The sequence below is a fragment of the Marinovum sp. E3 genome (assembly GCF_055755275.1).
Genome location: NZ_JBVTQV010000004.1, coordinates 54,171 through 111,663 on the forward strand (window position 1 = coordinate 54,171; position 57,493 = coordinate 111,663).

Below are 57,493 nucleotides of genomic sequence, written 5' to 3' on the forward strand. Positions count from 1 at the left end.
GGACTCGAAGGTCAGGTTGATCTTGTCCAGCACGGTGAGCGCACCGGGCTCGCCCTTGCCGAAGGTATGGGTGAGATTGTCGACGAGGATCTCTGGCATTATTCGCGGGCCTCCGACCATTGCATGAGATGAGCCTGAATCTTGCGGAAGATGCGATCCATGATGAAGGCGCAGCCGCCAATGATCACGATGATCATCATCACCTGATCGGTCAGGAAATAACGCCGTCCTTCCTGCAACAGAAAGCCGAGACCGTTCTGCGCCGCCAGCAGCTCCGAGGCGACCAGCGTCGTCCAGGCGGCGGCCAGCGCAATCCGGTAGCCGGTGATGATGAACGGCGTGGCGGCGGGCACGGCGACGGTGCGGAACACCTGGAACCGGCTAGCGCCCATGGTCGATGCGGCATCGACATAGACCTGCGGCACGTTCTTCATGCCGGCGATCACGTTGACCACGCAGACCATGAAACAGGCGATGGTGATGATCAGCACCCGGCTGAATTCGCCGATCCCGAACCAGATGATGATGATCGGAATATAGGCCAGCGGCGGGATCGGCCGCAGCGCCTCGATTAGCGGGTCGAGCAGATATTCCACCGTCTTGTACCAGCCCACCAGGCAACCGACGATCAGCGCCAGCGTGGTGCCGATGAAAAAGCCCATGGCAATGCGGAACAGGCTCGCCCCCAGCGCGGTCAGCAGGCTGCCGCTGGTCAGGTTGGTCTTGAACGAGGCCAGGATATCCAGGATCGGCGGCAACAGCGCCGGATTGTTGTCGGGCTGGTTCGTGATCCAGATATAGACCCCGAAGACCGTGGCGATCGACAAGGCGCCCAACCACAGGCGCCTTGACCGGAGAGAATGCAACAGAGCCATCGGTCTCAGAGCCGGGTCACGATCTGATCCGACACCAGCGCATCGAGGTCGGGCATGTTGCGGATGCGGTCATTCTCGACCAGGAACTCCGATTGCACCCGCAGCGCGTTTTTCAGGATGTCATCGGCATAGACCGATTTGATCTCGGGCACGTCGAAATAGAAGTAGTTGTTCAGCAGCGGCTCGACTTCCGCCGCGGTCACGCCGGCCCGGCCGATGCCGCTTTGCCATTTGATCATGCGCTGCACGACCTCGGCATTGTCTTCGCGCAGCATCTTGACGCCGTTCTCGTGGAAGGCGCGCACCACTTCGGTCAGCGCCTCTTCCTTGGCGTCCATGGTCTGCTGGGTGGTCATGAAGACATCCATGATCGAGGGCCGCTTGCCGATCGGCATCGCCGAGCCGTCGGCCAGCATGCTGGCGCCCGGCAGCTTGTCGAAGATCAGCTGGCGCGAGGTGGCCAGCGGCACGGTGGCATCCACCGCCCCGGCGATCAGCGCCGCCTGGGCGTCGATCGGCTCCATGTTGATCCGGGTCAGCTTCATGTCCGACAGCCCGGCCTGCTCGAGCGCGACGCCGAGGAAGAAATCGAAGTTCGACCCCGAGGTCACCGCGATCCGCTTGCCTTCGAGATCGGCCAGGCTGGTCATCCCCGGACGGCCGACGATGGTGAAGAGCCCCGAGGCATCGCCACAGACCGAGATCTCGCGGAAATCGGCGACATTGCGCGCCATCGCCGCCAGCGGCGGCACCGAGCCCACGGTGATCGCATCGACCGAGCCGCCGACCATCGCCTCGATGGCGGGGGGCCCCGAGGGGAAGACGCTGAAATCCATCTCGACGCCGGGGGCAAAGCCCTGATCCTGGACCAGCCAGTAGATGCCGAAAGAATAGGCCGGAATGATGCCGATGTTCAGCTTTTCGGTGGCGGCATGCGCCTTGCCGACAAAGAACGTCGGAGCGGCCAGCGCGACCCCGGTCGCGGCCCCCGCTCTCAGGAATGCGCGGCGTGACACATAGCTGGTTTTCGAGTTTGCCATCTTGTCCTCCCTCGTGGCAGATCACAGAGCCTGCGGAACAGGTACTCAATCCCCGGCCACTATTCCTGTTGTTTTTACTTTTGTCAATTTTTTTCTCATATGACAATTTTTCCGGATCTCCCGAAATCCGTCTGCAACCCTGCGCAGGGGCCTGAAAACGCGGGCTTTGGCCCGGCCGCGCCGGCAGGCAAACGGGCCGGGCGCCTCCCGCACCAAGGGCTTTTCGCGCCCTGCGGCCATCGGCACATAACGGCCCAGCCCGCCGCGCCGATCACGAATCCGTTTACAAAAGCGATGTGACAGGCCAATAGGATGACGGCGCATCGGCGCTATAATCGGGTGACCGGGCCCCTCTGGCGGAAGTGGCGGCGCTTTCGTGATGTCGGCACCAGATCTTTTCCAGCCGCCTGGACGTGTTCACATCATGACACAACACCCCTCCCCGACCGGAGGCGCGCCGCACAGCGGCGCCCCGGCCAGATCCATGCTTTCCTATCTCAAATGGGCCTTCATCGTCACCGGCCTGGGCCTTGCGCTCGGCGGCTGGCTGGGCTGGACGACAACCGGCACCCTCGCCGGCATGCTGACCATCCTCTTTATCTGCGCGGTGCTTGCCGTGCTGGAGATCTCGCTGTCCTTCGACAATGCCATCGTCAACGCCAACAAGCTGAAATCGATGACCCCGATCTGGCAGCGCCGGTTCCTGACCTGGGGCATCCTGATCGCCGTCTTCGGCATGCGCATTGTCTTTCCGCTCTTGATCGTGGTGATCTCGGCCCGCATCGGCCCCTGGGAGGCGATCACCCTGGCCGCCGCCCGCCCCGAGGAATACGCCCATATCATGGAAGAGGCGCATCTGCCGATCGCGGCCTTCGGCGGCACCTTCCTGATGATGGTCGGCCTCAGCTTTTTCTTCGATCACGAAAAGGACGTGCACTGGGTGCAATGGCTGGAAAGGCGCATGGCGCGCCACGCCACCATTCGCGGCATCGAGGTGGCCATCGTGCTGGTCACGGTGCTGATCTTCTCGCGCCTGCTGGACGGCGCCGACACCCAGGTGTTTTTCAGCTCGGCGATCTGGGGCCTGCTGACCTTCCTGCTGGTCGAAGTTCTGGGCGGATTGCTCGACAGCACGCAAAAGGCGGTCAAGGGCGCGGCCCAGGGCGGGCTCGGCGCCTTTCTCTATCTCGAGGTGCTCGACGCCTCGTTCAGCTTTGACGGGGTGATCGGCGCCTTCGCCCTGACCCAGAACCTCTTCATCATCGCCATCGGCCTCGGCATTGGCGCGATGTACGTGCGTTCGATGACGATCATGCTGGTCGAAAACGGCACCCTGACCGAATACCGCTATCTCGAACACGGCGCCTTTTACGCCATCATCGCGCTGTCGGTGATCATGTTCATGCAATCGCTGGTGCATATCCCCGAGGTCATCACCGGGCTTGGCGGCGCGGCGCTGATCGGCGTTTCGCTCTGGTCGTCGATCCGCTGGAACCGGGTCGAGCGCGGCAACGCCCCGGCCAGCGGCTGACGCTGCCGTTACGGAACCCCCGGCGCCGCCTTGGCGCGGCGCGGGGGCGTGCATAGGTGCGCCAAAAGGATATCACCGATGCAGCATTTCTCCCTACTTGATCTCTCGCCCGTGCCCGAAGATGCCGGCGCCGGCGACGCGCTGGCCAATACCGCCGATCTTGCGGTGGCGGCCGAACGGGCCGGCTATCACCGCTTCTGGCTGGCCGAGCATCACAACATGCCGGGCATTGCCAGCGCCGCGACCGCCGTGGTGATCGGCCATGTCGCCGCGGCCACGACCACCATGCGCATCGGCGCCGGCGGCATCATGCTGCCCAACCACGCCCCGCTGATGGTGGCCGAGCAATTCGGCACCCTGGCCACGCTTTACCCCGGCCGGATCGATCTCGGCCTCGGCCGCGCACCCGGCACCGACGGCGCCACCGCCCGCGCCCTGCGGCGCAACATGTCGCCCGAGGACAGTTTTCCGCAGGATGTGCAGGAGCTGATCGGCTATTTCGCCAGCGGCCCCGCCGGCCCGGTCCGCGCCATTCCCGGCGAGGGCACCGAGGTGCCGGTCTGGATCCTCGGCTCCAGCCTCTACGGCGCACAGCTCGCGGCGCATTTCGGCCTGCCATATGCCTTTGCCTCGCATTTCGCGCCGGACCTGCTGGACCAGGCGATCGCCACCTACCGCGCCCAGTTCCGCCCCTCGGCGACGCTCTCGGCGCCGCATGTGATGATGGCCGCCGGGGTCTGCGTGGCCGATACGCACGAGCAGGCCGAGGTCTTGCGCTCGTCGCAATATCTCGCCTTTGCCAACCTGCGCATGGGCCGGCCTGGCAAGCTGCCGCACCCGGTCGCGGATGTGGCGCAACAGATCCCCGCGCCGGTGCTGGCGCAGGTGAAACACGCGCTTTCGGTCTCGGCCACCGGCACGCCCGAAATGGTCCGCGACCAGCTTGCCGGCCTGCTGGCGCGACACCAGCCCGACGAACTCATGGTCACCGGCATGATCCACGACCACAGCGCCCGGGTCCGCTCCTTCACCCTGGCCGGTGAGGTGCTTTCGGAGCTGCGCGCCTGAGCGGCGGGGCTCACCCCGCCGCCAGCCGTTCGGTTTTCAGCCGCCGCGCCGCCGCCCCCGGCGCGGCGCCCCAGACCGCGATCCAGCGATAGAAGATCGGCGTCAGGAACAGGGTGAACACCGTGGCAAAGCCCAGGCCGCCGACGATCACCCAGCCCACCGCCACCCGCGCCTCGGCGCCGGCGCCCGAGGTCAGGATCAGCGGCAGCCCGCCAAGCGCGGTCGAGACCATGGTCATCATCACCGGCCGGATGCGCAGGCTCAGCGCGTCGCGGATGGCGCTGTCGATATCCTGGCCCGCTTCGCGCAACTGATTGGCGAATTCGACGATCAGAATGCCGTTCTTGGCCATCACCCCGATCAGCATCACCAGCCCGATCTGGCTGTAGTAGTTCAGCGATCCGCCCGACAAGGAGATCGCCATCAGCGCCGCCGCCAACCCGAAAGGCACCGTCAGCATGATCACCACCGCGCTGGCAAAGCTTTCGAACTGCGCCGCCAGCACCAGCAACACCACCAGAAGCGCCACGCCAAAGACCATCAGCATCGCGTCGGTGCTGTCATCCAGCGTCGCCGCCTCGCCGGTAAAGACCAGCCGCAGGCCCTCGGGCAGCACCTCGTCGGCCAGGGCGCTGACCCGCGCCATCGCCTCGGACATGTCGGTGCCCTCGCCCAAATTGGCCTGTGCCGCCACCGACAGCGCCCCGCCCTGCCGCTCGATCTGCGCCTGGGTCACCACCGTCTCGAGCGCGGCAATCGTCGACAGCGGCACATATGACCCGTCCGACAGCCTGAGCGGCATCGAGGCGATGTCCGAGGGATCATCGATCGGCGCGCCGCCGGGCACCACCGTCACATCGACCTCGGCGTCGTTCTCGAACACGCTTACCGCCGTGGTGCCCCGCACCAGCGCGCTGACCAGCGCCGTGGCCTCGGAGGAGGTCAGCCCCATGTCATTGGCGGCGGCATCGTCCACCACCACCTGAAGCTGGGCATCGACGCTGTCGTTCGACAATTGCGGATTGAGAAAGGCGGCATCGCCCGCCATCGCCGCCACCAGCGCCTCGGTGCCCTCGGTGATCGCCGCGATATTGGTTCCGGTGACCGCAAAGCTCAGCCCGCCGCCGGCGCCGCGGATATTGAGACTGTTGGTCGCCCGCGCGCTGACCCGCACGCCGGGCACCGACGCCAGCTGCCGGCTGATCTGCGCCACCAGCTCATCCTGCGCAAAATCGCGCTCGGCCCAGTCCGGCAGCCGCACCACGATAAAGGCGCTGGTGCCGCCGCCGACCCCGACGATGCTTTGCACCACCTCGATTTCGCCGCTCTCGAGATAGGGGGTCAGGATCGCCTCGACCCGCTGCACCTGGCCGTCGAGATAGCTCACCGTGGTATCCGAGGCGCCGCGCGCCTGCACCAGAAAGAAACCCCGGTCCTCCGAGGGCGTCACCGCCGACGGCAGGGTCAGCGCCGCCCCCCAGGCCAGCAGCACAAAAGCCCCGGCCAGCGACAGCACCAGTACCGGCGTGCGGATCGCCCGGTCCATCACCGCATCGAACACCAGCATCACCCGGCCCTTGCCCGCGCGCTCCGCCTGCCCCGAGGGCCTGCCGGGATCGAGCAGGGCCGCCAGCACCGGCGCCAGGGTCAGCGCGGTCAGCGATGACAGGGTGACGGCAAAGGCCAGCACGAAACCGAACTCGGAAAACACCCCGCCGGCCTGTCCCGGCAGAAACGAAATCGGGATGAACACCGCCGCCAGCGTCGCCGTCGTCGAAATCACCGCAAAGAACACCTCGTTGGTGCCCGTCGCTGCCGCCGCAAAGGCGCCCATGCCGGCCTTGCGCTTGCGCACGATGTTCTCGATCACCACGATGGCGTCATCGACCACCATGCCGGTTGCCAGCACCAGCGCCAGAAGGCTGATGGTATTGACCGAAAACCCGGTCAGCCAGATCGCCGCCAACGTGCCGACCAGCGCCACCGGAATGGTGACCGCCGGGATCAGCGTGGCGCGCGGCGAGCGCAGGAACAGAAAGATCACCGCCACGACGATCGCCGTCGCCATCAGGATCGACTTCACCACCTCGGTCAGCGAACCCTCGACAAACACCCCGTCATCCGAGGCCACCACCAGCCGCACCCCCTCGGGCAAGTCGCCGCGCAGCTCTTCGACCGCGACATTCACCGCGCGCGAGATATCAAGCGTGTTGCCCACCGATTGCCGGGTGATGTCGAGCCCCACCGCCGTCTGGCCATTGACGCGTGTGAACACGCTGGCCTCTTCCGGCAAGAGCTGCACCAGCGCCACATCGGCAATCTGTGTCGTGCGGTTGATCTGCAATTCCTCGATCATCTCGACGGTGACATTTTCATTCGCCACGCTCAGGCTCATGGTCTGGTTCTGGCTCTCGATCTCGCCCAGCGGCGTGTCGTCGCGCAGCGCTCCGAGCGCTTCACTGACGTCAAAGATCGTCAGCCCCCGGCTCAGCAGCGACGGCATGCTGAGCGTCACCCGGAACTCGTTCGACCGGTCGCCGCGCACCGTGACCTCGGCGATGCCGTCGATCGTCGACAACCGCTCATAGACCATGCCCTCGGCCAGCTGCGTCAGCTCGGCCAGCGAGGCATTGCCCAGCAGCGCCAGCCGGATGATCGCATCGGCATTGCTGTCGGATTTGCTCACCGAGGGATCGTCGATGTCATCCGGCAGCGAACGCAGGGTTTCCGACACGATCTCGCGCGCCTCATTGGCCGCCACATCGACATCGGTGCCATCGGTCAGATCGATGGTGATCCGGCTCGATTCCGCGCTCGAGGTGGATTCGATGTAAGCCAGCCCGTCCAGCGCGCTCAGCGCATCCTCCAGCACCTGCGTCACCTCGGTGTCGACCGTGGCCGGCACCGCGCCGTCATAGCTGGTGCGCACCGAGAGCACCGGCTGATCCACATCCGGCATTTCGCGCACGTCCACGCCGCTCAGCGCCGCAAGTCCGGCCACCACGATCAACAGGTTGACGACAATGCCGAAAATCGGCCGCGCCACAAAGGTATCGGCAAAGCCCGCGCGGTGCAGCATCTTTTCCAGGCTCATGCGCTCGGCCTCGCTTCGGCGGCATCGTTCACCTGTGCGCCCTCGCGCAGTTTCGCGGCCCCCTCGGCCACGATCTGCGCCCCCAGCGGCACATCGGTCTCGACCCAGAGCTGATCGCCCTCGCGGTAGCGGATCGCCACCGGATGGCGGGTGACGCGGCCCGCGTCGGAGACCCAGATGCCGGCGCCCGACCGGTCCCATGTCACCGCGGTCGAGGGCACCACCGGCAGCGGCTCGGTCTCTTCGATCATCCGCACCGCAAAGGTCATCCCCGAGAGCAGCTCGCCCGCGGAATTGTCGATCCGCGCGCGCACCGTGGCACTGCGGGTCACGCTGTCGAGCCGGCTGTCAAAGGCGGTGATCACCCCTTCGAACACCCGGCCCACATAGGTCGGCGTGCCGACCTGCACCACCCGGCCGACCTCAAGCAGACCGATCGAGCGCTCGGGCACCTCGAACTCCGCGATCAGCGCCGATGAATCGTCGATCGTCACCAGGGCGGTTCCGGCGCTGACATAGGTGCCCGTTTCCAGCGTGCTCAGCCCCAGCCGGCCACTCATCGGCGCCCGGATCGTGCGAACCTCCAGCGCCACCTGCGCCAGCGCCAGATTTGCCTCGGCCAGCCGAAGCGCCACCTCGGCCTCGGCCATGGCGACATCGGTGATCGTCAGGTTGCCGTTGTCCTTCAGCGTATTGTAGCGATTCAACGAGGCCTGCGCCTCGTCGCGCTCGGTTTCGGCGATCTCCACCGCCAGCCGCTGCGCCCGGTCGTCCAGCCGCAAGAGCACATCGCCCTTGGCCACCGAGGCATTGGCCGCCATCCGCACCTCGGCCACCTCGCCCGAAACGCTGGCCACCACCTCGACATTGCGCAGCGAGGTGGCGCTGCCGATGGTCCGCAACACCAGGTCGTGCGGGCGCGCCTCGAGCGGCGCCAGAACCACCGACGTCGCGCCGCCGCGCCCGCCCGGCCGGCCCGCGCCGCCGCCGGGCCGCGCCTCGGCCGATGGTGCCGCCTCGGCGCCAGCCGCCGCTCCGAGATAGGGCGCCAGACGCTCCGGCACGCCGAAACTGATGACATAGGCGCCGAACAACAGGCCCGCGCCGGCCAGGACGGAAATGAGAGTTCGCAAGAGAGATGTCCTTTCAAGGCTCCGAAGCGCCCGCCGCTGCGGCGCACGTCCCTTGGTACGATCCGGCCGTCGCATTCCGTCGCAGTTTTTTTCGGGAATATTCCAAGGTCCGAAAACCGCCCGGAACGCAGGCGGTTTTGCCCACCAAAGCCGCGAAAGGCGCCGGCCTCAGGTCGCCAAAGTCCGGCGCAACACGCCGGAGAAATGGTTGCGCAGCGCCGCGACCGCGCCGTCGGCATCGCCCGCCGCCACCCGGTCGATCACCTGCGCATGTTCGCGGAACGCCGTCGCCGTATTGGCGAGGTTGACGGATTCCGGCCGCAGCAAGCGAAACAGATACATCTTCTGCATCGTCCGGTCATAGTTCGCCGAAATCTGGCGGTTGTGGAACGCGGCGATGAGACTGCCATGAAACCGATCTTCCAACGCCTTGACCTCGATCCGGTAGCCCTCGGCGGTCTTTGCCCGTTCAGCATGCGCCAGGGTCTCGGCATGAAGCTGCGTCATCTCGGCCACCCAATTGTCCGGCGGCGCGTCCGCCAGCCGGCGCAGCCCCTCGCATTCCAGCAGCTCGCGATATTGGAAAGTGTCCCGCACAAAGGCGACATCGGGGTAGAAGATCTTGACGCCCACCCGCTTGCGCACCTCGATCAGCCCTTCCGCCTCGAGCAGCAGGCAGACCTCGCGCAGCCCGGCCAGCGAAATGCCCAGCACGTCGCAGAGCGCGCTCTGCTTGACCGTCTGGCCAAGCGAAAGCCGCCCTTCAACCAGCGCGTCAAAGAATTCTTGCACGCCCTGGGCGGCGTTCGAGGGCACTGGCGTCTGAGTGTTCACTGTCCGGTTCCTTCAAAAACAGTCTGCGGTCATTCTAACAGACTTGACTCCGCCGGAAACGACCTTTATCGATATCTAAGTCGATAACAGATATATTTAAAGAGCCGCAAAGGCAAAAAACGGCAGGGAGGGACAGATGGGAATGCGTGTTGCCATCGGCCAGTTCAACGAGATCACCACCGAAACCATGGCGTTTGCGCGGCAGCTGGGCATCGACAGCGTGCAGATGAACACGCCGCTGCTGCCGGGCGCCGACACCTGGGACGCCGCCGACGTTCAGCGCCTGGCCGATGCGGTGGCGGCCGAGGGCCTGAAGCTCGAGGCGATCGAAAACGTGCCGGTACATTTCTATGACAAGGTCATGACCGGCGCGCCGGGCCGCGAGGCGCAGATCGAGAACTATTGCGCCATCATCCGCGCCCTGGGCGCTGCCGGGATCGGCATCCTCGGCTACCATTTCATGCCCAACTCGGTCTGGCGCACCAACCGCCGGATCAAGGGGCGCGGCGGGGCACGCAATACCGGGTTCGATCTGGCCGAGGCGACGGCCGCGACGACGCGGGCCGAGGCCGAGCGGTTCCTGCCCAGTGTCCTGGGCGACCTCTCTGCCATGCCGCTGCGTTTCGGCGATGACGCCGGCATTTCCCACGACCAGATGTGGGACAATTACGCCTGGTTCCTTGACCGCGTGCTGCCGGTCGCCGAAGAGGCCGGCGTGCGGCTGGCACTGCACCCCGACGATCCGCCCGCCTCCGAGCTTGGCGGCGTCGCGCGGCTCTTTACCGGCGTCGAGAACTTCAAGCGGGCCGAAGCCCTGGCCAAGGACAGCCCCGCCTGGGCGCTGGATCTGTGCCTCGGCTCCTGTTCGTCGATGCTCGGCGGCGCGCAGACGGTGCGCGAGATGATTTCCCACTTCGGCCCGCGCGGCAAGATCGCCTATGTCCATTTCCGCGACGTGCAGGGCAGCGTGCCCCGCTTTGTCGAATGCTTCCTCGGCGAGGGCAATTTCAATCCCTCCGAGATGATCGGATTGCTGCGCGACAACGGGTTCGACGGCTTCCTGCTGGATGATCACGTGCCGCAGATCGAGAATGACAGCCCCTGGGGCCACCGCGCCCGGGGCCATGCCATCGGATATCTTCAAGGGCTGCTGAACGCCCATCCGCAACGCGAGGTCTGAGATGCTGGACGAACGGAATATCGACCTGATTGCGCTGGGGCGCGAGGTCTTTGTCAACGGAAGCTGGAGCCAGGAGGGCGCAACCGGCAGCCTCCTCGTCGACAATCCGGCCACCGGCGAGGTGATCTCGGAAACGCCGGATGGCGGCGCCGGGATGGCCGAAGCGGCGCTGGCCGCGGCCCGGGCCGCTGCGCCGGGATGGGCCATGACCCCGGCGATCGAACGCGGCCGCGCGGTGCAGGCGCTGGCCAAGGCGGTGCGCGACAATGCCGAAACCTATGCGCGGATCATCACCGCCGAACAGGGCAAGCCCATCGGCCAGGCGCGGGGCGAGGTTGCCGCCTGTGCCGAATTCCTCAGCCATGCGGCCTCGGGCGCGCGGCGGATTTCCGGCGATATCGTGGCCTCGGACAACCGCAACGAGGAAATCCATATTCGCCGCCATCCCTATGGCGTCGTTGTCGCCCTGACGGCCTGGAACTATCCGGCGGCCCTGGCCGGGCGCAAGGCCGGCCCGGCGCTGGTGGCCGGCAACACCCTTGTGCTGATGTCGCATGAGCTGACGCCGCTGTCGGGGCTGTTCCTGGCGCGTCTGGCCGAACAGGTCGGGCTTCCCGCCGGCGTCTTCAACGTGGTGACCGGGCGCGGCCCGACCCTGGGCGCGGCGCTTGTCTCCAGCCCCGAGACCGATCTGGTAACCATGACCGGCAGCCTGCGGGCGGGGCGCGACATCTATGCCGCCGGGGCCGCCGATCTCAAGGTGTTGCGGCTGGAACTCGGCGGCAAGGCGCCCTTCATCGTCATGGAAGACGCCGACATCGACGCGGCGGTCGATGCCGCGGTGGCCGCGCGCTTTACCAATTGCGGCCAGATCTGCACCTGCAACGAACGGATGTACCTGCACCGCGCCATTGCCGACAGCTTCCTCGAACGCTTCGTCGCCAAGACCCGCGCCCTGACCATGGACGATCCGATGCAGAATCCCGATCTCGGCCCCAAGATCAGCGCCGTCGAGGTCGACAAGGTCGCCGCCATGGTCGCCGCCGGCCGCGCCGCCGGCGACGAGGTATTGCTGGCCGGCGGCCCGCGCCACGACGGCGCCTTTGCCCAGGGCCACTGGTATGCGCCCACGGTGCTGGAAAGCCGCGATGCCCAATCGCCGCTGCTGCGCGACGAGATTTTCGGGCCGGTGATCTCGGCCCTGCGGGTCGATGGCTTCGACGAGGCGGTGGCGCTGGCCAATGCCAGCCGGTTCGGCCTCTCCGCCTATCTCTTTACCGAAGACCGTCACCGCCTGATGCGCGCGCCCGCCGCGCTGAAATTCGGCGAATTGTACCTCAACCGCAGCAATGGCGAGCAGGTTCAGGGCTTTCACACCGGCTGGCGGCACTCCGGCCTGGGCGGCGAAGACGGCGCCTACGGCTTTGACGGCTATTTCCGCAAACAGACAGCCTACAGCACCTGGGCATGACCCGCCCGGCTGCAAGACAGGATACCCCAAGATGAAACTCGTGCGATTTGGCCCTGCGGGCGCCGAGAAACCCGGACTTGTCGACGCCGATGGCGCCCTGCGCGATGCGTCGGCCCTCGTGCCCGATATCGATGGTGCCTTTCTGAGCCGCCTCGACGGGCTCGCGCTCGATGACATCGGCGCGCTGCCCATCGTCGAAGGCCAGCCCCGACTGGGCCCCTGCGTGACCGGCGTGGGAAAATTCATCGGCATCGGGCTGAACTATGCCGATCACGCCGCCGAAAGCGGGCTGCCGGTGCCGTCCGAACCGATTGTCTTTCTCAAGGCCAACAGCTGTCTGAGCGGCCCAAATGATGCCATCCGCCTGCCGGCCGGCGCGGCCAAGACCGATTGGGAGGTCGAGTTGGGCGTGGTCATCGGACAGGTGGCACACAATGTCCGCCCGGCGGACGCCCTGCGCCATGTCGCCGGATATTGCATCGTCAACGATGTCTCCGAGCGCAGCTGGCAGCTGGAGGGCACCGGCCAATGGACCAAGGGCAAGAGCGCCGACAGCTTCGGGCCGATCGGCCCCTGGCTGGTGACCGCCGACGAGATCGCCGATCCGCAGGCGCTGGGGATGTGGCTCGAGGTCAATGGCGTGCGCAAACAGACCGGCTCGACCGCGACGATGATCTTTTCGGTGGCCGAAGTTGTCAGCTATCTCAGCCGGCTGTTCACCCTGCACCCCGGCGATCTGATCACCACCGGCACGCCGCCGGGCGTCGGCATGGGCATGACACCGCCGCAATACCTGCGCCCCGGCGACCGGGTGCAACTCGGGATCGACGGGCTGGGCGCGCAGGGCTGCGCGGTCATCACCCGTGATACCGCAAGGCCGGTCACCGCCCCGGCCTGACCGGCACGGACATACAAACGCATGCCTGGAACGGTCCGTCCCCGCATCGCGCGTCTTTCATCCGGACCTTGGGAGGAGAACCATGAACACCAAACTTCTGTCATCCGCCGCCGCCGCGGCCCTGCTGCTGGGCACCGCCGCCACGGCCGATCTGTCGATCATGTACCGGTCGCAATTCGCCTCGCTGATCGAACCGGGGATCGAGGCCTACGAAGCCGCCACCGGCGAGGCCGTCGAGCGCATCCCGCTGCCCAACGAAGGCTATGACAACCGTATCGCCCTTGATGTTGCCTCTGGCACTGCGCCGGACGTGCTGCATATCGACACCGGCATGGTGCAGCGCCTGTCCGCCAATGGTGACCTTCTGCCGCTGAACGGGATGGCCGAGACATGGGATCAGTGGCAATTCTACCCGCAGCGCACGCTGGATGCGACCAGCCTGGACGGCAAGGTCTATGCGCTTCTGACCGACACCGACGCCCGGATGCTGTGGTATTCGGTCAAGGCCTTTGAGGCGGCCGGGATCGAAACCCCGTGGAAACCGCAGACATGGGACGAGTTGCTCGACACCGCCCGCAAGGTCAAGGAAGCGACCGGCACCGAAAACGCGCTGGTCGTGCCGGCCGGCACCAAGAACGAAGAAGCCACCACGATGCAGGGCTTCTACATGGTGCTGCTGGGCGCCGACACCCCCGAAGGCGACCGCAACCGCCTGCGCAACCGCGACACCGGCCAGTGGATCGGCAAGAGCCCGGCGCTGCGCCGCACCTTCGAGTTCTATGAAACGATCTACACCACCGATGCCCTGGCCGAACCCGGCGACCAGTACTCCAGCGACGTGGGCGCCATCATGCGCCCGGGGCTGATCAGCGGCGAGGTCGGCATCTGGGCCTCGGGGTCCTGGGAAAACAACTGCATCTGGGATTGCGGCGGCACCGACATTCCGCCGCAGGCCGAGCGGGACAAAGCAGTCTACTGGGCGCCCTTCCCCGGCTCCGGTGTCGCGGGCGCACCGGCCTATTCCAACATCTCCGCCGGCTGGACGGTTGGCGTCTCGGCCGCGACCGACCAACCGGAAGAGGCCAAGGCGCTGGTGGCCAAGATCTTCGACCGCGAGACGTTCGAGCCCTGGGTGATCGAGAACGGCCGCATGGCGGTGCGGACCGACATCGCGGAAACCCCGGCCTATCAGTCGGACAAGTTCTTTTCCGACGTGACGCCGCTGAACGACCAGACGACCAAGCGCGACGCGGTGCCGGGCTATTACTTCGTCTCGGCGCTGGTGCAGCAATCGACCGCCGATATCCTCGACGGGATCAGCGTCGACGAGGTGATGGAAACCTACCACGAAACGCTGATCGACGAATTCGGCGAAGATCAGGTGATGGTCATCGAAGACTGACCTCCCGGCCCGGTCCGGGCGCGCCCACCGCGCCCGGGCCGGCACTAGAACAGAAATCGAGGCCCCCATGTTCGACGATGCCAAACCCTGGATTCAGCGCGACTGGAAACTTGTCGCCGCAATGCTGATCCCCGCGATCGCGGTGATCGCCCTGCTGCTCTACATGGCAGGCTGGATCCTGGTGATGTCCTTTACCGACCTCGCGCTCTTTGGCCGCAAGGCCACGGAATGGAGCTTCGTCGGGTTCGACAATTACGAACGGCTGTTCAAGCGGCGCGGGTTCCTCAACTCGCTCTGGGTGACAACCGTCTTCACCGTCTTCTCGGCAATCATCGGCCAGAACATCCTCGGCTTTGCCATGGCGGCGGCACTGCGCAACACCGGCCGGTTCACCAAATCCTTTGTCGAGGGCGCGGTGATCCTGGGCTGGATCCTGCCCGATGTGGTGGCCGCCTACGTCTGGTCGGCGACCTTCACGGAAAACGGCCTGGTGGATCTGGCGATCCTGCAACCCTTCGGCATCGAAACCCGCAATTTCATCAACGACCACCCGCTGTTCGTGGTGATCGTCGCCAATGTCTGGAAAGGCGCGGCCTGGTCCTACATCCTCTATTCCGCCGCGCTCGACACCGTGCCGTCGGAAGTGGTCGAGGCGGCCCGGGTCGATGGCGCCACGCCGCTGCAACGGGCCTGGCATATCACCCTGCCGATCCTGCGGCCGCATATCGCCACCAACTGCCTGTTCATCACGATCTCCAGCTTCGTCTACTTCCCGCTGATCTATGCGCTGACCGGCGGCGGGCCGGGCCGCAAGACCCAGGTGCTATCGATCTTCGTCTACCAGGAAAGCTTTGCCGTCGGAAAGCTCGGCTATGGCTCGGCGATCTCGGTCGCAATGGTGCTGATCGTCGCCTTCCTGTCGATCTTCTATGTCCGGCTCCTCAAAGACCCTCGGTGATCTCTCATGACTGACACACGCAAATCCCCGACCCTCGCCCTGGCGCTGGCCCTCGTGGCGCTGTTCTGGATCAGCCCGCTGAGCTGGGTGGCCTTCAATGCGGTCGATCCGTTGGCCGACGGCACCCTGCGCTGGCCCCAGGCCTTCGGGCTGGCCAATTTCTCCAAGGCGGTGGCCGGCGAAAGCGGCCGGCAGTTCCTGAACTCGGTCTATGTCGCCCTGCTGACCTCCACGCTGACCACGGTTTTTGCCGGCCTCGCCGCCTATCCGCTGTCGCGAGTGCGCATTCCGGGGCGCAACGCCATCCTCTGGGCGCTGGTGCTCTTGCGCATGCTGCCGGCCACCGGGATCATCGTGCCGATCTTTTTCATGGCGCAATCGACCGGGCTGCTCAGCCTGACCGGGGTGGCGCTGGCGATCACCATGATCAACCTGCCGTTCACCCTGCTGCTGCTCAAGAACTTCTTCGACACGGTGCCGCTCGAGCTGGAGGAAGCGGCCTATTCCGAAGGCGCCTCGCTGTTCCGGATCCTGTGGAACGTGGTGCTGCCGATGTCGCGGGCGGGGCTCTCGGTGGTCTGGTTCTTTTCCTTCATCAACGCCTGGAACGAATTTCTGCTGCCGCTGATCTTTGTCCGCAAGACCGCCGATTTCCCGATGTCGGTGGGCCTGTTCAACTCGTTCGGCGAACACAGCTCCGTCGATTACGGATTTCTCGCGGCCTATTCGCTGGTCTACGCGCTGCCGGCGGTGGCGGTCTATTTCCTGCTGCGGCGCAATCTCAGCACCGGCTTTGCCGGCGTCGGGGTCAAGGGCTGATGCGGCGTGACACAACCAAAGAAAGAAGGGAGGCCGACATGACCGGCGTAGTTCTCAATGACGTTCGCAAATCCTACGGAGACCTTCAGGTCATTCACGGGATCGACCTGTCGATCGATCCGGGCGACTTCATTGTCTTCGTGGGCCCCTCCGGCTGCGGCAAGTCCACCCTGCTGCGGATGATCGCCGGGCTGGAACGGATCTCGGACGGCACGGTCAGCATTTCCGGCCGGGTGGTCAATGACGTCCCCGCCCCGGATCGCGGCATCTCGATGGTGTTCCAGTCCTATGCGCTCTATCCGCATATGACCGTGGGCGACAACATGGCCTTTGGCCTGCGCATCCGCCGCACCCCGGCCGAGCGCATCCGCGAGACTGTGGGACAGGCGGCCGAGGCCTTGCAGCTCGGACAATACATCGACCGGCTGCCCAAGGCGTTGTCGGGCGGCCAGCGCCAGCGGGTGGCCATCGGCCGCGCCATCGTGCGCGAACCGGAGGTCTTTCTCTTCGACGAACCGCTGTCGAACCTCGATGCGGCGCTGCGCAACCAGACCCGGATGGAGATCGCCCGACTGCACCGCGAGATCGGGGCGACGATGATCTATGTCACCCACGACCAGATCGAGGCGCTGACCCTGGCCACCAAGATCGCGGTACTGAAAGACGGCGAGTTGCAGCAATTCGACACGCCCGACCGGGTCTACAATCAGCCCGCCAACACCTTTGTCGCCGGGTTCATGGGCGCGCCGCCGATGAACCTTGTCGCCGCCGAGATCATCGCCGGCGACGGCGGCGCGGCGGTGGCCGTGCTGGAGCGCGCCGGCCAGCCCCCTGTCCACGTCGGCCTGCCGGCCTCCCGCAAGCGGCTTGTCGGCCGTCGCGTGGTGTTTGGTCTGCGGCCCGAAGCGATTTGCAGCGGCCCGGTCGGATCGCGGCCGGATCACGCCGAAATCGATGTCGATATCGATTATGTCGAGGTCACTGGCGCCGACCGGATCGCGGTGACCAATTTCACCTCCGGTCCCTTCTATGCCCGGCTGCCCGCCGATGCCGATGTGCATGAGGGCCGGCGCGCGCGCCTGAACTTCGACCGCGACAAGATCAATGTCTTCGACGCCGATACCGGCGCTCGCATCGCGGAGGAGACGCCATGAAGATCGCGGTAACCGGCGGCCAGGGCGGCTTTGGCCGCGTGGTGGTGCGCGAGGCGCGCGCCGCCGGTCATGCGGTGATCAGCATCGACCGCACGGCCGCCGTCGCGGAACCGGTCGATGGCGTGGAATATCGTGCGGCCGATGCGGCGGATTACGCCCAGGTCACCGCCGCGCTGACCGGCGCCGATGCGGTCATTCACCTTGCCGCCTTTCCGGCCGCCGGGCTGGCCCCGGACGACGTGACCCACAACAACAACGTCACCGCCAGCTACAACGTTCTGTTGGCCAGTGCCGAACTGGGCCTGCGCCGGATCTGCAACGCGTCGAGCGTGAATGCCATCGGCCATTCCTACAGCCGCGCGCCGGAATATGACTATTTCCCGATCGACGAAGATCATCCGACCCGCGCCGAGGATCCCTATTCCCTGTCGAAATGGCTGGGCGAGATGCAGGCCGATGCCATCGTGCGCCGCTATGACGGCATGAAGATCGCCAGCCTGCGCCTGCACTGGATCGTCGAGGATGTCGCCCGCGCCGCCCAAGCCTGGCAACAGGAACCCGACCCCGGCAAGCATCTCTGGGCCTGGACCCCGGCCGTGCCGGCCGCCCGCGCGGCGCTGCGGTCGCTGGAGGCGGATTTCGACGGCCACCAGCGCATGTTCCTGGTGTCGCACGCCACCACCGAGGCCACGCCAAGCCGCGACCTGGCGCGCCGGCATTTTCCCGGAGTGCGGTTGAAAGCCGGGTTCGACGGCACCGCCAGCTTCTTTGACAGCAGCCGCGCCCGCCGGCTTCTGGGGTGGTCGGCGTGACGGCACCGCTGACTCTGCTGATCGGAACCTATACCGAGGGTCCGTCGGGCCTTGGCGCCGGGCTCTACCGCTGCCCGGTCGTGGCCGCCACCGGCGCCCTCGGCGCCCCGCGCCGCATCGCCGCGCTGCGCAACCCGACCTATCTGGCCACGCATCCCGCTCTGGGCGGCACGCTCTATGCCATCGAAGAGACCGCGGCCCCGGCCCTGGTCCGCCTGCACCTCACAACCGGCGGCGCCCGCGTCCTTCAGCGCCGCAGGCTCACCGGATCGGGCGCCTGCCATCTGGCGGTGTCGCCCGATGGCCGCTACCTGGCGACCGCGCAATATCAGAGCGGCCATGTCGATCTTTTCAGCCTGGGCGGCGACGGCGCGATCGGCGCGCATCTGGCCGCCTTCCACGCCGAGGGCAACGGCCCCAACCCCGCCCGCCAGCGCGGACCGCATGCCCATTGCGTGCTGTTCCTGACCGACCCGGACGTTCTGGCCGTCGCCGATCTGGGGCGCGATTGCGTCACCCTGTTCGACCTGGCCGCCGGCGCGCCGGAGCTGCGCGCGAACACCGCCCGGCAGATCGCCTTCCCGCCCGGCTCCGGCCCGCGCCACATCACCCAGATCGCCGGCAGCGACGATCTCGCCGTGCTCTGCGAGCTCGACGAAAACCTGACGCTGCTGCGCCGCGACCAAGCCGGATGGCACCTCGCCTCCCGCAGGCGGGTCTTTCCGGCCACCCCACAGGACGGCGCCGCGGCCGCCCTGCGCACCGGGCCGACCGGCCTGCTGTATGCCTCCGGCCGCAGCGGACATGAAATCGCCTGCATCGCCTGCCCTGCCGGCCAGGCGCCAAAGGTGATCCAGACCGTGCCAAGCGGTGGGCATCATCCCCGCGACATCCTGCTGTCGCCCGATGGTCGCCTGCTGTTGGCGGCCAACCAGCACAGCCATTCGATCACCGCTTTCGCCGTCGCGCCCGACGGCCTGCTTCGCCAAACGCCCCATCGGGCCGAAATCGGCAGCCCCGCCTGCCTGATCTGGTCCACCGCCCCATCAGGAGACCTGCCGTGAAAATCGAAGCCATCAAGACCATCGTCACCTCGCCGGGGCAGAATTTTGTGACCGTGCGGATCGTCACCGAATGCGGTCTGAGCGGGGTTGGCGACGGCACGCTGAACGGCCGCGAACTGGCGGTCGCCTCCTATCTGGACGATCATGTCATTCCCTGCCTGCTGGGCAGGGATCCGCGCCGGATCGAGGAGATCTGGCAATATCTCTATCGCGGGGCCTATTGGCGGCGCGGACCGGTGACCATGGCGGCGATTGCCGCCATCGACATGGCGCTGTGGGACATCAAGGCCAAGGCCGCCGGCATGCCGCTCTATCAACTGCTGGGCGGCGCGTCGCGCCGGCATCTGATGACCTATACCCACGCCAGCGGCGCCACCATCGAAGACACCGTCGCCGCCGTCAGCGCCAAGGTCTCGGCCGGGTATCCGGCGGTACGCGCGCAATGCGGCATTCCCGGCCTGGGCGCCATGTACGGCGTGCATCCGCTGCATTCCGGCGATGCGGACGCGCCGAAACTGCCCGAAGAGCAGGTCTGGTCGACCTCGCGCTACCTGCAACATGTGCCGCAGCTCTTCGAGGCGCTGCGCGCGGCCGTGGGCTGGGATGTGCATCTGTTACATGACGTGCACCACCGGCTCACACCGATCGAGGCGGCGCGGCTGGGCAAGGATCTCGAGCCCTACCGGCTGTTCTGGATGGAGGATGCGGTGCCCGCCGAAGCCCAGGACAGCTTTCGCCTGATCCGCCAGCACACCACCACGCCGCTGGCGGTGGGCGAGGTATTCAATGCCATCTGGGACGCCCGCGAGCTGATTTCGAACCAGCTCATCGATTACATCCGCGCCACCAGCACCCATGCCGGCGGCGTGACCGGCCTGCGCCGGATCTTCGAATTCGCCGCCCTGCATCACGTGCGGACCGGATGCCACGGACCGGTCGACATTTCGCCGATCTCGGCGGGGGTCAACGCGCATCTGGGCCTCTGGGCACCCAATGCCGCGATCCAGGAATTCGCCGATTACAGCCCCGAGATGCACGCGATGTTTCCGCATGCCTGGACCCATCACCAAGGCTACATCCATCCCGGAGACGCGCCCGGCCACGGCGTCGACTTCGATGAAACCCTGGCCGGGGAACATCCCTACGAACCGGCCTATCTGCCGGTCTGCCGGCTCGAGGACGGCACGCTCTGGAACTGGTGAGGCGGCTGCGATCCGGCCGCCCGAACCGCGGCGACCCTGCATGTCCCGGCCACCAAACCGGCATTGGTGCCGGGACATGCTCCGCCGCCAGCAGGTCCGATGCGCGATACCGACGCTGACCCGAGACGCCCGGCGCGGCCCTGTCAGATCGGCAGGGCCGTGGTTTTCTTGACCACGTCGAGAATGACCGAACTTTCCATTTCCTGCACCCCGGGCAGGGTGACAAGCCGGTCCTGCACCAGCGCCTGATAATGATCGATATCCCGCACCACGACGTGCAGGTGATAATCGAACCCGCCCAGCAGCAGCACCGCATACTGGATTTCCGGGATCGCCCGGATTTCGCGGCGAAAGGCTTCGAGCGCGGGCCGGTCATGCTTGTTCAGCTTGACCCGCGCCACCACCAGCATGTTGAAGCCCAGCCGCCGCCGGTCGAGATCGACATTCTTGCCGCGAATGACCCCCATCTCCTGAAGATGGATGATCCGGCGCGAACAGGGCGATTGCGATATCCCCGCCTGTTCGGCAATCTCGGTCACCGTGCGGCTGCCATCGGCCTGCATCGCGCGCAGTATGCGCATGTCGGTTTCATCCAATTCCGGCATATTCTTCCCCCAAATATCGGACCTCATGGCTGTTTCATGCCGGAAGCAGGGGATCTTGTCCAGCTTTGGGAATTTCAGACCGGCCTGCCCGGCTAGTCTCGCGGTCAGCGAAAAGTCGGGCGGGAGGACACTATGACCGATGTTGTGATCTGTGGCGCGAAACGCACGCCCATGGGCGGCTTTCAGGGCGAGCTGAGCAGCCTTGCGGCGCCGGACCTGGGCGCCACCGCGATCCGCGGCGCGCTGGACGAGGCCGGCGCGGATGGCGCGGCCATCGACGAGACCCTGATGGGCATCGTGCTGCCGGCCGGCGTCGGCCAGGCCCCGGCGCGTCAGGCCAGCCTCGGCGCCGGGCTGCCGCTCTCCACCCCCGCCACGGCGATCAGCAAGGTCTGCGGCTCGGGGATGCAGGCGGTCATCCAGGGCGCGACCCAGATCCTCGCCGGCCACGCCAGCCTGGTTGTCGCCGGCGGCATGGAAAGCATGTCGAACGCGCCGTACCTCTCGCCCGCCACCCGCGCGGGCGCGCGGCTGGGCCATGCCAGAATGCTCGATCACATGTTCCTCGACGGTCTGGAAGACGCCTATGAGGGCGGGCTGATGGGCAGCTTCGCCGAGACCTGCGCCGGTGCCTACGATTTCTCCCGCGCCGCGCAGGACGCCTATGCCATCGCCTCGCTCGATCGCGCCCGCGCCGCCACCGAGGCCGGCATTCTCGCGGCGGAAATCGCGCCGGTGACCGTCACCACCCGCAAGGGCGCGGCGACCATTGCCACCGACGAGCAGCCGCGCAATGCCCGCCCCGAGAAGATCCCGATGCTGAAACCCGCCTTTGCCAGGGACGGCACCGTCACCGCCGCCAATGCCTCCTCGATCTCGGATGGCGCGGCGGCGCTGGTCCTGGCCGCGGACACGGCGGCGGCAGACCGGGGCCTGCCGGTTCGGGCGCGGATTCGCGGCTTTGCCGGCCACGCGCAAGAGCCCGGCTGGTTCACCACCGCGCCGATCGGGGCGACGCGAAAACTGCTCGACCGGCTCGGCTGGCGCACGGCCGATGTCGATCTCTGGGAGGTCAACGAAGCCTTTGCCGTGGTCGCCATGGCCTTCATGCAGGATCTCGACATCGATCACGACCGGCTCAACGTGCATGGCGGCGCCTGCGCGCTGGGCCACCCGATCGGCGCCTCCGGCGCGCGCATTCTCGTGACGCTTCTCAACGCGATGGAACAGCGTAAAGTGAAACGAGGCATAGCGGCGATCTGCATCGGCGGCGGCGAGGCGCTGGCGGTGGCGCTGGAACAGGGGTAATCCGATGACCGGCCTTCTGACCGAAGAACAGGGCATGATCCGCGACATGGCGCGGCAATTCGCGCGCGACAGGCTGGCCCCCGGGGCGGCGGCGCGCGAGGCGGCGGGCGTCATAGACCCCGGGATCATCGACGAGATGGCCGGCTTGGGTTTTCTCGGCATGACCGTGCCCGAAGAGACCGGCGGCGTCGGCGCCGATTACACCTCTTACGCGCTGGCGCTGATCGAGATCGCGGCGGCCGACGGGGCGGTCTCGACCATGATGTCGGTGCACAACGCGCCGTTCTGCGCCATCCTCCAGCGCTTCGCCACGCCCGCGCAACAGGAGAAATGGCTGAAACCGGCGGCCCGGGGCGAATTCATCGGCTGTTTCGCCCTGACCGAGCCCGGCACCGGCACCGATGCCGCGGCGATCACGTCGCGCGCCCGGCGCACCAACCACGGGTATGTCCTCGACGGCGCCAAGCAATTCATCACCTCGGCCCGGATCGGCGGCGCCACCATCGTCTTTGCAGTGACCGATCCCGAGGCGGGCAAGAAGGGCTTATCGGCCTTCTATGTCCCCCAGGACACGCCCGGCCTGACCGTCGGCGCGCCGGAGCACAAGCTCGGCCAGAAAGCCTCCGATACCTGCGCGCTCGGCTTCGAGGACATGAAGCTCGACCACGGCGCCCTGATCGGCGAAGAGGGCCAGGGCCTCGCCATTGCGCTGTCCTCGCTCGAGGCCGGCCGGATCGGCATCGCCTCGCAATCGGTCGGCATGGCCCAGGCGGCACTGGAACTGGCGGTGACCTATGCGCTGGAGCGCACCGCCTTCGGCAAGCCGATCTTCGAGCATCAGGCGGTGGCCTTCCGGCTGGCCGACATGGACGCCCGGATCGAGGCCGCCCGCCAGCTGGTGCTGCACGCCGCCGCGCTCAAGGACGCCGGCCGGCCCTGTCTGCGCGAAGCCTCGATCGCCAAGCTGACCGCCAGCGAGATGGCCGAAGGCGTCGTGTCCGACGCGATCCAGACGCTGGGCGGCTATGGCTATCTGGCGGAATTCCCGCTCGAGCGGATCTATCGCGATGTCCGGGTCTGCCAGATCTACGAAGGCACCTCGGACGTGCAACGCATCAATATCTCACGCGATCTGAAACGGAGGTTCCAGCAATGAAGCTAGGCGAACAGACCCCGGCCATCATCACCGGCGGCGCTTCGGGGCTCGGGGCGGCGGTGGCCACGGCCCTGCGCGCCGAGGGCGTGCCGGTGGGCATCCTCGACATGAACGCCGACGCGGGCGCGGAGTTTGCCCGCGACATCGGCGCCAGTTTCGCGCAATGCGACATCTCCGATCCCGCAGCGGTGACACCCGCCCTCGACAGCCTGCGAGACCGGCAAGGCCAGGAGCGGCTCTGCGTCAACTGTGCCGGGATCGCCCCCGCCGCCAAGACGATATCGCGCGGCGCGGCGCATGATCCGGCGCTGTTTGCCAAGGTGGTGGGCGTCAACCTGATCGGCACCTTCAATGTTGCCACGCAATCGGCGCTCGGCATGTCGCAGGCCGAACCGCTGAACGACGATGGCGAACGCGGCGTGATCGTCAACACCGCCTCGATTGCCGCCTACGAGGGCCAGATGGGCCAGCTTGCCTATGCCTCCTCCAAGGCCGGCGTGGTCGGCCTGACCCTGCCGATGGCGCGCGATCTGGCCAAGAGCGGCATTCGCGTCGCCGCCATCGCGCCGGGCATCTTTGCCACGCCGATGGTCACCGCCTTCCCGCAAGAGCTGCAAGACGCTCTGGCGCAGACCTCGGAATTTCCCCGCCGGTTGGGCCGGGTCGCGGAATTTGCCGAGCTGGTGATGCACATCGCCCGCAACACGATGCTCAACGGCGAGGTGATCCGTCTCGACGCCGCCACGAGGATGCAAGCCAAATGACCGGACAGCCCAAGCTCAATTTTCCCCATCCGCCGGCGCGTCCCGACCAGACGCCGAATTTCTCGGCCATCGAGATCCCCGCCGCCGGGGCGCTCGACGTGCCGCCGCTGGATCTGCAATCGGTCGACAGCCGCGATTATGCCAACGGCATGATCCGGGTGCTGGATGACGAAGGCACGGCGGTCGGCCCCTGGGCCGAGTACATCGCCGATCTCGACAGCGATGCGCTGCTGCAAGGCCTGCGCGACATGCTGCGGATGCGCGCCGTCGACAAGCGGCTGCTGAACGCCCAGCGGCAGGGCAAGACCTCGTTCTACCTGCAATGCACCGGCGAAGAGGCGATCGGCTGCGGCTTTCAGCGGCAATTGTCCGGCGGCGACATGAACTTTCCCACCTATCGCCAGCAAAGCCTGCTGATCGCCGCCGATTATCCGCTGCGCGACCTGATGGGGCAGGTCTATTCCAATGGCTGCGATCCGCTGGAAGGCCGGCAATTGCCGATCATGCATTCCTCGCGCGATTACGGCTTCTTCAGCATCTCCGGTAACCTCGGCACCCAGTATATCCAGGCCGTCGGCTGGGCCATGGCCAATGCCCTGAGCGAGACCGGAGAGATTGCCGCCGGCTGGATCGGCGACGGCGCCACGGCGTCGAACGATTTCCACGCCGCGCTGCTCTGCGCCTCGACCTATCGCCCGCCGGTGATCCTCAACATCGTCAACAACCAATGGGCGATTTCCACCTATACCGGCGTCGCCACCGGCGGCGCGCGCACCTATGCGGCGCGGGCACGGGGCTATGGCATTCCGGCGCTGCGGGTCGACGGCAACGATTACCTCGCCGTGGCGGCGGTATCGAAATGGGCCGTGGCGCGCACCCGGGCGGGCCATGGCCCGGTGGCGATCGAATGGTTCACCTATCGCGTCGCCGCCCATTCCACCTCGGACGACCCCTCGGCCTATCGGGCAAAGGACGAGGCCGCGGCCTGGCCGCTGGGGGATCCGGTCGCGCGGCTGAAGACCCATCTGATCGGCCGTGGCGCCTGGTCCGAGGAGCGCCATGTGCAGGCCGAGGCCGAGATCCTCGACGAGGTCACCAAGGTGCAGAAGGAGGTCGAGGCGCAGGGCACCTTCGTGAACCCGCAACCGACCTCACCGGCCACGATCTTCAAGGGCGTCTATGCCGAGATGCCCGCGCATCTGCGCCGCCAGCGCCAGGAAATGGGGTACTGAGATGCCGCGAATGACCATGATCGAAGCCCTGCGCGACGCGATGGACGTCAAGCTGGCGCAGGACCCCAAGGTGCTGATCTTTGGCGAGGACGTGGGCTATTTCGGCGGCGTCTTCCGCTGCACCGCCGGGTTGCAGGCCAAACATGGCGAGGAACGGGTGTTCGACACGCCGATCAACGAAAGCGCCATCGTCGGCATGGCCGTGGGCATGGCGGCCCAGGGCATGCGGCCCTGCGTCGAGGTGCAGTTTGCCGATTACGTCTATCCCGCCTTCGACCAGATCACCCAGGAGGCCGCGCGCCTCCGGTATCGCTCGAACGAAACCTTCACCTGCCCGCTGGTGGTGCGCATGCCCACCGGCGGCGGCATCTTTGGCGGCCAGACCCACAGCCAGAGCCCCGAGGCGCTGTTTACCCATGTGGCCGGGCTCAAGGTGGTGATCCCCTCGACGCCCTATGACGCCAAGGGCCTGCTGATCGCCGCCATCGAAGACCCGGACCCGGTGATCTTTCTCGAACCCAAGCGGCTCTACAACGGGCCGTTCCACGGCGATCACGCCGGCAAGTCCACCGGCTGGTCGCAGCACCCCGCCGGCGAGGTGCCCGAAGGCCATTACAGCATCGATATCGGCACCGCCGAGGTGCGCCGCGCCGGCACGGATGTTACCGTTCTGGCCTATGGCACCATGGTCTATGTCGCCGAAGCCGCCGCCGAACGCGCCGGCGTCGACGCCGAGATCATCGACCTGCGCAGCCTGCTGCCGCTCGATCTCGACACCATCCGGGCCTCGGTGGAAAAGACCGGGCGCTGCGTGGTGGTGCATGAAGCCACCCGCACCAGCGGCTTTGGCGGCGAACTGATCGCCGAGGTGCAGGAGGCCTGTTTCTGGCACCTCAAGTCGCCGCTGCAACGGATCACCGGCTGGGACGCGCCCTATCCGCATGCCACCGAATGGGATTACTTCCCCGGGCCCGACCGCGTGGCGCGCGCCCTGACCAAAGCGATGGAGGACTGAATGAATATTCTTTCCGTCAAACTGCCCGATGTGGGCGAAGGCGTGACCGAGGCCGAACTGGCCGAATGGACCGTCAAGGTCGGCGATATCGTCAAGGAAGACGATGTCATCGCCGCCGTCATGACCGACAAGGCGACGGTGGAAATCCCCTCGCTCTACGACGGCCGGATCACCTGGCTCGCCGGCGAGGTCGGGGATGTGCTGGCCGTCGGCTCGGATCTGGTGCGGATCGAAACCGAGGCCGAGGCGGTGGCCGGCGACACCCCCGAGCCCATCGCCGAGCCGGCCCCCGACCCAGGCCCCGACCCCGCGCCCGAACCGCCGTCAGAGACCGCCGAGGCCCCTGCCCCGGCGCCGCGGAAACCCGCCCCGGCGACACCCGCACAGCCCGGGCCGCCACGCGCCGAAGGCCAGGCGCCGCTGGCCTCGCCCTCGGTGCGCGCCCGCGCCCGCCAAGGTGGCCTCGATCTGCGGCAGGTGCCCGGCACCGGCCCGGCCGGGCGGATCACCCATGACGATCTCGACACCCTGTTCGACCAGCCGCCCCGGGGCCGACAGCCGGGCGCCGCCGCCGGGCGCGCCAAACGCAGCGGCACCCAAGAGATCAAGGTCATCGGCATGCGCCGCAAGATCGCCGAGCGCATGGCGCTGGCCAATCAGCGCATCCCGCATATCACCGTGGTCGAAGAGGTCGATGTCACCGCGCTCGAGGATCTCCGCACCCGGATGAACGCCACCCGTGGCGACCGCCGCAAGCTCACCGTCCTGCCGCTTGTCGCGGCGGCGCTGGCGCGGGCGGTTGTCGACCACCCCGAGATGAACGCCCATTACATGGACGACGAGGGCCATGTGCTGCGCCACGCCGGGGTGCATGTCGGCATGGCGACGATGACCGAGGCCGGGCTGGTGGTGCCGGTGCTGCGCCATGTCGAGGCGCTGGGCCTGTTCGAGATCGCCGCCGAGATCGCCCGGCTCTCCGAGGCCGCCCGCGCCGGCAAGGCCGGGCGCGACGAGCTGACCGGATCGACGATCACCATCACCTCGCTCGGCCCGCTGGGCGCCCTGGCGACCACGCCGATCATCAATCACCCCGAGGTCGCCATCCTGGGCATCAACAAGATGGCCACCCGCCCGATGTGGGATGGCAGCCAGTTCGTGCCGCGCAAGATGATGAACATCTCGGCCAGTTTCGATCACCGGGTGATCGACGGCTGGGACGCCGCGGTCTTTGTCCAGCGCATGAAAACCCTGCTGGAAACCCCGGCGCTGATCTTTGTGGAGGCGTAAGCGATGAAAACCGAAAGCTGCACCCTCCTGATCATCGGCGCCGGCCCCGGCGGATATGTCTGCGGCATCCGCGCCGGTCAACTGGGCCTCGATACCATCGTCGTCGAAGGCGACCGCCCCGGCGGCACCTGCCTCAACGTCGGCTGCATCCCCTCCAAGGCGCTGATCCACGCGGCGGATGAATTTGCCAAGGTCAGCCAGTTCGCCGGCGACAACGAGCTGGGCATTTCCACCACCGCACCCCGGATCGACCTCGCCAGAACCCTTGCCTGGAAGGATGGCATCGTCAAACGGCTGACCGGCGGCGTCTCGAGCCTGCTGAAGAAATCCGGCACCAGGGTCGTCTCGGGCACTGCCCGCATCCTCGACGGCAAGACCGTCGAGGTCGCCACCCGGGACGGGCCCCGGCGCATCAGCTGCGAACATCTGGTGATTGCCACCGGCTCGAAACCCTTGGAACTGCCCGCCCTGCCCTTCGGCGGGCCGGTGATCTCCTCGACCGAGGCGCTGGATCTGCAAGAGCTGCCGAAGCGGCTGACCGTGGTCGGCGGTGGCTATATCGGGCTGGAAATCGGCACCGCCCTGGCCAAGCTCGGCGCCGAGGTCACGGTGGTCGAGGCCGCCGACCGCATCCTGCCGCAATATGACGCCGAGCTGACCAAGCCGGTGATGGCGCGGCTCGCCGCACTCGGGATCACCCTGCATCTTTCGGCCCGGGCCGGCGGCCTGACCGACGAGGGCCGCGCCCTGACGGTCGAGAGCGCCGAGGGCCGGCAGGAAATCGCGACCGACAAGGTGCTAGTCACCGTCGGCCGCGCGCCGGTGACCCGGGGCTTCGGGCTGCAAGACCTCGGTCTGACGATGAACGGCGAATTCCTGGCGATCGATGACCGATGCGCCACCTCGATGCGTGGCGTCTATGCCATCGGTGACGTGACCGGCGATCCGATGCTGGCCCATCGCGCCATGGCCCAGGGCGTGATCGTGGCCGAGCATCTGGCCGGCCAGCCCGCGCTCTGGGACAAGCGCGCCATTCCGGCGGTCTGTTTCACCGATCCCGAAATCGTCACCGTCGGCCAGCTTCCGGGCGACGCGGCCGCCGATGTCCAGACGGCGGTTTTCCCCTTCGCCGCCAATGGCCGGTCCCTGACGGTCGAACGCAGTGACGGGTTCGTGCGCATTCTCCACGCCGCCGATACCGGTCTGGTTCAGGGCATTCAGGCGGTGGGCACGGGGGTTTCGGAACTGGCCGGCGAATTCGCCCTGGCCATCGAGATGGGCGCCACGCGGACCGATATCGCCGAGACGATCCATGCCCATCCGACGCTCTCCGAGACGGTTCAGGAAACCGCGCTCAAGGGCCTCGGCCGCGCCCTGCATATCTAGACCGGCGGGCGCGCGCAGGCCCTGCTCCGGTCTGCGCGCGCCCGAGCCTCAGCCAAACCGGCCGCTGCGCTCCAGCACCTCGATCTCGTAACCGTCGGGATCGGTGACAAAGAAGAACCGCGCCACCAGCGTGCCGCCCGGCGCGAACTCCACCAGCTTGCGCGGCTTCAGCCCCGCGCGCTCGAACCGCGCGTGTTCGGCCGCCAGATCCTCGACCGAGACCGCGAAATGGCCATAGCCGTCGCCCAGGTCATACGGCGTGTCGCGGTCCTTGTTCACCGTCAGCTCAAGCTCGAAGCCGCTTTCGGCGTTCGACAGATAGATCAGCGTGAAACTGTCGAAATCCAGCCGGTCCGCCACCTCGAGGCCAAAGGCCGTCCGATAGAAGGCGACCGATCGCGCCTCGTCGCGGACGCGGATCATGCTGTGGATGGCTCTGGCCATGGGATACCTCGGAAATCTGTGTCGGTTTCGCCCCACATGCGCCGCCGCGGGACCGGGGTCAACCGCCCGGGGCATGCGCCCCCGGCCGGCAGGAATTTGCCGGCGCCCCGCCCGGGGCACGGCGGCCCGCCGCAGGCCGGGCCGCGACATAAAACCTTCAAATGACTTTGCCCCGGCCGCGCCCTATCTCCTTGGCGCAGAAGCCGGGCGGGCGCCGCGCCGCGCCCGGCAGCAAAGGAGAGACCCGATGAAAATCGCAGTTCTTGGCGGCGATGGTTTCTGCGGCTGGCCGACCGCGCTTCACCTGTCCGACGCCGGACACGAGGTCCATATCATCGACAACCTCTCGCGCCGCTGGATCGATACCGAGCTGGGCGTGCAATCGCTGACCCCGATGGACAGCATCCAGGAACGCTGCCGGATCTGGAAGCAGGAAACCGGCCGCAGCTTGCAGTTTCACCTGCTCGACCTGGCCCGCGACTATGACCGGCTGCGGCAATGGCTGGCCGAACACCGCCCCGAGGCGATCGTGCATTTCGCCGAACAGCGCGCCGCGCCCTATTCGATGAAATCCGACCGCCACAAGGTCTACACCGTCAACAACAACGTCAATGCCACCCACAACCTGCTGACGGCGCTGGTGGAAACCGGCATCGACGCGCATCTGGTGCATCTCGGCACCATGGGGGTCTATGGCTATTCCTCGGTCGGCGCACCGATCCCCGAGGGCTATCTCGACGTCGATATCGACACGCCTGCGGGCAAGAAGGGGCAGGAGATCCTGTACCCCACCCGCCCCGGTTCGGTCTATCACATGACCAAATCGCTCGATCAGATCCTGTTTCAGTTCTATGCCCAGAACGACGGCCTCAGGATCACCGATCTGCACCAGGGCATCGTCTGGGGCACCCATACCGAGCAGACCCGCCGCCACGAACAACTGATCAACCGCTTCGACTACGACGGCGATTACGGCACGGTGCTGAACCGCTTTCTCATCCAGGCCGCCATCGGCTATCCGCTGACCGTGCATGGCACCGGCGGCCAGACCCGCGCCTTCATCCACCTGCAAGACAGCGTGCGCTGCGTCGCGCTGGCGCTGTCGGATGCGCCGCAGGCCGGCGAACGGGTCAAGATCTTCAACCAGATGACCGAAACCCACCGGGTGCGCGACCTGGCCGAGCTGGTGGCGCGCCAGACCGGCGCCGAGGTCGCCTATCTGCCCAACCCGCGCAAGGAAGCGGCGGAAAACGACCTTTTGGTGAAAAACGAGCAATTCCTCGCCTTGGGGCTAAAGCCCACGACCCTGGCCGAAGGGCTTCTGGCCGAGGTGGTCGAGGTGGCGCAGAAATACGCCCACCGCATCGACCGCAGCCGCATCCCCGCAATCAGCGCCTGGACCCGCGACATCGGCAGCCGGGTCGAGACCGACCCGGAACACAAACGCCTCAAATCCGTGTCATGACCGTCCGCGCCTATGTGACCCTGGTCACCAACGCCGATTTTGCCCGCGGCGCCCGCGCGCTCCTGCGCTCGCTGGCGCTGACCGGCACCACCGCCGACCGCGTGGTGATGCACACCGGCGGCGTCCCGGCCGAGGCGCTGGCCCCGCTCGAGGCGCAGGGCGCCAAGCTCTGCAAGGTCGCGCTCCTGCCCACCTCGGAGGCCTTCAACCAGCGCCACGGACGCCGCGCGCTGCACGGCGCCGCGCCGTTCACCAAGGGCGAGAAACCGGCCTTTCACACCCCGCTCGACAATTTCGCCAAGCTGCGGCTCTGGCAATTGCCTTATGACCGGGTGGTGTTTCTCGATGCCGACACGCTGGTCCTGCGCAACATCGACCGGCTGTTCCGCTACCCCGAGTTCTGCGCCGCCCCGAATGTCTACGAAGGCCTCGCCGATTTTCATCGGCTGAATTCCGGCGTCTTCACCGCCCGGCCCGATCCCGCCACCTTCGAGGCGATGCTGGCCCGGCTCGACACACCCGGGGCCTTCTGGCGCCGCACCGACCAGACCTTCCTGCAAGACTTCTTCCCCGGATGGCACGGGCTGCCGATCACCATGAACATGCTGCAATACGTCTGGTTCAACCTGCCCGAGCTCTGGAGCTGGGACCACATCCACGTGCTGCACTACCAATACGAAAAGCCCTGGCAAGACCACGCCAAGGCACCCCGCCTGCACCCGCTGATCGATCTCTGGCGGGCCTATGCCGGCGACGGGCCGGTGCCGGATCTGGCCGGCCTGCCCGCCCCGACATGAAAATCGCCCTGACCGGCGCCACCGGCCTTGTCGGTCGCTTCATCGCCAGCGAGATCACCTCGGCCGGCGATTGCCTGCTGCCGCTCTCCCGGCCCGGCTATCACCTGGGTGCCCGCCCCGATCTCGCCGGCTGCGACGCCCTCGTCCATTGCGCCTTTGCCCATGTCCCCGGCCGCTATCGGGGCGGCGAAGGCGACGACCCCGAGGGGTTCGTCCGCGCCAATCTCGACGGCTCCCGCGCGCTCTTCGAAGCCGCGCGAAAGGCCGCGGTGCGCCGGGTGATCTTTGTCAGCAGCCGCGCCGTCTATGGCGGCCATCCCCCCGGCACCGAGCTGAACGAAGCCCTTCCGCCGCGCCCCGACACGCTTTATGGCCAGGTCAAATGGCAGGCCGAACAGGCGCTGGCCGACATGGCCTCCGAGAGCTTTCGCCCCGCCGTGCTGCGCGCCACCGGCGTCTATGGCCCGGGCCCCGCGCACAAGTGGCAACAGCTCTTCGCCGAGTTCCACGCCGGCCAAGAGATCGCCCCCCGCCGCAGCACCGAGCTTCATGGCGCCGATCTCGCCCGCGCCCTCCGCCTGTTGCTTGCCAGCGACGCCACCGGGCCGTTCAATGCCTCTGACATCCTGCTCGACCGCCACGATCTCCTGACCCGCGTCGCCAGGCTCACCGGCACCCGCCACAAGCCGCCTGCCCCGTCAGATGCCGTGGTCAGCGTGATGCGCTGCGACCGGCTGCATGCCCTCGGCTGGCGGCCTTCCGGCTTCTCTGGCCTCGCCGCCGCGCTGCCCGCGATGGTCGCCGACGGCCCCACCGGCTGACAGGCCCTCGGCCCGTCATTCGCAGGTCACCCGCACCTCGCGCACCCCCTGCCCGCTCACCGCCGCCAAAAGCCGGCTGTGGTAATGCGTGGTCACATATTCCGCCAGGAACCGCGACGGCGCCAGCAGGGTCAGGATGCCGCTCTCGACCCCGACCGGCACCAGCGGCGCGAACCAGGCCCCCCAGACCGCCGGGTCCTGCGCCTGAAGCTGCGTCGCCGCCCGCGCCCAGCCGCTGCCATCCTCTTCCGGCAACGCCGCTTCGCGGCGCAGCGGCACCACGTTGCTGGCCTCCGGCGCGGGGTCCGGTGCGGCCACCATTCGGGCGGCGAAATCCGGGCCGACAGCCTGCCAATGCGGCATGGTGATTGCCAGCACGCGCGGCAACTCGATCCGGTATTGCGCCACCCGGCCGCGCGCCGCCGGCACATGCACCGCGATCCAGCCACGCGCCCGCATCTCGGCGATCTCGCGTTTCGCGGTGCGTTCGGTCACCCCCCACATCCGCGCCATCTCGCGGCGACCAACAGAGAAAGTGCCGCTGCGCCAGTTGAACCGGGCGGTGATCAGCAAGGAGAGTCGCAGCGCCAGCCGTGCCTCGGTGGCCTCGCCCTGCGCCGCCGTCACCAGCAACGCGGTCAGAATGTCGTATTTGAGTGCCGCCGATCCCGGGCCGGTGATGTTCCGTGCCCCGTCCAACAGGCCACTGCGCCCGTTCTGCATGGTCTTCCCTCGTCAGCGCCAGAGGCGCGGTGACTGCCTCGCCGGTCGGCGCCTCCCCGATCTGTGCCGAGGTGTTTAAAACGCTTTTCCCGATCTTGCAGTGATTAGCGTTGGAATGGCCGCCTTTGTCAAGGATTCGAGTGGGTTTCGGCAAAACTGAAAAACCAGAGAGAAAGAAAATGGGTATGATATTGGTAATGGGGGACGTTTAGAATGTCCCCCTAAATCCTCTGGATGTCCCCTCAAGATGTGGCGGGCGCCTGTGGGACGTCCCCCCAAATGCTCCGGTCGGTGGCAGTCCTGGGCCCGGGTCTTGCGAATCGGGGGCCCGCTGTCCGCGCCCTGCCTGACTGGGCTTTGCCGAAAGGCGACACTCTCTATATCGGCAAAATAACCATCTCGACAGAAATGGCAAATTAAGCGTAAATCGGCATTGAGCAGAAATTAACGTCCGAGGCAAAGATGCTGACACATGCAGAGCTCCGCGAACTCCAGACCAAGTCGCTCAAGATGCAGGGCTGGATCCGGCAACAGACCTTCTCACCGGAAAACGAAAAGACCCTGCGCCGGTTTTCCTCCTGGGAGGTGGCCGAGCTGATCCTCGGCCTCAACCAGTCGACCTTTCGGGGCAAGATGGCGGCGGATCCGACACTGCCCGCCGGCATGGTCGAACCCGAGGGCCGGCAGCGCTGGTTCACGCTCGATGAGGTCAACACCCTGCGCCGCCGGATCAAGCCGCGCGGCAAGTCGCTGCTGCCGCCGCGCCCCAAGGGCCGCGCCTTCCGCACCGCCATCGCCAACTTCAAGGGCGGCGCCGGCAAATCCACCGTGGCGCTGCATTTCGCCCATGCCGCGGCCCTGGATGGCTACCGCGTGCTCTGCGTCGATTTCGACCCGCAGGCCACCCTGTCGCATTCCATGGGGCTGACCGACGTGTCCGAGGAACACACCGTCTGGGGCATCATGGCGCGCGACCTGATCCGCGAGACCGAGGCCCAGAACAACGCCCCCCGGGGCGCCGCCTCGGGCACCGCCCTGCCCCGGCGGACCATTCCCGCGGCGATCACCGATCTTGGGCTGCACGACCTGCGGGTGCCCGATTTCATCCAGCGCACCAACTGGCCGACGATCGATCTGATCCCCTCCTGCGCCAATGCCGCCTTTGTCGAATTCGCCTCGGCGCAATACCGGCATCTCAATCCCGAATGGTCGTTCTTTGCCGCCGTCTCGCGGTTTCTCGATCAGCTGCCGGATGACCAGTGGGATCTGATCTTCTTCGATTGCCCGCCGGCGATCGGTTACCAGTCGATGAATGCGGTGTTCGCCGCCGACATGCTCTATATCCCCTCCGGCCCCGGCTATTGGGAATATGACAGCACCACCAGTTTCATCGGCCAGCTTTCCGAGGCGCTCGAGGATCTGGCTTACGGCTTCGAAGGCACCTTATCCGCGGATAAGGTCACCCTGCCCAAGGCGTTTCACGACGTGCGCTTCCTGCTCACCCGGTACGAGCCCGGCAACGATCTGCACCGCGCCATGTTCGAGGCCTTCGGCAAGGTCTTTGGCGACCGGCTGGCGCAGCACCCGGTCGAGATGACCCGCGCGGTCGAGCAATCGGGCCGCTTCCTGAGTTCGATCTACGAGATGGATTACCGCGACATGACGCGCGAGACCTGGCGCCGGGCGCGAGCCAGTTTCGACCGGGCTTATGGCGAGTTTCGCGAGGTGATGCTGCCGCATTGGCAAAGCTTCGATGCGCCGGGCTTACCCGCGGATAAGGTGCTGGAAGGAGATGAGGCATGACCCGCAAACGCCGCATGTTCCAGATCGACATTCCCGAAGAGGCGGTGGCGCCGCCGGCGCCGTCCGGCAACAGCGCGCGGCGCGGGCCGATGGCCAGCGCGATTGCCGAGAACGCCGAGGCCTTGCAGGCGCGCAAGACCGCCGCCGAACAGATCCGCGAAGAGAACGACGCGCTGGCGCATGAGTTCGTGGCGCTGCGCGAGGCCGGCCATGTGGTGCAGAGGCTGCCGCTCGATCAGGTGCATTGCGCCATGCTGGTGCGCGACCGGATGCCGGGCGAGGACGTCGAGCTTGGCGAGCTGGTGACCTCGATCCGCGACACCGGGTTGTCGAACCCGATCCGCGTGCTGCCGCGACCGGACGGCGGCGGTTACGAGCTGGTGCAGGGCTACCGCCGTCTTGGCGCCTACCGGGTATTGTACCAGGAGACCGAGGCAGAGGACTGGGCCGAGATCCCGGCGCTGATCATGCCCGGCGCGCCGGATGTTGCCGGGCTCTATCGGCGGATGGTGGATGAGAACGTGATCCGCAAGGACCTCTCCTTTGCCGAGATGGCGCGGGCGGCACAGGTCTATGCCGAGGATCCCTCGACCTCGGTGAGCACGGCGCATGATGCGGTGGCCGAGCTGTTTCAGTCGGCGCCTTATTCCAAGCGCAGCTACATCCGGCTGTTCGCGGTGATGCTCGAGCATTTGGGCGAGGTGCTGTTCTATCCGACCGAGATCCCCCGCGCGCTTGGCATCGAGCTGGGGCGGGCGCTGAAAACCTCGCCCGATCTGGCGCGGCGGATCGCAGAGACGCTGAAGCCGATGGCCGGGCGCGATCCCGACGAAGAGATCGCCGTGCTGCGCGAGCTGGTGGGCATCGGTCATCCGGCGCCGCCGGCCCGGGAGCCGGCGGAAAGGAAGGGCCGCGCCTCGCGGACCAAGACGACGTTTCACATCCGGTCGAACGCCGGTCAGGTGAAATGCACCGCGGCGCAGGGCCGGCTGGAGATCAAGGTCGATCGCGACTTCTCGTCGATCGAACGCAAGCGGCTGGAACAGGCGATCACTGCGCTGATCGACGGGCTGGAATAAACACCGGCAATCTTATCCGCGGGTAAGGTTCTGGCGGCGTCTTGTCCTTGGGGCAGGGCGCCTTTTTTGCATCGGAGGCGGCGGGCCCGGTTCCGGATGCTGCAAAAGGGGCGCCGGGAGGTCTGTCATTACCGGACATAGCGGGCCGGTGTACATGGCGGCGGTTACTGGGTCAAGGTATCCGTAAAAGCGCCGCCGTCGGCTGAGCCGGTGCAAAAATATCCGTCCGGTGCAAGCCGAAACGTTACCCTCGGCCGGCGCTTGTGTGATCGGCCAAAAGACAGATTAAGTCATTGAAAATGTTTAGGGTATTTCCTGAATGGGCATATCGAACCGCCACAGGCACGCCCGTTCGGTCTGCGGGGCAGGGGGCCGACTAGCCTCAGCCGGGTTCCCAGACCCCGACGCCTGCCGTCTCGACGATGGGGGGCGCGGTCAGCTGGTGTTGAACCTTGTCCCATTCGGCGCGGATGCGGGGCAGGGCGGCCATCGCCTCGACCTTGGTTTCCCAAAGCGCGACCACGGTCCAGCTGCCGTCGTCATTGGGGACATGGGCGGCGCTGACAAAGCCCTCGACCGCCTCCGGGCGGATATTGGCGCGCATGTCGCGTTCGAAACCGGGCTGATCGATGTCGGGTTTCAGTCGGTATGTCGTGCGGCGGATGAACATGGAGGGGTTCCTGTCAAATGGTCCCGGGGCGCGCGGGTGCCGCGCCCCGGGGTTGGCTTCAGTTCAGGGCGCCGATCTCGCGGTAATAGCGCACGGCACCGGGATGCAGGGGCATTCCGGCCAGGGACTGCACCGCGAATTCGAGATTCAGTGCCTTGGCCCAAGGCGCATCCGAAGTGATGGAATCGAGATTGTCCCAGAAGGCTTTGGTCACCTGATAGACGGTGTCCTCGTCCAGATCGGCGCGCACGCCGATGCCGACGGCGGTGTCGTTCGACATGACGGGGGCCTCGTTCACCTGGTTCTCGTACAGACCGGCGGGCACTTCGGCGAGGTAGCGGAAGGTGCCGAGAAACTTTTCGACGGCCTCGCCGGAATGATCCTCGGGTCCGATAAAGCGGATCGTCTCGGTTTCGGTGAACTGAATGAACTGTTGGCAGGGGTCGATGCAGCCGTTGACGTACATGTCGACCTTGCCGTCCTGAAAGGCCTGGAACCCGGTTGCCCAGTTGGCGGTGATCGCCTCGTAATCTTCGCCGACCACCAGGCCGGTGGTGGCTTCGATCCAGCCGGCCGAGGCGTTGAAGGCGCCGCCGCCGGCGGGGCCGAGAAATACGGTGGTTCCTTCGATGTCGTCAAGAACCTCGATGTCGCTCTCGCCGCGCACGGCATAGTGATATTGGCCATAGGGGAACCACATCAGCAGGGCGACATTCTTGGCCAGTTCGGGCGCTTCGGCCTCGTTCTGGTACATGGCCACACCCTTGGAGAAGAAGTTGTAGATCGTCGGCGAGACCATGAACATGTCAAGGTTGCCACGCGCCGTTTCGAGCTGATGCACGGTGGCGGCGCCGCCGCCGGCGACCTCGATGTCCACCGCGTCCTGGTTGCTGTTCACCACGTTGGCAAAGGTGGCCATGGTGATCGCCTGGCCGAGGCTGGGTTCGATGGTGGCCATCTTGAGGGTTTCGGCGCCGGCATTGCCGGCGGTGACGGTAGCGGCAGTCAGGGCTGCCAGGGTCAGGTGTCGCATCAAGTTCCTCCCAGTTGAATGCGTCGTGTGAAGGTCAGGGGGCCGCCGGTCCGGCGCGCCGGGCCAGCCGCGGACTGGCCAGAAGCAGGGCCAGCCCGAGCCCGGCGGCGGGGGCCGCGATGGCAAGTTGCGGCAGCAGGGCCGCGCCACCCAGCGTCAGGCGCAGCGCCCGTTCGACGACGGACAGGCGGCTGCGGTCAAAGCCGGCCAGCGCCGAGGCGATGAGCCACATGGCCAGGGTGAAGGCGCCAAGGATCCAGAAGAAATCAAACCAGGTCACGGTGGCGATATCGATCATGGCCCGAGAGTTCACCCGGTCTTCGCCGAACCATTCGAAGATCACCTGCAACTTGTAGAGCACCGCCGGGTGATAGACGAAGACAAAGGGGATCAGGAAGCCGGCCAGCGAAATCTTGGCGGCCTCGAAGCCGGTCTTGATCGGATCTGCCCCGGCGATCGGGGCGGCGGCAAAGGCGGCGAGGGCGACCGGGGGCGTGACCGTCGACATCATGGCAAAGACCACCACGAAGAGATGCAGCGTCAGCGGCGCGATACCCACCGTATCGATGCCCGAGGAGAGCGCGATCACGATGATGAAATAGGTCGCCCCCGGCGGCAGGCCCATGCCCAGGACGATGGCGCCGAGCGCCACCACCAGCAGGACCAGCGGCAGCGGGCCGTCGGCCACCTCGGCCAGAAGCTGCGACAGCCGTCCGGCAAAGCCCGAGGTCTGGATCAAGCCGACGATCAGGCCGATGGCGGTGACGATGATGACGATGGTGGCGGCCATCCGGCCGGCATCGACAAAGGCGGTCCAGAGCCGGCGGCCGGACCGGAAATCGCGAAACAGCAGGCTGGCCGAGGCCAGCGCCGCGATCAGCCCGTAGAAGCCGGCCTTGGGCACCGAGGGCTGGGCAAAGAGGAAATAGCTCAGCGTGCCGAGCGGGATCACGAAGACCAGGCATTGCACCCATTCGCTGCGGGTCAGCTTGGGCCGTTCCGAGGCGGGAAGGGCGCCGACGCCGCGTTTGCGGGCCTCGAAATAAACCGCGAGGAAGGTGCCGAGATAGTAGAAGATCGCCGGAATGATCGCGGCGACGACGATGTAGCGGTATTCCAGCCCGATCTGGCCCGCCACGAAGAAGGCGACGACGCCCATTACCGGCGGCATGATCTGGCCGCCGGTGGAGGCCGCGGCCTCGACCGCGCCGGCGAAGGCGGGTTTGAACCCGGCCTTGCGGATCACCGGAATGGTCATCACCCCGGTCGAGACGACATTGGAGATCGCCGCGCCCGACAGCGTGCCGAAGAGCGCGGAAGAGGCGACGGAGGCATGCGCCGCGCCGCCGGTCAGCCCGCCGGTCAGCCGGTTGGCGATCTTCATCAGGAGGTCGCCGGCGCCGCTGGCCATCAGCACCGCGCCGAAGACGATGAAGATCAGCACATTGCCGGTCACCACCTGGATCGGCTGGCCGAACATGCCGCCGGTCTGGGCCCAGAATTGCAGGATCATCTGCCGCAGGTTCTGGCTGAATGTGGCCTCGGACCCGGCCAGGATGCCGGTCCAGTCGGGCAGCCAGCCCTTGACGAAGAAGTAGACCACCCAGAACAGGCAGAAACCGACGATGAAGCCGCCGAACAGGCGCCATGTCAGATAGAGCGTGATCGCCGTGGCCAGCGGGAACTTGACGTAATCGATGCCGCGCGCGGTGGGCAAGATGCCGGCGTCGGAGGCAAAGATCGCCACGATCCAGCTGGTGAAGGCGCTCACCGCCAACGCCGTCAGCGCCCAGTTGACCGCCCGCAGCCCGGGCTTGCGGTGCAGGGTCAGCAGCGTGATGGCAAAGCTCAGCACGATCGGCAGGCCGATGATCAGCCCGGTGGGCAGCAGGAAGCCCTGTTCGAAGGCGCGATGGGCGGCGCCCAGCCAATGTTCGCGCAGGAAGACCCGCTGGTCGCGGCGGCTCATCTCGTCGAAGGCCGGGGTTGTTGTCTCGATGACCCAGCGGATGAATTCGTTGAGCGGCCCGGAGGCGGCGTAGAGCACGATCACCGTGACAAAGAGCGCCGCGATCACGTCTGCGACGTGTTTTTCGAACAGGGCGCCGCGCGGCGGCGGCGATGTCTCAACCTCGGACGTCATGGGAGTCCTCCTCGGCCGCAGGGCCGTCCAGATGGACCTGCCGCGCAGGTCCGCGATATTTCTCGGTGAGTTCCGCAGGCACTTCGCTGCCATCGACAAGGAAGGGCAGGATGCCGCGGCGCATCGAACTGCCGCGGGCGGCGCGGATGTCGTCGTCGGACATCGTCACCCGCTGGGCCATGCGGCGGCCCCAGTGCCCGAGGCGTGCATACAGCCGGTCGATCTGGTCGGCATGGTCCGCCTCTGCCCCGAGATCGGTGAATTCGTCCGGGTCGGTCTCCAGATCGAACAGCATCGGACGGAAGCCGCCCTCGAAGTGAATGAGCTTCCAGCGGCCGTCGAACACCATGCACATCCGCGCGTCGCGCGGGCTCACCCCCAGGGCATCGGCGCGGGGGGTGACCGAATAATCGTATTCGCTGATCACGACGTCGCGCCAGTCGGCGGGAGCCTCGCCGCGGATCCAGGGCATCAGGGACCGGCCTTCGAGGATATGATCGGCCACCTGTCCGCCGGCGGCCTCGACGAAGGTGGGCGCCAGATCGATGGCCTCGACCAGCGCATCGCAGGTGGTGCCGCGGGTGGCGTCGGCGCTGGCGCGAGGGTCGTAGACGATCAGCGGGATCTTGACCGAGGCTTCGTGGAAGAAATCCTTTTCGCCAAGCCAGTGATCGCCGAGGTAATCGCCATGGTCCGAGGTCAGCACGATCATCGTGTCCTCCATCCGGCCGGTCGCCTCGAGATGATCCAGCAGGCGCCCCAACTGATCGTCGCATTGCTTGATCAGCCCCATGTAGGCGGGGATGACCTTGTTGCGAACTTCGGTCTGCTGAAAGGCCTGGGCGACGCGGGCCTCGTGATAGGCGCCCAGCACCGGATGCGGATCATCGAGTTCGAGCGGATGACGCACGGGGGGCTGAATCTGGTTGTGGCCGTACATGTCGTGATAGGGCGCCGGCACGATATAGGGCCAGTGCGGCTTGATGAAGGAAACATGCGCGCACCACGGGCCTTCGGCGGCCTCGATGAACCGGATCGTCTCAGAGGTCAGCCAGGGGGTTTCGCTGTCCTCTTCGCGGATATTGGCCGGCTTGTCGGCGTTGCGGAACATCCAGCCCGAGGCGATTTCGCCGGCATCGACCGCGCCATTGGCATAATCCGCCCAGGGGTTCTCGCCGTCATAGCCCTTAGATTTCAGGTATTCGTTGTAAGGAGAGCGCTTCTGGTCGTAGAGACCGTCGGGCCCCGCGCCCCAGAGCCCGTCATCACGCGCCCAGGCGTCGAAGCCGCAATCGGCCTGCCGCGCGCCGATCACGCTGTCCGGCGAGAGGCCCAGCCGCGCCATGCCCTTGGCGTCGGCCTTCATGTGGGTCTTGCCCAGCAGCCAGCAGTTCATGCCGGCCTCGCGCAGGTGATCGCCCAGCGTCACCTCGCCCACGCGCAGCGGAAAGCCGTTCCACTGTGCCCCATGCGACGACACGTAGCGCCCGGTATAAAAGCTCATCCGCGAGGCGCCACAGATCGGCGATTGCACATAGGCCCTGGTAAAGCGGACGCCCCTGGCGGCGACGCGGTCGAAATTCGGCGTTTCCAGCGCGGCATGACCGGCGCAACTCAGGTAATCGAAGCGCAATTGATCATACATGACGAAAAGGATATTCATCCTGGCCTCCCAACCCTGACGACGCGCAATTCGGCGCTCTTCTGGTTGCGGGAGTCTACGGGCTTGCAGGCGGTGGCGGGAGGCTCCGAAAGTTGATGGGTATACCTTCAGGGAATAGGGGGGCCGATCTCGTTCCGGGCCACCTGAAGCACGCAATCCGCGAAATATTGCATCGCCGGGGTTGGCGGCCGTTCAGAGGCGGTGACCAGGGCGATGCGCGAGGCTTGCAGCGACTCGTCCAGATCGAGCGCGCAAATCCGCCATTTGGCGCACACCCGGTCGATCAGCAGGCCGGGAAAGGTGCAGAGAAAATCGCCATCCTCGACCATCGCCAGAATGCTGGTGATCGAATCCGAGGTCACCATCGGATCGGGCGGCGGCAGGCCGCGGCTGATGAAATGCCGTTGCAGGTAGGGCAGGCGCTTGTAGGTGCCGATCATCAGCCAGTCGGCGGCGGCGATCGCCTCGAGCCGGGTTTCGCCGGCCCAGCGCGACGCGGTGCTGGCGATGACCGAAATCGGCGTTTCCACCAGATGGGCGACAGACAGCCCGGCGGCGTCGGCCTCGCGCGGTTCGGGGCCGATCACGAAATCGACGAGACCGTCCCGGACCGGGCCGAAGGCCATCGGCTCGTGGCCGCCGGTGATCTGCACCCGAACCTTGGGAAAGCGCCGCCGAAAGCGCCGGATGGTGCCGCCGATGATCCGGCTGGCCGCCAGCGGTGACACCGTGACGTTCAACCGGCCGGTGCCGTCGCCGCGGCGCTGTTCGACCTCTTCCTGCATCTTGCGCAATTCCGCCTGGATGATGCCGGCGCGGCGCAGAATCTGCTTGCCATCCTCGGTCACGGCGACGCCGCTGGGCGCGCGTTTGAAAATCGCCGCGCCCAGTTCGGTTTCCGCCTGGCGCAGCGCCTTGGTCACGGCCGGCTGGGTCTTGCCCAGGCGTTTCGAAGCCGCGCGGATGCTGCCGGCCTGCTCGATGGCGAGCAGCATTTCGACGTGCTGAAGCTTGATCATCCCGATCCCCCCTATTCCGGGAGTTTATACCCGTAAAGCTTGGGGTGGCCACCCGGGCCGGGGGGCCTGGCCGGCCGGGCTCAGGGATCGATGCGCACCTTGAAAGAGACCGAACCGTCGGAGGCCGGAGGATAGCTGCCGGCGCAATCCCAGCGCAACGGGCCGGAATAGCCCGCGATATTGCTGGCGGGCACAACCACCGCGCAGCTGAGCGCGCCGCCGACGGCGACCGGGCTGGGCACCGGCTCGGCCAGGCTGGTATAGGCCGGGGTGCGGTCAAAGATCACCACGTCGAGCGCCGCCGCGTTGCTCTGGTTCTCGAGCCGGATACGGTATTCCAGCACGTCGCCGGCGGCGCCGGCATTGGCGGTGCCCTCGGCGGTGCCCTGGGTTTCGTTGCGCACCGTCTTGGTCAGCTTGAGCTGGCCCAGGCCGCTGCCGGTCTCGACCCGGTCGGTGTTGCTGGCAACATGGGTCAGCGGGGTGGCATCCAGCGCCGTCGCGGCGTCGAGCCGGTAGGTCAGCCGCGCGCCCTGGGTGACGCCGCCGCTGGCCATGACCCGCGAGATCACGCAGAGCCGGTCGCCCGCCTGCACCGCCACCGCCGCGTTCAGCGGCGCCTCGGGTTCGCCGTCGCAATCGGTGTCGGCGTAGATCGCGGCGCTGAAGGCGTTTTCGGGTGTCATCGACACCTGGCTGTAGCTGAACAGCACGGTGCCGGTGGTGGTCGCGGCGTATTCATGGCTCAGAAGCGCGACCTGGCCGGCGGCGATGGCGGCGGTCTGGTCCTCGGTCAGGCGCGGTGCGGCGATCAGGCCGAAGTCGAGCCCGGCGTAATCGGTCTCGGTCGCCGGGGTGAAGGTGAAGCTGCCGTCGCGCGGATCGGGATCAACCAGCGTCGGCAGGCCGCTCTTGGTTTCGGAGACCGGCATGTAATCCGGGTTGTCGGTGACGCTCAGGGTGATCGGCCCGCTGTGGGCGGCATCGAGCGCGTAGTTCCAGCTTCCGTCGTCATCGACCAGCGGCGCGGCGATCACGCCGCCGGTGCTGTCGGTGATCAGCAGCCGGACCTCGGGCGCGCCGACTTCGCCGCCATTGACCAGCCCGTCATGCGCGGTGCCGCCGCCGCTGCCGTTGTCGAGGAAAATCCGCCCAGAGAGCCGCCGCTCGCCGGCATAAAGCGAGATCGCATAGCTGTCTTCGTCGTCGTCGGCCAGGCCATCGTTGAGATCGTCGACCGCGGCGCCGACCGCGGGATCGCTGTCGCGGTCGTCGAGCGAGCTTGCGATGATCTCGACCGAGTTGACGTGGTTGCCGGTCGCCAGCACCCGCGCGGTGATGCGCAGTTCCTCGATCGCACCGGGCAGGATTTCATCGACGAACCAGACGCCGTTGGCGGGATCGTAATAGTCGCCGGTCGCGGGGGCATCGTCGCTGACGTATTGGAAGCCCGAGGGCAGGTTCTCGATCACCGTCACCCCCGACGGCGAGCCGGGACCGGCGTTGTTGATCGAGATCACGAAGTCGATCAGGTCGCCCGGTGCCGCCTGGGTGATGACAGTATTGCCGCCGTTGGCATAGGCCACCTTGGTAAGCGACAAGTCGCTTTCCTGCGGGTCGAAACCGAAATTGATGTCGGGCGTGTTGCCATAGGGGGTGACCGTCACCCCGACAATCGGGTTGGAGGTGCCGATCTGCGACCCCGCGGGCAGATCGCTGTCGGTCACGTCGACGTCGACGCGATAGGTCGTGCCGGGCGAGAGATCGCCGACATTGAAGGTGCCGTCGGCCAGGGTGTCGACCGTCTTGAGGAAGATATCGTCGGTAATGTCGTTGGGCGTGCCCCGGTCGTCATGGACATTGATCGCGATGCCGCCGCCCAGGTTGATTTCGGCGCCGTCCTTGGCGTCAGAGCCGTCCTGGTCGATATAGACGTTGCCGGACATGCTGCCGTAGGGAATGGCCGAGGGGCCGCGGCAGGACGCGCCGTCATTGGTGCCGCCCTCGTCATCCTGGCTGACCGCGATCAGCTGACGCAGCCCGGTGGTGGTGTCGACCAGAAAGATCTCGTTGGTGTTGTTGTCATAGATGTAGAACCGCCCGGTGTCGTCGAACCAGACCGCGCCATAGGTGCCGGTATAGGTGGCCGGGCCGAACAGGGTGACCGCCTCGGTGCCGACGCTGGCATTGCCGCCATTGGCCGAGACCCGGAAGATCCGATCGGTGCTGCCGTCGATGCCGTAGAGGTTTCCGTCGATCGCGTTATAGGCGAAATCGACGGTGTTGACGTTGGTGTCGAGCTCCAGAAGCCCGTTGTCCACTGCGGCATCGGCGTTCGAAATGTCGAGCAGCTGAAAGGTGTTGTTGTCGGCCTTGTAGACCATCACCCCGTTTTCGAGGATGTCGCCGGCATTGGTGCCTTTCTTGATGCTGCCCGGCGGATCGGGCATCCGGGTGAAGGTCCCGCCGCCGTCGACGCGCCAGAGCTCGCGCTTGCCGCTTCGGACGGCATAGAGATAGCCATCGACCACGCTGTAGCCCCAGCCGCCGTTCAGGTTTTGCCCGGCCGAGCCGATGTCCTGGAGGTTGAGGGTATAGCCGGTCAGCCCGGCGGTGAAGGCCAGCCGCTTCAGCGTCGAATTGGTGGTGGCGATCTGGTAGAGCCCGGCATCGCAGGTCACCGGCGGGGCATCGCCCGAGATGGTCAGCTGATAATCCTCGACCTCGCCATCGATCGCCAGTTGCACCACGCCCGCGGTTGTCGACCAGCGGAAGCGCGCAAAGGTGGGAAAGAGCGTGGCATTGGCCGGCGTGTCGACGTCAAAGACGATGATGCCGTTCAGCACGCCGTCCTTGTCGCCGGCCGAGCCATCCTGAAGGTCCGCGGCGATCATGTCGCCGGCGTCGAAGCTGCCGTCGCCGTCGAAATCGATCCAGGCCTGAAGATAGGCGACCGCGCCGGTCACTCCGCTGACGCCGCCGGTGACTTCGTTGACCACCACCGAGATCTCGGTGGTTCCGCCCTGAAAGAGCTGCGGCAGGATCACGCCGTCTTCGTCGTCGCTGCCATCGAGATCATCGCCGGTGGCATTGGCGCTGTATTGCGTGGTGGCATCGGGGTCGGGCGGCACCGAGCCGAGGTAGGTGCCGGCCACCCCGGCCTCGGCAATGACGTGCTGCGGATCGCCGTAGCTTTCCGGCGCATCGCCACGGTCGACCACCGGGGCGGCGGCGACAACCACGGCGTAATCCTCGACCTCGCCGTTGCCGGCCGGCGTGGTCACGCCAAGCGCCGGCTGGCTCGACCAGCGAAAGCGCGCATATGTCTGGTCGAGTACCGCATCGCCGGGCACCACCACATCGAACTGGATCTGGCCGTCGCCCGCCGCCACATCGGCGCCGGTGCCGTCATCGGCCAGGTCGGTGGCGATCTGCTCGGCGGTGCCTGCCTCGAGCGTGCCATTGCCGTTCCAGTCGACCCAGGCTTGCAGCAGGCCGCCGGTGCCGGTCACATCGGCGGTGATGGTGGTCAGGATCCCCTGGGTCATCGGCGGGATCGACACGCCGTCGTCATCGTCGCTGTCGGCATTGGTGGCATTGCCGGGGCCGCCGTCGCCGGTGATCGACGCGCCGATCCGATAGGCGTCGCCATCGATGAAATTGTGCAGCGCATCGCCAAGACCGCTGGGTGCATCGGTGAAATCTGCGCAGGCCTGGATATCGGCCAGATGCATGCCATCCGCCCCCGAAAGGCCGGCCGCGCTGAACACCAGCGGGGTGTGGCGGATGATCAGCGTGTCGATCGGCTGGGAAAAGCCCACCAGGAGGGCCTGGCCCGCGCCCGAGGCCAGCGTGGTGGTGCGCTCGCCGGTGACCGAGCCGTCGTCATTGGCGACCCGGGCCATGGGAAAGCTGCCGGGGCCGTTTGTCATCGCCGGGCTGACACGCTGGCCCACCAGCTCGCCGTATACCGTCACGGATTCGTCGGCGTTGAGATCGGCGAGGTAGAAATAGACGCCGTTTGTGGGCTGGCTCAGGGTCACCCGCAGATCGACATATTGCGCGTCGAGCATCGGATTGCCGCCGGTGCCGGCGTAAAGCGTGTTGGCGGTGGCGATCGCCGCCGGGCGGAACGGCTGCGACAGGTCGGAGGCCACCACCGAGCCGGTGATGCCGTAGCGCGAGATCGCCACGTTCTGCCCGACCAGCGCCGGGGCGTCGGTGGCCCAGTCGACCAGTGAAAAGCGGGTGCCGGTGCAGCCCGGCAGGGCCTCGACCGGGGCGGCGGTGACATTGACGCTCACGCTGTCGGTGACCGGGCCGGATTCATTGGCCACGATCCGGGTGTCGGCCTGCACGGTGGCGCCGCCGGGGGCATTGGTGGTGACGTCGAATTCGACCGCGCCGGAGCCCAGGCCGTTGAGCACCGGGATATTGGCGAAGCTGAAGGTGCCGCCGGACGGATTTGAGGCGGGGCGGATGTCATCGCCCGAGATCACCTCGAAATTGGCGGTTGACGTGGTCTGGGCCGGCAGGGTCGCCTGCAAGGCCGCATCGGTCAGCGGCGAAAGCGAGGTATTGGCATAGGCCACCCGATAGCGCACCGTGGCCGAGGGCGGGATGTCGCCGCCGCCATAAGGCGCGCCGTTGACCTCGACGATCGAGATGCCGACGACGATGTCCTCGCTGCCCGGCACCGCGTAGGAGGACGAGCCGGCCACCCAGTAGCGCCAAGGGTTGTCGTTGCCGGCGGCGCCGCCCTGGGCGCTGTCACCGCCGTGGCCTTCGGCATTGATCGGCCCCAGCGCATCGGGATCGGTAATCCGCAGCCGCAGCGCGCCGTAATAGACCTCGTTCTCGGCGATGCCGCCGAAGGCAAAGCGCACGGCGTTGGTGCCGGCGGGCAGGGCGGTGAGGTCGGAGGTGTTGAGATCGAAGCCGGTGGTCGAGGCATCGCTACAGACCGCGACCGAGTTCACGCCGGGATCGGTGGTTTCGGGATAGACCGAGCCGTCGCCGTTGGCCGGGCCTTCGCCGCCGGGAATGGCCGGATCGTCGGCCCGGCAGGAGCCGTCGTACTGGATGCGTTGCCAGGGGCCGGTTGTGCCGTAGCGGTCCCAGTCGCTGCCGCTGTCGGGGCCGGCCACCGGGCTGCCCGAGCGGAACGGCGTGGCGCCGCGCCCGCCGGTGATCGAGGTCTGTTCGGCGGTTGAAAAGCCGTTGTCGAAGATCGAGCCGCCCGACCCGAAGGCATTGACCTGCACCGCGTCCCATTTGTTGTGCACCCGAGCGGTGCCGGTGCCGCCGACGGTTGTCCAGGGGGTGCCGTTGGTCGGATCGACCAGATAGCCGTTTTCCAGCGTCGCCCGGTCCGACCCGTTGGCAAAGAGCGCGGTGTCGTCGCGGGTGGAATAGAAGATGCCGGTGTCGCCGTAGATATAGGCGAGCCCGTTGTTGCAATCGGCGGTGGTATAGCCCGCGACGGAACAGAGCGTGTCGTCCTCGGGCTGCCAGCCGAACAGGGAATCGTCGAAGGCCTGCTGCCCCTTCGGCCCCCAGCCCTTGGCGACGCCGCTGCCGGTCGAGGCCAGCCCCGGGCGCGCCGGAATCGGATTTCCGCTGGCATCCGTGATATAGGCGCCGACCACTTCGGCGCCGGCAGGAACATACATGGTGGCATAGCCGCCCGGACCGTCCTGCGTGCCCGCCACGATGGCCGGAAAGCTGGAATAGACCTCGACGATGTCGCCCGGCGAGAGCGCCGGCTGTCCGCTCTGGATGCGGGCCCGGATCTCGTTGCGCGAGGCGTCTGACACGTCGATGGTGCCGGTCCCGAGCCAGGCCCCGTGCCCGAGCGCGGCGACCGCCGTGACCAGCCAGATCAGGATGACCCAGCCGGTCCGGCGGCTTTTCTGGAGGAGAGATACCCAGCTGAAATCGTTATACATCACAAAACTCGTTTCCTTTACCGGAGGCGCCGGACACATGGCGCCTTGCCGCGACGGCCAGGCGGCGCCCGGCCGGTCAGATGTCCCTTTTGCCGTGCAACCTCGGGACGCCGGCCCCGGGCGCGCGCATGTCTTCGGTGCGGATGTCCGCGCGGACCGGCTGTGGCGAACCGACAAGCGGCATCAGCAGAAAGGGCATCAGGCCGACAACCGCATAGATCATCAGCGATTGCATTGCCCCGAACTCGGCGCAGAACGCCGCGATGCCGCAGGCGCCGCCGAAGAGGATGGAGAGCGTTGCGAGGCCTATAATCATGACCGGGTTACTCCTTTGCTCTGAAGGGCAGGGCGCGCGGATTGCGCGGCATGCGGCCCGGGTTTGGCGTGCCCGGCCCGGCTGCGGCGGGGAAACATGACCGCTTGCCGTGGGCCGTGCCGTGTTGTCCGGGTGATCTTGGGCACCGCGCCTCTGCTCCCTTGGTGAATGAACTTGTCCTGAGGGAGCATAGGCGACGAAATAGTCCCGGTGCGCAGCGCCAAGGTCTAGCGACCCGGCGCAGATGGCGACACGACTATACGAAGGTGCAGGTCGGGCTGGCCCGAGGCAGAGGGTCGCCCGGATTTCAGGCCGCCCGAGGGGCGGCACCCGGCCCTTTGCCGCCGGCGCGCGGCCGGGGGCGGCGGTGCGCGGGAATCGCCTGGGCGGTGATCCGTCGGTCACCCGTCGGGGTGATGGCAGGCCACGTCACGCCCGTCCGGCCGCCGCCGGAGCGGCGGCACGTCGCGGCTGCAAAGCGCGGTGGCGATCGGGCACCTGGGATGGAACGGACAGCCTGCGGGTGGCGTGATCGGGTTGGGCATCTCCACCGAGGTCTTGCCGGTGCGGCTGCGGCTGCGGCGCGACAGCAGCCGCGGGGCGGCGCCCAGGAGCATCCGTGTATACGGATGCGCCGGCCGGTCATACAGCTGCTCGGTCGGGGCAAGCTCGACGATGCGTCCGAGATACATCACCGCGACGCGATCCGAGATATAGCGCACCACCTGAAGGTCATGGGCCACGAACAGCGTTGTGAGGCCCAGCTCTTTCTGCAAGTCGCGCAGCAGGTTCACGATCTGCGCCTGGATCGAGAGGTCGAGGGCGGATACCGCCTCGTCGCAGACCAGGAACCGCGGCGTCAGCGCCAGCGCCCGCGCGATCCCGATGCGCTGCCGCTGCCCCCCCGAGAACTGATGCGGATAGCGGTCGGCCATCGACCGGGGCAGGCCGACCCGGTCGAGCAATTCGTCAACCCGCGCATGGCGGGCGGCACGGTCCATGGTGCCGGCGATGACCATCGGTTCGGAAATGATCCGCCGGGCGGTCATGCGCGGGTTGAGCGAACCGAATGGATCCTGAAACACGATCTGCATCTGGCTGCGCAGCGCCTTCAGGTCGCGCCCCCGGAGCGCCGTCACGTCATGGCCGTCAAAGCGGATCTGCCCGGCGCTGGTGTCGAGCAACCGCAGCAGCATGCGGCTGACCGTGGTCTTGCCCGATCCGCTTTCGCCAACCAGCCCGAGGGTCTCGCCCGAGCGGATGTCAAAGCTGATGCCGTCCACCGCCCTGACATGGCCCGCGGCCCGGCCGAGCAGGCCGGACCTGATCGGGAAAAGCTTCTGAAGATCGCGGACCTCGATCAGCGGCGCATCCAGGGTGTCGCTCATGAGGCCACCTCGAGTTTGGTCATCTGGTCGAGCCTGAGACAGGCGGCGACATGCTGCGGCCCGATCGGCTGAAGCCCGGGCACCGATTGTGCGCATTGCGCTGCGGCATGGGGACAGCGCGAGGCAAAGCGGCAGCCCGGCGGAAATTGCAGCGGCGGCGGCACCTGGCCCTCGATCGTGGGCAGGCGGGAGGTGCCGGTTTCGAGCCCGATGGCGCAGGCGATCAGCCCCCGGGTGTAAGGATGCATCGCGGCCTCGAAGATCGTGTCGGCCGGCGCGATTTCCGCCACCCGCCCGGCGTACATCACCATCACCTGCTCGGCGAATTCCGCCACCAGCGGCAGATCGTGGCTGATCAGCATGACCGCGACGCCGGTTTCCTCCTGAAGCGCGGCCAGAAGGTCGATGATCTGTTCCTGAATGGTGGCGTCGAGCGCGGTGGTCGGCTCGTCGGCGATCAGCAGCCGGGGGCGGCAGGCCAGCGCCATGGCGATCATCACCCGCTGGCGCATGCCGCCTGACATCTGGTGCGGATAATCCGAGATCCGCCGCTCGGGCGCCGGAATGCCGACCTGGCGGAACAGCTCGATGGTGCGGTTGCGGGCCTCGCGCGCCGAGATCTTCTCGTGTTCTCGCAGCACCTCGGAGACCTGGCGGCCGGTGGTGAAGACCGGGTTCAGCGCCGTCGCCGGCTCCTGGAACACCAGCGAGATGTCGCGGCCCCGGATTTGGCGCATGCGCGCCGGGGGGGCCAGTTCCAGCGCCTCGCCCTGGAACCGGATCGAGCCCGACACAAGCTGCATGACATTGGGCAGCAGCCCCGTCAGCGCCAGGGCGATCATGCTCTTGCCGGAGCCGGATTCCCCCACCACCCCCAGCCGGCCACCGGGGTCGATGCGAAAGGAGATGCCGTCGACGATGTTGATCGAGCGGGCTCCGATCTTGAGGGCGATGGTCAGGTCGGAGACGTCGAGAAGGGGCTCGGCCATCGGTCAGGTTACCTTTTTCAGTCTGGGGTCGAGCAGATCGCGCAGACCGTCGCCCATGAGGTTCAGGGACAGCACGGTCAGAAAGATCGCGAGCCCGGGGAACAGGGTGATCCAGGAGGCGGAGTAGAGATAGGTTCTGCCGTCGGCGATGATATTGCCCCAGGTCGGCGCCGGCGGCGGCGGGCCGACCCCGATAAAGCTCAGCGCCGCCTCGGCGAGGACCGCATCGGCAAAGATGAAGGTCATCTGCACCACCACCGGCGCCATGGCATTGGGCAGCAGATGCAGGCCGATGATCCGCAACGGCCCGGCGCCGGAGGCGCGGGCGGCCTCGACGAACTGTTGTTGCGACAGCACCAGGATCGAGGCCCGTACGATGCGCGCGGTGCGCGGCGCATAGGCCACCCCGAGCGCCAGGATGACATTGGTGATCCCCGGCCCGAGCACGGCGGCAAGGGCGATGGCCATCAGCAGGGTGGGAAAGGCCTCGCCGGCATCCATCACCCGCATTATCGGGTTGTCGAGCCTGGGAAAATACCCCGCCGTGGCGCCGATCGCGATGCCCAGACCGGCCGAGATGGTGATCACCGCCAGCCCGATGCCCAGAGAGACATGGCCGCCGTGCAGGACACGCGACAGGATATCGCGGCCAAAGCTGTCGGTGCCGAAGGGATGCGCCAGCGAGGGGCCCTTGAACCGCTCCATCAGCGAGGTGTCCTCGGGGCCGTAGGGGGTGAGGAAGGGGCCGAGGGCGGCGGCCAGCACGATGAGGCCGAAGATGACGCCGCCGATCAGCAGCGGCAGATGGGCCGCCGACATCCGGGTTGTCAGCCGTGTCGAAAAGCTTCGGAAGGCAGTCAGGTCAGTCATAGCGCACCCGGGGGTCGAGCCAGGAATAGAGGATATCCACCAGCAGGTTGATGATGACGAAGGAAAAGGCGATGACGAGCATGCCCCCCTGAAGAACGGGGTAGTCGCGGCGCTGGATGCCATGCAGCATCAGCCGGCCGAGGCCGTTCAGGGAAAACACCGATTCCACGATGATCGCCCCGGCCATGGTCAGCGAGAAGGAAATGCCGATCACCGTCAGGATCGGGATCATCGCGTTCTTGAGCGCGTGCCGGCCGATGACATTTCCCTGCCCCAGCCCCTTGGCCCGCGCGGTGCGCACATAGTCCTGGCCCAGTTGTTCCAGCATCACCGAGCGGGAAAACCGCGAAATCTGGCCCATCGAGGCGGTGCCCAGCGTCAGCGCCGGCAACGCCATGGCCGACAGCCAGCCGGTGAACGACTCGGTCGGTGAGACATAGCCGCCCGGAGGGAACCAGCCGAGGCCGACGGCAAAGATCAGGATCGCGATCAGGCCGAACCAGAAGTTCGGCACTGAGACGCCGAACAGCGCGACCGTCATCGCCAGCGCGTCGATCCAGCTGCGGTGAAAGACCGCCGCCAGCACGCCCAGGGCCACCCCGAGGACGGTGGCGAAGATGATCGAGAGGCCGGCCAGCGACAGGGTGACCGGCAGCCGTTCGAGGATCGCCTCGGTCACCGGCCGGTTCAGGATGTAGGAATAGCCCAGGTCGCCCTGGGCCAGCCCGAAGATCCAATCCTGGAGCCGCAGCGGCCAGGGGCGGTCGAGGCCGAGCTGGCGGCGCACGAATTCGACCTCGTCATTCGAGGCATCGGGTCCGGCGATGATCGCGGCGGCATCGCCCGGCACCAGCTGGATCAGCACGAAGGCGGCAATGCTGACCAGCAGCAGCACCGGGATCGCGCTGAGCAAACGTTTGAGGATGTATCTGGACATGATTTTCAGCGCTCGTGTTCAAGGGAATCGGAAGGCTCCATCCCGGCATCGCGGTCCGCTATGAAGGCCCGGGCGGTCTCCATGATGAAGTGCAGCCCCGAGGGGATCTGCCGGTTCTTGCGCCAGACCATGCCGGTGGCGCGCATCCGGGCGACGCGCACCTCGGAGATGACGGCGAGCTGGCCGGTGCGCACCGCCTTGGCGTTGCGCGGCTGGAATCCCAGAAGATCGCTGTTGATCAGCGCCTGGGTGGCCAGTTCCCGCTGCGGGGTTTCCAGGATCACGTTGGGTTTGGGCAGGCCCCGGTTCTGCGCGGTGCTGGTCAGCCAGTTCCAGGTGAGATCGCTTTCGCTGCATTCGCCGACCACCCAGTCATAGCCCATCATCTCGTGAAAGCGGCAGGGTCGGTCGAGCCGGGCCAGCGGGTGGCCGGGGCGCGCCACGACACGCAACTGGCCATAGGTCAGGTTTTCCGAACACAGGTCGGGGCCGAGCGGCACGGTCATGGCGGTAAAGGCCAGATCGATCTGGCCGGACTTCAGCCGGGCCAGGATATCGGTGACCGAGCCGGTAAAGACGCTGATCCGCAGCCCGGGGCGCTGCCGGTGCATGCGCACGAAGATCTCGGGCAGCTGGTCGGAAACCCAGGTCTGGCCGGCGCCGATGCGGAAATGCCCGCTCTGGCCCTTGCGCATCGAGGTGGCCACGCTCTTGAGATCGCGGGTCTCGCGCTCGAGCACCGTGGCATATTCCAGGAACAGCCGGCCAAAGGGCGTCAGCGCCGCGCCCTGCGGCCCCCGGTCGAAGACCTTGAAGCCGAATTCATCCTCGATGCGCATGACGATCTTGCTCAGGGCCGATTGCCCCATGCCGAGCCGCTCTGCCGCTTTCGAGAACCGGCCCGTCTCGGCGATCTCGCGAACGATATGTGCGTGGCGTGTTTCCATGTCCTCCCCTCCGGCCCTGTGTGCATCAGGCGCCGGCTTGCCCGTCCAGAATGGCGACAAGGCCCGCCGGCACGCAACGCCTAAGCCTCGATGACATCATTCCGGATTGGAATGGTAAAGCTCGAAACTCCGCGTTGCGAGGAAAGGCAAAATGCCGGCTAATCGGCCCAAGCCTACAACAACGGGAGGACTTGAAATGAAATTCAGAGCAATGGCGGCCGCCGCGCTGGCCGCGACGCTTGGCCTGACGGCCCCCGCCTCGGCCCAGGATCCGGCCAAGGGCGGCGACCTTGTCGTCGCGATGGCCGTGACGCTTCCAAGTGTCGATCCGCATGCCTCGACCGGTGTGGCGACGCGGTATGTGTCGGCCCATATGTTCGAAGGCGTGGTCACGCGCGGCGAGACCGGCGACATCATTCCGCAACTGGCCGCCAGCTACGAGATGAGCGACGACGCCCGGACCTATACCTTCACCCTGCGCGACGGCGTGCGCTTTCACGACGGCAGCACGCTGGACGCCGGCGACGTTGTGGCCTCGTTGCAGCGCATGAAGGACGCCGGCGTCGACCAGGGTGTCATGGCGCTTGTCGAGAACCTGGAGGCGGTCGACGATCTGACCGTACGGGTCACCATGAGCGAGCCGCATCCGACCTTTCTCGACAGCCTGTCTTCGCCGCGGGTGATCGTCGGGATCATGCCCGAAGAGATCGCGGCGCTGCCCAAGGAAGAGTTCAAGCCGGTCGGCACCGGGCCGTTCGAATTCGTCGAATGGGTGCCCGACAGCCACATCAGGCTGGCCCGTTTCGAGGCGTACAGCCAGCAGGCCGAAGCCACGCCGCGCGACGGATTCGGCGGCAAACGCACGGTGTATGTGGATACCGTGACCTTCCGCACCGTGCCGGAAGCCGGGGCGCAGATCGCCGGGTTGCTGACCGGCGACTACCATATCGCCGACCAGGTTTCGCCGCAGGATGTGCCACGGCTCGAGGCCTCGGACGAGGTCAGCGCCGTCAAGGTGCTGCCGTGGTACATGGTTCACCAGACCTTCAATCTGACCAAGCCGCTGGGCGCGGACGAGAACTTCCGCAAGGCGGTGCAGGTCGGGCTCGACCTCGAGGTGCTGCTCGATTTCGCCACTGGCGGCAATTACGTGCTTGGCCACGGCTGGCAGTATGACGGTTTCCCCTATTACTCCGATGCCGGGATCGAGACCTACAATCTCGGCGATGTCGACAAGGCGAAAGAGCTGCTGGCGCAGAGCGCCTATGATGGCGAAGAGATCGAGATCCTGACGATCTCGGACGAGGCGGCGCTGCGGGATTATGCCATCGCGCTGGCCGATCAGCTCGGCAAGCTGGGCATCAAGACCCGCATCAACGCGCAGAACGCCGCCACCTGGTCGGCGCTGCGGGTCGAGCGCGAGAGCTGGACGATCATCATTGGCGGTTTCGGCATGGCTCCGTCGATCGGGCCGTTCGGAATGCTGCGCCACTTCTCCGGCGACGGGTCGCTTCAGGGCGTGACCTTTCCCGAAATCGAGGACGCCGCCCATCGCGTCAGAACCGGCCTGACCTTCGAGGAGCGCAAAAAGGCCTTCGAAGACTATCAGGCCGGGGTGTTGGGCAAGGCGATCTCGATCCGCGCCGGGGCGGCGGGCATCTTCATCGGCGTCCGTGACGAGGTGAAGAACTTCGAGCCGGGGCGGGTGATCCGCGCCTGGGACATCTGGCTCGCTCCCTGAGCCGGACCTTCGCCCCGCATCCGCCTCCTCGGATGCGGGGCGCGGGCCCCCAAGTCGCAAGGAAAATCCCCCAGGGTGCCGGCGGGCACCGGCACGGCGAAGGCCGACGCCGCAGCTGCGTCCGGCAGACGGAGACAGGACATGCACAAGCACCCCGACATACTTCTCATCCTCGCCAACAGGCACAGGCGCGACTACACCGGCGCCGGCGGGGGGCAGCTTGTCCATACGCCCCACATCGACCGGTTGGCGGCCGAGGGGGTCTGGTTCGACAAGGCCGCCACGATCTTTCCCGCCCCCGGTCCGTCGCGGATGTCGATCCTCAGAGGTCGCTATCCGGCCGCGGATGCCGCGCCGGTGACGCTGGCCGAAAGCCCGCTGGGCCGCTGTCTGGCCGCGGCCGGATACGCGCTGACCGAGATCACGCCCGCGCCGGGCCCCGAGGGGCTGCGCCGCACGGCGGAACGGGCCCGCGAGGCGTTGGCCGGCGGCACCGGGCCGCGCTTGACCCTGGTCACCCTTCCGGAACTGGACGGGGAAACCGACGATCTGCCGGCGGAGGTTCTGGATCTCTATCGCGGCAAGGGCATTCCGCTGGCCATGCACCACGCGGCGGTGACCGCCTGCGACCGCGCGGTCGGGCAGATCCTCGACGCGCTTGCGGCCACGGGCAGGGCCGGGACCACGGCGGTGATCTACAGTTCGGTGGTCGGCGATCAGTTCAAGTTTCGCGATGCCGTCAACCGGGGCGGCCATACCTGTTACGACGATTGCATCCGGGTGCCACTAGTGATCCGGGGGCCCGGCGGGCCGGCGGGGGTGCGGCTGGCGCAGATTGTCGGATTGCACGACCTGGCGCCCACCATCGCGGCGATGGCCGGGGCCGATCTGGCGGATGCCGATGGTGAGAGCCTTCTGCCGCTGATGGCCGGCCGGCCGACGGCCTGGCGCCGGGCGCTCTATATCCACAACCGCCACCTGCGCCACATCGCGGTGACCTTTGAGGCCGAGAAGGGCCGGGCCTATTACGGCACCTTTCCGTCCTGGGATCAGCGCGCCATCTGGACCGGGCGCCACAAGCTGATCCTGAGCTTCGACAAGGGCCGGCACAGCCTGTTCGACACCTGCATCGACCCGGAAGAGGAATTCGATCTGTTCGGCGCGCCGCACCGGCGCACGCCGATGGACGAGCTCACCAGGTTCAAGGACACCATGCCCTTGGTCCGGGAACTGGCGCAGGAGATGGCCGCGCTTGCCGAGGGGGTCGGCGACCGGGCGGGCGCGGATCTGGCGCGCGCGATCGCCCGCTCGGCCGATCCGCTGCACCGGCCGGCCGGCACACCGTTTCATCATCTTTGACAGGAGAGCCCCATGACAGACCAACCGAATATCCTCGTCCTGTTCAGCGA

Annotated in this window: 48 protein-coding genes (2 of these 48 only partly in view); 27 read left to right on the top strand and 21 right to left on the bottom strand. The window is 66.8% G+C overall.

Annotation, left to right across the window (positions count from 1 at the left end; all coding sequences use genetic code 11):
* The 3 genes in view from AC0J5K_RS20455 to AC0J5K_RS20465 are tightly spaced (at most 53 nt apart) and all read right to left on the bottom strand, a layout consistent with a single transcriptional unit that may run on beyond the window.
* Window positions 1-99, bottom strand: the start of a protein-coding gene (locus tag AC0J5K_RS20455) for an ABC transporter ATP-binding protein (RefSeq protein WP_048535324.1). 657 nt of this gene lie to the left of the window's left edge; only the first 99 of its 756 coding nucleotides appear in the window; it begins with the start codon at window positions 97-99; its stop codon lies off the left edge, out of view.
* Window positions 99-827, bottom strand: a complete 729-nt coding sequence (locus tag AC0J5K_RS20460) for an ABC transporter permease (protein WP_158499065.1) — start codon at window positions 825-827, stop codon at window positions 99-101. The genes AC0J5K_RS20455 and AC0J5K_RS20460 overlap by 1 nt, the downstream gene beginning before the upstream one ends.
* Before the next feature lie 53 nt (window positions 828-880).
* The gene (locus AC0J5K_RS20465) at window positions 881-1,915 is read right to left on the bottom strand and encodes an ABC transporter substrate-binding protein (RefSeq protein ID WP_074837647.1); all 1,035 of its coding nucleotides are present in this window, start codon (window positions 1,913-1,915) and stop codon (window positions 881-883) included.
* A 484-nt stretch (window positions 1,916-2,399) separates the two neighbouring features.
* On the opposite strand from AC0J5K_RS20465, the gene AC0J5K_RS20470 reads away from it, so the two are divergent.
* Together AC0J5K_RS20470 and AC0J5K_RS20475 are read left to right on the top strand one after the other, a co-directional pair.
* Window positions 2,400-3,446: a DUF475 domain-containing protein gene (locus tag AC0J5K_RS20470; RefSeq protein WP_244526539.1), complete on the top strand. Its 1,047-nt coding sequence runs from the start codon at window positions 2,400-2,402 to the stop codon at window positions 3,444-3,446.
* Window positions 3,447-3,524: 78 nt separating this feature from the next.
* Window positions 3,525-4,514 (top strand): LLM class flavin-dependent oxidoreductase, encoded by a 990-nt coding sequence (locus AC0J5K_RS20475; RefSeq protein ID WP_420398524.1) that lies wholly within the window; start codon window positions 3,525-3,527, stop codon window positions 4,512-4,514.
* 10 nt (window positions 4,515-4,524) lie between these two features.
* Here AC0J5K_RS20475 and AC0J5K_RS20480 read toward each other — a convergent pair whose 3' ends face one another.
* The 3 genes from AC0J5K_RS20480 to AC0J5K_RS20490 all read right to left on the bottom strand — a co-directional run bounded on the left by AC0J5K_RS20480 (window position 4,525) and on the right by AC0J5K_RS20490 (window position 9,575).
* The gene (locus AC0J5K_RS20480) at window positions 4,525-7,608 is read right to left on the bottom strand and encodes an efflux RND transporter permease subunit (RefSeq protein WP_283643731.1); all 3,084 of its coding nucleotides are present in this window, start codon (window positions 7,606-7,608) and stop codon (window positions 4,525-4,527) included.
* Window positions 7,605-8,741, bottom strand: coding sequence for an efflux RND transporter periplasmic adaptor subunit (locus AC0J5K_RS20485; RefSeq protein WP_283646442.1), 1,137 nt, complete (start codon window positions 8,739-8,741; stop codon window positions 7,605-7,607). Before AC0J5K_RS20485 ends, AC0J5K_RS20480 begins: the two co-directional genes overlap by 4 nt.
* Window positions 8,742-8,909: 168 nt before the next feature.
* Window positions 8,910-9,575, bottom strand: a complete 666-nt coding sequence (locus AC0J5K_RS20490) for a GntR family transcriptional regulator (protein WP_283638592.1) — start codon at window positions 9,573-9,575, stop codon at window positions 8,910-8,912.
* 136 nt (window positions 9,576-9,711) lie between these two features.
* Here AC0J5K_RS20490 and AC0J5K_RS20495 point away from each other — a divergent pair, with 136 nt between their 5' ends.
* The 10 genes from AC0J5K_RS20495 to manD all read left to right on the top strand — a co-directional run bounded on the left by AC0J5K_RS20495 (window position 9,712) and on the right by manD (window position 20,535).
* A complete protein-coding gene (locus AC0J5K_RS20495; protein WP_074837652.1) occupies window positions 9,712-10,755 on the top strand; it encodes a mannonate dehydratase in 1,044 nt (347 codons plus the stop codon).
* Window position 10,756: 1 nt separating this feature from the next.
* Window positions 10,757-12,226, top strand: coding sequence for an aldehyde dehydrogenase family protein (locus AC0J5K_RS20500; RefSeq protein ID WP_074837653.1), 1,470 nt, complete (start codon window positions 10,757-10,759; stop codon window positions 12,224-12,226).
* A 31-nt stretch (window positions 12,227-12,257) separates the two neighbouring features.
* Window positions 12,258-13,124: a fumarylacetoacetate hydrolase family protein gene (locus AC0J5K_RS20505; protein WP_074837654.1), complete on the top strand. Its 867-nt coding sequence runs from the start codon at window positions 12,258-12,260 to the stop codon at window positions 13,122-13,124.
* An 82-nt stretch (window positions 13,125-13,206) separates the two neighbouring features.
* Window positions 13,207-14,526 (top strand): extracellular solute-binding protein, encoded by a 1,320-nt coding sequence (locus AC0J5K_RS20510; protein WP_074837655.1) that lies wholly within the window; start codon window positions 13,207-13,209, stop codon window positions 14,524-14,526.
* 67 nt (window positions 14,527-14,593) lie between these two features.
* Window positions 14,594-15,484, top strand: a complete 891-nt coding sequence (locus AC0J5K_RS20515) for a carbohydrate ABC transporter permease (protein WP_048535345.1) — start codon at window positions 14,594-14,596, stop codon at window positions 15,482-15,484.
* A 6-nt stretch (window positions 15,485-15,490) separates the two neighbouring features.
* Window positions 15,491-16,303: a carbohydrate ABC transporter permease gene (locus AC0J5K_RS20520; RefSeq protein ID WP_048535347.1), complete on the top strand. Its 813-nt coding sequence runs from the start codon at window positions 15,491-15,493 to the stop codon at window positions 16,301-16,303.
* 38 nt (window positions 16,304-16,341) lie between these two features.
* On the top strand, window positions 16,342-17,457 hold the full coding sequence (locus AC0J5K_RS20525; protein ID WP_048535387.1) for an ABC transporter ATP-binding protein: 1,116 nt from the start codon (window positions 16,342-16,344) through the stop codon (window positions 17,455-17,457).
* On the top strand, window positions 17,454-18,269 hold the full coding sequence (locus tag AC0J5K_RS20530; RefSeq protein ID WP_048535349.1) for an NAD-dependent epimerase/dehydratase family protein: 816 nt from the start codon (window positions 17,454-17,456) through the stop codon (window positions 18,267-18,269). Before AC0J5K_RS20525 ends, AC0J5K_RS20530 begins: the two co-directional genes overlap by 4 nt.
* On the top strand, window positions 18,266-19,333 hold the full coding sequence (locus AC0J5K_RS20535; RefSeq protein ID WP_420398494.1) for a lactonase family protein: 1,068 nt from the start codon (window positions 18,266-18,268) through the stop codon (window positions 19,331-19,333). Before AC0J5K_RS20530 ends, AC0J5K_RS20535 begins: the two co-directional genes overlap by 4 nt.
* The gene (gene manD / locus AC0J5K_RS20540; RefSeq protein ID WP_048535351.1) at window positions 19,330-20,535 is read left to right on the top strand and encodes a D-mannonate dehydratase ManD; all 1,206 of its coding nucleotides are present in this window, start codon (window positions 19,330-19,332) and stop codon (window positions 20,533-20,535) included. The genes AC0J5K_RS20535 and manD overlap by 4 nt, the downstream gene beginning before the upstream one ends.
* 143 nt (window positions 20,536-20,678) lie before the next feature.
* On the opposite strand, the gene AC0J5K_RS20545 is transcribed toward manD, so the two are convergent.
* Window positions 20,679-21,140, bottom strand: a complete 462-nt coding sequence (locus AC0J5K_RS20545; protein ID WP_048535353.1) for an Lrp/AsnC family transcriptional regulator — start codon at window positions 21,138-21,140, stop codon at window positions 20,679-20,681.
* Between the two features lie 132 nt (window positions 21,141-21,272).
* Between AC0J5K_RS20545 and AC0J5K_RS20550 the strand changes: the two genes are divergently transcribed.
* Genes AC0J5K_RS20550 through lpdA form a run of 7 tightly spaced genes read left to right on the top strand, consistent with a single transcriptional unit; the run spans window position 21,273 to window position 29,288 of the window.
* Window positions 21,273-22,448, top strand: a complete 1,176-nt coding sequence (locus AC0J5K_RS20550) for a thiolase family protein (RefSeq protein ID WP_420398495.1) — start codon at window positions 21,273-21,275, stop codon at window positions 22,446-22,448.
* A 4-nt stretch (window positions 22,449-22,452) separates the two neighbouring features.
* Window positions 22,453-23,604 (top strand): acyl-CoA dehydrogenase family protein, encoded by a 1,152-nt coding sequence (locus tag AC0J5K_RS20555; RefSeq protein ID WP_283638587.1) that lies wholly within the window; start codon window positions 22,453-22,455, stop codon window positions 23,602-23,604.
* The gene (locus AC0J5K_RS20560; RefSeq protein ID WP_048535359.1) at window positions 23,601-24,368 is read left to right on the top strand and encodes an SDR family NAD(P)-dependent oxidoreductase; all 768 of its coding nucleotides are present in this window, start codon (window positions 23,601-23,603) and stop codon (window positions 24,366-24,368) included. The genes AC0J5K_RS20555 and AC0J5K_RS20560 overlap by 4 nt, the downstream gene beginning before the upstream one ends.
* Window positions 24,365-25,600 carry a thiamine pyrophosphate-dependent dehydrogenase E1 component subunit alpha gene (locus AC0J5K_RS20565; protein ID WP_074837660.1) on the top strand — a complete coding sequence of 412 codons (1,236 nt, stop codon included), beginning with the start codon at window positions 24,365-24,367 and terminating at the stop codon, window positions 25,598-25,600. Before AC0J5K_RS20560 ends, AC0J5K_RS20565 begins: the two co-directional genes overlap by 4 nt.
* A 1-nt stretch (window position 25,601) precedes the next feature.
* Window positions 25,602-26,615, top strand: coding sequence for an alpha-ketoacid dehydrogenase subunit beta (locus AC0J5K_RS20570; RefSeq protein ID WP_074837661.1), 1,014 nt, complete (start codon window positions 25,602-25,604; stop codon window positions 26,613-26,615).
* Complete coding sequence (locus AC0J5K_RS20575) at window positions 26,616-27,902, top strand: dihydrolipoamide acetyltransferase family protein (protein ID WP_420398496.1); 1,287 nt, start codon at window positions 26,616-26,618, stop codon at window positions 27,900-27,902.
* Window positions 27,903-27,905: 3 nt separating this feature from the next.
* A complete protein-coding gene (lpdA, locus tag AC0J5K_RS20580) occupies window positions 27,906-29,288 on the top strand; it encodes a dihydrolipoyl dehydrogenase (RefSeq protein WP_420398497.1) in 1,383 nt (460 codons plus the stop codon).
* A gap of 48 nt (window positions 29,289-29,336) precedes the next feature.
* On the opposite strand, the gene AC0J5K_RS20585 is transcribed toward lpdA, so the two are convergent.
* Entirely contained in the window at window positions 29,337-29,732 is a 396-nt protein-coding gene (locus AC0J5K_RS20585) for a VOC family protein (protein ID WP_420398498.1), read from the bottom strand.
* Window positions 29,733-29,979: 247 nt separating this feature from the next.
* Here AC0J5K_RS20585 and AC0J5K_RS20590 point away from each other — a divergent pair, with 247 nt between their 5' ends.
* From AC0J5K_RS20590 to AC0J5K_RS20600, 3 genes are read left to right on the top strand one after another with little or no spacing between them, the layout of a single operon-like run.
* Window positions 29,980-31,197, top strand: coding sequence for an NAD-dependent epimerase/dehydratase family protein (locus tag AC0J5K_RS20590; protein WP_420398499.1), 1,218 nt, complete (start codon window positions 29,980-29,982; stop codon window positions 31,195-31,197).
* Window positions 31,194-31,994, top strand: coding sequence for a glycosyltransferase (locus AC0J5K_RS20595; protein WP_074837666.1), 801 nt, complete (start codon window positions 31,194-31,196; stop codon window positions 31,992-31,994). The genes AC0J5K_RS20590 and AC0J5K_RS20595 overlap by 4 nt, the downstream gene beginning before the upstream one ends.
* Window positions 31,991-32,815, top strand: coding sequence for an NAD-dependent epimerase/dehydratase family protein (locus AC0J5K_RS20600; protein WP_074837667.1), 825 nt, complete (start codon window positions 31,991-31,993; stop codon window positions 32,813-32,815). Before AC0J5K_RS20595 ends, AC0J5K_RS20600 begins: the two co-directional genes overlap by 4 nt.
* 15 nt (window positions 32,816-32,830) lie before the next feature.
* Here the strand turns inward: AC0J5K_RS20600 and AC0J5K_RS20605 are convergent, their stop codons facing one another.
* Window positions 32,831-33,538, bottom strand: coding sequence for a DnaA N-terminal domain-containing protein (locus AC0J5K_RS20605; protein WP_283638581.1), 708 nt, complete (start codon window positions 33,536-33,538; stop codon window positions 32,831-32,833).
* Window positions 33,539-34,000: 462 nt separating this feature from the next.
* Between AC0J5K_RS20605 and AC0J5K_RS20610 the strand changes: the two genes are divergently transcribed.
* On the top strand, window positions 34,001-35,341 hold the full coding sequence (locus tag AC0J5K_RS20610) for an AAA family ATPase (protein WP_048535147.1): 1,341 nt from the start codon (window positions 34,001-34,003) through the stop codon (window positions 35,339-35,341).
* Entirely contained in the window at window positions 35,338-36,420 is a 1,083-nt protein-coding gene (locus AC0J5K_RS20615; protein ID WP_074837670.1) for a ParB/RepB/Spo0J family partition protein, read from the top strand. The genes AC0J5K_RS20610 and AC0J5K_RS20615 overlap by 4 nt, the downstream gene beginning before the upstream one ends.
* Window positions 36,421-36,802: 382 nt before the next feature.
* On the opposite strand, the gene AC0J5K_RS20620 is transcribed toward AC0J5K_RS20615, so the two are convergent.
* The 12 genes from AC0J5K_RS20620 to AC0J5K_RS20675 form a co-directional block, all read right to left on the bottom strand.
* Window positions 36,803-37,090, bottom strand: a complete 288-nt coding sequence (locus AC0J5K_RS20620) for a hypothetical protein (RefSeq protein WP_371399008.1) — start codon at window positions 37,088-37,090, stop codon at window positions 36,803-36,805.
* A gap of 58 nt (window positions 37,091-37,148) precedes the next feature.
* The gene (locus AC0J5K_RS20625) at window positions 37,149-38,123 is read right to left on the bottom strand and encodes a TAXI family TRAP transporter solute-binding subunit (RefSeq protein ID WP_371399009.1); all 975 of its coding nucleotides are present in this window, start codon (window positions 38,121-38,123) and stop codon (window positions 37,149-37,151) included.
* A 34-nt stretch (window positions 38,124-38,157) separates the two neighbouring features.
* Entirely contained in the window at window positions 38,158-40,266 is a 2,109-nt protein-coding gene (locus tag AC0J5K_RS20630; RefSeq protein ID WP_473009948.1) for a TRAP transporter permease, read from the bottom strand.
* A complete protein-coding gene (locus AC0J5K_RS20635; protein ID WP_074837673.1) occupies window positions 40,250-41,929 on the bottom strand; it encodes a sulfatase-like hydrolase/transferase in 1,680 nt (559 codons plus the stop codon). Before AC0J5K_RS20635 ends, AC0J5K_RS20630 begins: the two co-directional genes overlap by 17 nt.
* A 107-nt stretch (window positions 41,930-42,036) precedes the next feature.
* Window positions 42,037-42,948: a LysR family transcriptional regulator gene (locus tag AC0J5K_RS20640; RefSeq protein WP_074837674.1), complete on the bottom strand. Its 912-nt coding sequence runs from the start codon at window positions 42,946-42,948 to the stop codon at window positions 42,037-42,039.
* 80 nt (window positions 42,949-43,028) lie between these two features.
* A complete protein-coding gene (locus AC0J5K_RS20645) occupies window positions 43,029-48,896 on the bottom strand; it encodes a GEVED domain-containing protein (RefSeq protein WP_420398500.1) in 5,868 nt (1,955 codons plus the stop codon).
* A gap of 76 nt (window positions 48,897-48,972) precedes the next feature.
* Window positions 48,973-49,212, bottom strand: coding sequence for a hypothetical protein (locus tag AC0J5K_RS20650; protein ID WP_074837676.1), 240 nt, complete (start codon window positions 49,210-49,212; stop codon window positions 48,973-48,975).
* Between the two features lie 401 nt (window positions 49,213-49,613).
* Window positions 49,614-50,600: an ABC transporter ATP-binding protein gene (locus AC0J5K_RS20655; protein WP_420398501.1), complete on the bottom strand. Its 987-nt coding sequence runs from the start codon at window positions 50,598-50,600 to the stop codon at window positions 49,614-49,616.
* Complete coding sequence (locus AC0J5K_RS20660) at window positions 50,597-51,589, bottom strand: ABC transporter ATP-binding protein (protein ID WP_074837677.1); 993 nt, start codon at window positions 51,587-51,589, stop codon at window positions 50,597-50,599. The genes AC0J5K_RS20655 and AC0J5K_RS20660 overlap by 4 nt, the downstream gene beginning before the upstream one ends.
* Window positions 51,590-51,592: 3 nt before the next feature.
* Window positions 51,593-52,459, bottom strand: coding sequence for an ABC transporter permease (locus AC0J5K_RS20665; RefSeq protein ID WP_048535168.1), 867 nt, complete (start codon window positions 52,457-52,459; stop codon window positions 51,593-51,595).
* Window positions 52,452-53,396: an ABC transporter permease gene (locus AC0J5K_RS20670; protein ID WP_074837678.1), complete on the bottom strand. Its 945-nt coding sequence runs from the start codon at window positions 53,394-53,396 to the stop codon at window positions 52,452-52,454. Before AC0J5K_RS20670 ends, AC0J5K_RS20665 begins: the two co-directional genes overlap by 8 nt.
* A gap of 5 nt (window positions 53,397-53,401) precedes the next feature.
* Window positions 53,402-54,343, bottom strand: a complete 942-nt coding sequence (locus AC0J5K_RS20675) for a LysR family transcriptional regulator (protein WP_048535173.1) — start codon at window positions 54,341-54,343, stop codon at window positions 53,402-53,404.
* A gap of 196 nt (window positions 54,344-54,539) precedes the next feature.
* Between AC0J5K_RS20675 and AC0J5K_RS20680 the strand changes: the two genes are divergently transcribed.
* From AC0J5K_RS20680 to AC0J5K_RS20690, 3 genes are all read left to right on the top strand, one after another.
* Entirely contained in the window at window positions 54,540-56,084 is a 1,545-nt protein-coding gene (locus tag AC0J5K_RS20680; RefSeq protein ID WP_158499064.1) for an ABC transporter substrate-binding protein, read from the top strand.
* Between the two features lie 141 nt (window positions 56,085-56,225).
* Window positions 56,226-57,443, top strand: coding sequence for a sulfatase family protein (locus AC0J5K_RS20685; RefSeq protein WP_420398502.1), 1,218 nt, complete (start codon window positions 56,226-56,228; stop codon window positions 57,441-57,443).
* Window positions 57,444-57,455: 12 nt separating this feature from the next.
* Window positions 57,456-57,493, top strand: the 5' portion of a protein-coding gene (locus AC0J5K_RS20690; RefSeq protein WP_283643748.1) for a sulfatase family protein. It continues 1,210 nt past the right edge of the window; 38 of the gene's 1,248 nt are visible here — the first part of the coding sequence; it begins with the start codon at window positions 57,456-57,458; its stop codon lies beyond the right edge, outside the window.

What these genes read in the sequence shown, in the direction of transcription:
- AC0J5K_RS20465 (WP_074837647.1), bottom strand. Translation starts at nt 1,915, where the DNA reads ATGGCAAACTCGAAAACCAGCTATGTGTCACGCCGCGCATTCCTGAGA.
- AC0J5K_RS20470 (WP_244526539.1), top strand. Translation starts at nt 2,400, where the DNA reads ATGCTTTCCTATCTCAAATGGGCCTTCATCGTCACCGGCCTGGGCCTT.
- AC0J5K_RS20475 (WP_420398524.1), top strand. Translation starts at nt 3,525, where the DNA reads ATGCAGCATTTCTCCCTACTTGATCTCTCGCCCGTGCCCGAAGATGCC.
- AC0J5K_RS20480 (WP_283643731.1), bottom strand. Translation starts at nt 7,608, where the DNA reads ATGAGCCTGGAAAAGATGCTGCACCGCGCGGGCTTTGCCGATACCTTT.
- AC0J5K_RS20495 (WP_074837652.1), top strand. Translation starts at nt 9,712, where the DNA reads ATGGGAATGCGTGTTGCCATCGGCCAGTTCAACGAGATCACCACCGAA.
- AC0J5K_RS20500 (WP_074837653.1), top strand. Translation starts at nt 10,757, where the DNA reads ATGCTGGACGAACGGAATATCGACCTGATTGCGCTGGGGCGCGAGGTC.
- AC0J5K_RS20505 (WP_074837654.1), top strand. Translation starts at nt 12,258, where the DNA reads ATGAAACTCGTGCGATTTGGCCCTGCGGGCGCCGAGAAACCCGGACTT.
- AC0J5K_RS20510 (WP_074837655.1), top strand. Translation starts at nt 13,207, where the DNA reads ATGAACACCAAACTTCTGTCATCCGCCGCCGCCGCGGCCCTGCTGCTG.
- AC0J5K_RS20515 (WP_048535345.1), top strand. Translation starts at nt 14,594, where the DNA reads ATGTTCGACGATGCCAAACCCTGGATTCAGCGCGACTGGAAACTTGTC.
- AC0J5K_RS20520 (WP_048535347.1), top strand. Translation starts at nt 15,491, where the DNA reads ATGACTGACACACGCAAATCCCCGACCCTCGCCCTGGCGCTGGCCCTC.
- AC0J5K_RS20525 (WP_048535387.1), top strand. Translation starts at nt 16,342, where the DNA reads ATGACCGGCGTAGTTCTCAATGACGTTCGCAAATCCTACGGAGACCTT.
- AC0J5K_RS20530 (WP_048535349.1), top strand. Translation starts at nt 17,454, where the DNA reads ATGAAGATCGCGGTAACCGGCGGCCAGGGCGGCTTTGGCCGCGTGGTG.
- AC0J5K_RS20545 (WP_048535353.1), bottom strand. Translation starts at nt 21,140, where the DNA reads ATGCCGGAATTGGATGAAACCGACATGCGCATACTGCGCGCGATGCAG.
- AC0J5K_RS20550 (WP_420398495.1), top strand. Translation starts at nt 21,273, where the DNA reads ATGACCGATGTTGTGATCTGTGGCGCGAAACGCACGCCCATGGGCGGC.
- AC0J5K_RS20555 (WP_283638587.1), top strand. Translation starts at nt 22,453, where the DNA reads ATGACCGGCCTTCTGACCGAAGAACAGGGCATGATCCGCGACATGGCG.
- AC0J5K_RS20560 (WP_048535359.1), top strand. Translation starts at nt 23,601, where the DNA reads ATGAAGCTAGGCGAACAGACCCCGGCCATCATCACCGGCGGCGCTTCG.
- AC0J5K_RS20565 (WP_074837660.1), top strand. Translation starts at nt 24,365, where the DNA reads ATGACCGGACAGCCCAAGCTCAATTTTCCCCATCCGCCGGCGCGTCCC.
- AC0J5K_RS20570 (WP_074837661.1), top strand. Translation starts at nt 25,602, where the DNA reads ATGCCGCGAATGACCATGATCGAAGCCCTGCGCGACGCGATGGACGTC.
- AC0J5K_RS20575 (WP_420398496.1), top strand. Translation starts at nt 26,616, where the DNA reads ATGAATATTCTTTCCGTCAAACTGCCCGATGTGGGCGAAGGCGTGACC.
- lpdA (WP_420398497.1), top strand. Translation starts at nt 27,906, where the DNA reads ATGAAAACCGAAAGCTGCACCCTCCTGATCATCGGCGCCGGCCCCGGC.
- AC0J5K_RS20585 (WP_420398498.1), bottom strand. Translation starts at nt 29,732, where the DNA reads ATGGCCAGAGCCATCCACAGCATGATCCGCGTCCGCGACGAGGCGCGA.
- AC0J5K_RS20590 (WP_420398499.1), top strand. Translation starts at nt 29,980, where the DNA reads ATGAAAATCGCAGTTCTTGGCGGCGATGGTTTCTGCGGCTGGCCGACC.
- AC0J5K_RS20595 (WP_074837666.1), top strand. Translation starts at nt 31,194, where the DNA reads ATGACCGTCCGCGCCTATGTGACCCTGGTCACCAACGCCGATTTTGCC.
- AC0J5K_RS20600 (WP_074837667.1), top strand. Translation starts at nt 31,991, where the DNA reads ATGAAAATCGCCCTGACCGGCGCCACCGGCCTTGTCGGTCGCTTCATC.
- AC0J5K_RS20605 (WP_283638581.1), bottom strand. Translation starts at nt 33,538, where the DNA reads ATGCAGAACGGGCGCAGTGGCCTGTTGGACGGGGCACGGAACATCACC.
- AC0J5K_RS20610 (WP_048535147.1), top strand. Translation starts at nt 34,001, where the DNA reads ATGCTGACACATGCAGAGCTCCGCGAACTCCAGACCAAGTCGCTCAAG.
- AC0J5K_RS20615 (WP_074837670.1), top strand. Translation starts at nt 35,338, where the DNA reads ATGACCCGCAAACGCCGCATGTTCCAGATCGACATTCCCGAAGAGGCG.
- AC0J5K_RS20620 (WP_371399008.1), bottom strand. Translation starts at nt 37,090, where the DNA reads ATGTTCATCCGCCGCACGACATACCGACTGAAACCCGACATCGATCAG.
- AC0J5K_RS20625 (WP_371399009.1), bottom strand. Translation starts at nt 38,123, where the DNA reads ATGCGACACCTGACCCTGGCAGCCCTGACTGCCGCTACCGTCACCGCC.
- AC0J5K_RS20630 (WP_473009948.1), bottom strand. Translation starts at nt 40,266, where the DNA reads ATGACGTCCGAGGTTGAGACATCGCCGCCGCCGCGCGGCGCCCTGTTC.
- AC0J5K_RS20635 (WP_074837673.1), bottom strand. Translation starts at nt 41,929, where the DNA reads ATGAATATCCTTTTCGTCATGTATGATCAATTGCGCTTCGATTACCTG.
- AC0J5K_RS20640 (WP_074837674.1), bottom strand. Translation starts at nt 42,948, where the DNA reads ATGATCAAGCTTCAGCACGTCGAAATGCTGCTCGCCATCGAGCAGGCC.
- AC0J5K_RS20645 (WP_420398500.1), bottom strand. Translation starts at nt 48,896, where the DNA reads ATGTATAACGATTTCAGCTGGGTATCTCTCCTCCAGAAAAGCCGCCGG.
- AC0J5K_RS20650 (WP_074837676.1), bottom strand. Translation starts at nt 49,212, where the DNA reads ATGATTATAGGCCTCGCAACGCTCTCCATCCTCTTCGGCGGCGCCTGC.
- AC0J5K_RS20655 (WP_420398501.1), bottom strand. Translation starts at nt 50,600, where the DNA reads ATGAGCGACACCCTGGATGCGCCGCTGATCGAGGTCCGCGATCTTCAG.
- AC0J5K_RS20660 (WP_074837677.1), bottom strand. Translation starts at nt 51,589, where the DNA reads ATGGCCGAGCCCCTTCTCGACGTCTCCGACCTGACCATCGCCCTCAAG.
- AC0J5K_RS20665 (WP_048535168.1), bottom strand. Translation starts at nt 52,459, where the DNA reads ATGACTGACCTGACTGCCTTCCGAAGCTTTTCGACACGGCTGACAACC.
- AC0J5K_RS20670 (WP_074837678.1), bottom strand. Translation starts at nt 53,396, where the DNA reads ATGTCCAGATACATCCTCAAACGTTTGCTCAGCGCGATCCCGGTGCTG.
- AC0J5K_RS20675 (WP_048535173.1), bottom strand. Translation starts at nt 54,343, where the DNA reads ATGGAAACACGCCACGCACATATCGTTCGCGAGATCGCCGAGACGGGC.
- AC0J5K_RS20680 (WP_158499064.1), top strand. Translation starts at nt 54,540, where the DNA reads ATGAAATTCAGAGCAATGGCGGCCGCCGCGCTGGCCGCGACGCTTGGC.
- AC0J5K_RS20685 (WP_420398502.1), top strand. Translation starts at nt 56,226, where the DNA reads ATGCACAAGCACCCCGACATACTTCTCATCCTCGCCAACAGGCACAGG.